Annotated in this window: 37 protein-coding genes (1 of these 37 running past the window's edge); 23 read left to right on the top strand and 14 right to left on the bottom strand. The window is 35.0% G+C overall.

Features of this window, described 5'->3' with window-relative positions; all coding sequences use genetic code 11:
* From ACIDC4_RS22345 to ACIDC4_RS22280, 14 genes are all read left to right on the top strand, one after another.
* On the top strand, nt 1-572 hold the 3' end of the coding sequence (locus ACIDC4_RS22345) for a xylulokinase (RefSeq protein WP_412045043.1). 913 nt of this gene lie to the left of the window's left edge; only the last 572 of its 1485 coding nucleotides appear in the window; its start codon lies off the left edge, out of view; the stop codon is at nt 570-572.
* A gap of 4 nt (nt 573-576) precedes the next feature.
* Nucleotides 577-1902: a xylose isomerase gene (xylA, locus tag ACIDC4_RS22340; RefSeq protein ID WP_412045044.1), complete on the top strand. Its 1326-nt coding sequence runs from the start codon at nt 577-579 to the stop codon at nt 1900-1902.
* Between the two features lie 544 nt (nt 1903-2446).
* Nucleotides 2447-3103 (top strand): fructose-6-phosphate aldolase, encoded by a 657-nt coding sequence (fsa, locus tag ACIDC4_RS22335; RefSeq protein ID WP_412045045.1) that lies wholly within the window; start codon nt 2447-2449, stop codon nt 3101-3103.
* 530 nt (nt 3104-3633) lie between these two features.
* Nucleotides 3634-6723 (top strand): SusC/RagA family TonB-linked outer membrane protein, encoded by a 3090-nt coding sequence (locus ACIDC4_RS22330; RefSeq protein WP_412045046.1) that lies wholly within the window; start codon nt 3634-3636, stop codon nt 6721-6723.
* A 12-nt stretch (nt 6724-6735) separates the two neighbouring features.
* Nucleotides 6736-8679 carry a RagB/SusD family nutrient uptake outer membrane protein gene (locus ACIDC4_RS22325; protein ID WP_412045047.1) on the top strand — a complete coding sequence of 648 codons (1944 nt, stop codon included), beginning with the start codon at nt 6736-6738 and terminating at the stop codon, nt 8677-8679.
* Between the two features lie 207 nt (nt 8680-8886).
* Nucleotides 8887-10620: a glycoside hydrolase family 43 protein gene (locus ACIDC4_RS22320; protein WP_412045048.1), complete on the top strand. Its 1734-nt coding sequence runs from the start codon at nt 8887-8889 to the stop codon at nt 10618-10620.
* Between the two features lie 10 nt (nt 10621-10630).
* Nucleotides 10631-11863 (top strand): SGNH/GDSL hydrolase family protein, encoded by a 1233-nt coding sequence (locus tag ACIDC4_RS22315; protein WP_412045049.1) that lies wholly within the window; start codon nt 10631-10633, stop codon nt 11861-11863.
* Nucleotides 11864-11940: 77 nt separating this feature from the next.
* Nucleotides 11941-13632, top strand: a complete 1692-nt coding sequence (locus tag ACIDC4_RS22310) for a sialate O-acetylesterase (RefSeq protein ID WP_412045050.1) — start codon at nt 11941-11943, stop codon at nt 13630-13632.
* A 363-nt stretch (nt 13633-13995) separates the two neighbouring features.
* Nucleotides 13996-16521 (top strand): glycosyl hydrolase 115 family protein, encoded by a 2526-nt coding sequence (locus ACIDC4_RS22305; protein WP_412045051.1) that lies wholly within the window; start codon nt 13996-13998, stop codon nt 16519-16521.
* 56 nt (nt 16522-16577) lie between these two features.
* Nucleotides 16578-19040 carry a glycoside hydrolase family 95 protein gene (locus tag ACIDC4_RS22300; RefSeq protein ID WP_412045052.1) on the top strand — a complete coding sequence of 821 codons (2463 nt, stop codon included), beginning with the start codon at nt 16578-16580 and terminating at the stop codon, nt 19038-19040.
* A 4-nt stretch (nt 19041-19044) separates the two neighbouring features.
* Complete coding sequence (locus ACIDC4_RS22295; protein WP_412045053.1) at nt 19045-21342, top strand: glycoside hydrolase family 127 protein; 2298 nt, start codon at nt 19045-19047, stop codon at nt 21340-21342.
* Between the two features lie 3 nt (nt 21343-21345).
* Nucleotides 21346-22929 (top strand): glycoside hydrolase family 43 protein, encoded by a 1584-nt coding sequence (locus tag ACIDC4_RS22290; protein ID WP_412045054.1) that lies wholly within the window; start codon nt 21346-21348, stop codon nt 22927-22929.
* Between the two features lie 345 nt (nt 22930-23274).
* Nucleotides 23275-25869 carry a xylan 1,4-beta-xylosidase gene (gene xyl3A, locus ACIDC4_RS22285; RefSeq protein ID WP_412045055.1) on the top strand — a complete coding sequence of 865 codons (2595 nt, stop codon included), beginning with the start codon at nt 23275-23277 and terminating at the stop codon, nt 25867-25869.
* A 208-nt stretch (nt 25870-26077) separates the two neighbouring features.
* Nucleotides 26078-28021 (top strand): glycoside hydrolase family 97 protein, encoded by a 1944-nt coding sequence (locus tag ACIDC4_RS22280; protein ID WP_412045056.1) that lies wholly within the window; start codon nt 26078-26080, stop codon nt 28019-28021.
* Between the two features lie 108 nt (nt 28022-28129).
* Here the strand turns inward: ACIDC4_RS22280 and ACIDC4_RS22275 are convergent, their stop codons facing one another.
* The 4 genes from ACIDC4_RS22275 to ACIDC4_RS22260 all read right to left on the bottom strand — a co-directional run bounded on the left by ACIDC4_RS22275 (nt 28130) and on the right by ACIDC4_RS22260 (nt 39048).
* The gene (locus ACIDC4_RS22275) at nt 28130-29623 is read right to left on the bottom strand and encodes a RagB/SusD family nutrient uptake outer membrane protein (RefSeq protein ID WP_412045057.1); all 1494 of its coding nucleotides are present in this window, start codon (nt 29621-29623) and stop codon (nt 28130-28132) included.
* A 13-nt stretch (nt 29624-29636) separates the two neighbouring features.
* Nucleotides 29637-32645 (bottom strand): SusC/RagA family TonB-linked outer membrane protein, encoded by a 3009-nt coding sequence (locus ACIDC4_RS22270; RefSeq protein WP_488381165.1) that lies wholly within the window; start codon nt 32643-32645, stop codon nt 29637-29639.
* 617 nt (nt 32646-33262) lie between these two features.
* Nucleotides 33263-37396: a two-component regulator propeller domain-containing protein gene (locus ACIDC4_RS22265; RefSeq protein WP_412045058.1), complete on the bottom strand. Its 4134-nt coding sequence runs from the start codon at nt 37394-37396 to the stop codon at nt 33263-33265.
* A 167-nt stretch (nt 37397-37563) separates the two neighbouring features.
* Nucleotides 37564-39048, bottom strand: a complete 1485-nt coding sequence (locus ACIDC4_RS22260; protein ID WP_412045059.1) for an MFS transporter — start codon at nt 39046-39048, stop codon at nt 37564-37566.
* Between the two features lie 788 nt (nt 39049-39836).
* Between ACIDC4_RS22260 and ACIDC4_RS22255 the strand changes: the two genes are divergently transcribed.
* Nucleotides 39837-41069: a family 8 glycosyl hydrolase gene (locus ACIDC4_RS22255; protein WP_412045060.1), complete on the top strand. Its 1233-nt coding sequence runs from the start codon at nt 39837-39839 to the stop codon at nt 41067-41069.
* Between the two features lie 138 nt (nt 41070-41207).
* On the opposite strand, the gene ACIDC4_RS22250 is transcribed toward ACIDC4_RS22255, so the two are convergent.
* Entirely contained in the window at nt 41208-41714 is a 507-nt protein-coding gene (locus ACIDC4_RS22250; protein ID WP_412045061.1) for a GNAT family N-acetyltransferase, read from the bottom strand.
* Between the two features lie 471 nt (nt 41715-42185).
* On the opposite strand from ACIDC4_RS22250, the gene ACIDC4_RS22245 reads away from it, so the two are divergent.
* Nucleotides 42186-43208 (top strand): acyltransferase family protein, encoded by a 1023-nt coding sequence (locus tag ACIDC4_RS22245; RefSeq protein WP_412045062.1) that lies wholly within the window; start codon nt 42186-42188, stop codon nt 43206-43208.
* Between the two features lie 503 nt (nt 43209-43711).
* Here ACIDC4_RS22245 and ACIDC4_RS22240 read toward each other — a convergent pair.
* The 6 genes from ACIDC4_RS22240 to ACIDC4_RS22215 form a co-directional block, all read right to left on the bottom strand.
* Nucleotides 43712-44896 carry a DUF3570 domain-containing protein gene (locus ACIDC4_RS22240; protein ID WP_412045063.1) on the bottom strand — a complete coding sequence of 395 codons (1185 nt, stop codon included), beginning with the start codon at nt 44894-44896 and terminating at the stop codon, nt 43712-43714.
* 18 nt (nt 44897-44914) lie between these two features.
* Entirely contained in the window at nt 44915-45148 is a 234-nt protein-coding gene (locus ACIDC4_RS22235; RefSeq protein ID WP_412045064.1) for a DUF4266 domain-containing protein, read from the bottom strand.
* Nucleotides 45145-46038 carry an FAD:protein FMN transferase gene (locus tag ACIDC4_RS22230; RefSeq protein ID WP_412045065.1) on the bottom strand — a complete coding sequence of 298 codons (894 nt, stop codon included), beginning with the start codon at nt 46036-46038 and terminating at the stop codon, nt 45145-45147. Before ACIDC4_RS22230 ends, ACIDC4_RS22235 begins: the two co-directional genes overlap by 4 nt.
* A gap of 40 nt (nt 46039-46078) precedes the next feature.
* Entirely contained in the window at nt 46079-46513 is a 435-nt protein-coding gene (locus ACIDC4_RS22225; RefSeq protein WP_412045066.1) for a thioredoxin family protein, read from the bottom strand.
* A gap of 254 nt (nt 46514-46767) precedes the next feature.
* Nucleotides 46768-47457, bottom strand: coding sequence for a VIT1/CCC1 transporter family protein (locus ACIDC4_RS22220; protein WP_412045067.1), 690 nt, complete (start codon nt 47455-47457; stop codon nt 46768-46770).
* Nucleotides 47458-47466: 9 nt separating this feature from the next.
* Nucleotides 47467-47862 (bottom strand): hypothetical protein, encoded by a 396-nt coding sequence (locus ACIDC4_RS22215; RefSeq protein WP_412045068.1) that lies wholly within the window; start codon nt 47860-47862, stop codon nt 47467-47469.
* A 233-nt stretch (nt 47863-48095) separates the two neighbouring features.
* Between ACIDC4_RS22215 and ACIDC4_RS22210 the strand changes: the two genes are divergently transcribed.
* The 7 genes from ACIDC4_RS22210 to ACIDC4_RS22180 all read left to right on the top strand — a co-directional run bounded on the left by ACIDC4_RS22210 (nt 48096) and on the right by ACIDC4_RS22180 (nt 55605).
* Complete coding sequence (locus tag ACIDC4_RS22210; RefSeq protein WP_412045069.1) at nt 48096-48533, top strand: hypothetical protein; 438 nt, start codon at nt 48096-48098, stop codon at nt 48531-48533.
* Nucleotides 48534-49110: 577 nt separating this feature from the next.
* Nucleotides 49111-49713 (top strand): 2,3-bisphosphoglycerate-dependent phosphoglycerate mutase, encoded by a 603-nt coding sequence (locus tag ACIDC4_RS22205; RefSeq protein ID WP_412045070.1) that lies wholly within the window; start codon nt 49111-49113, stop codon nt 49711-49713.
* 146 nt (nt 49714-49859) lie between these two features.
* The gene (gene egtB / locus ACIDC4_RS22200) at nt 49860-50999 is read left to right on the top strand and encodes an ergothioneine biosynthesis protein EgtB (RefSeq protein ID WP_412045071.1); all 1140 of its coding nucleotides are present in this window, start codon (nt 49860-49862) and stop codon (nt 50997-50999) included.
* Nucleotides 51000-51039: 40 nt separating this feature from the next.
* Nucleotides 51040-52401: a mercuric reductase gene (locus ACIDC4_RS22195; RefSeq protein ID WP_412045072.1), complete on the top strand. Its 1362-nt coding sequence runs from the start codon at nt 51040-51042 to the stop codon at nt 52399-52401.
* An 8-nt stretch (nt 52402-52409) separates the two neighbouring features.
* The gene (locus tag ACIDC4_RS22190) at nt 52410-53876 is read left to right on the top strand and encodes a BCCT family transporter (protein ID WP_412045073.1); all 1467 of its coding nucleotides are present in this window, start codon (nt 52410-52412) and stop codon (nt 53874-53876) included.
* A gap of 71 nt (nt 53877-53947) precedes the next feature.
* Complete coding sequence (locus ACIDC4_RS22185; RefSeq protein WP_412045074.1) at nt 53948-54940, top strand: L-histidine N(alpha)-methyltransferase; 993 nt, start codon at nt 53948-53950, stop codon at nt 54938-54940.
* Complete coding sequence (locus tag ACIDC4_RS22180) at nt 54937-55605, top strand: aspartate/glutamate racemase family protein (protein ID WP_412045075.1); 669 nt, start codon at nt 54937-54939, stop codon at nt 55603-55605. Before ACIDC4_RS22185 ends, ACIDC4_RS22180 begins: the two co-directional genes overlap by 4 nt.
* 15 nt (nt 55606-55620) lie before the next feature.
* Here the strand turns inward: ACIDC4_RS22180 and ACIDC4_RS22175 are convergent, their stop codons facing one another.
* The 3 genes from ACIDC4_RS22175 to ACIDC4_RS22165 form a co-directional block, all read right to left on the bottom strand.
* On the bottom strand, nt 55621-55764 hold the full coding sequence (locus tag ACIDC4_RS22175; protein ID WP_412045076.1) for a hypothetical protein: 144 nt from the start codon (nt 55762-55764) through the stop codon (nt 55621-55623).
* A gap of 114 nt (nt 55765-55878) precedes the next feature.
* On the bottom strand, nt 55879-56862 hold the full coding sequence (locus ACIDC4_RS22170) for an SDR family NAD(P)-dependent oxidoreductase (protein WP_412045077.1): 984 nt from the start codon (nt 56860-56862) through the stop codon (nt 55879-55881).
* An 86-nt stretch (nt 56863-56948) separates the two neighbouring features.
* Nucleotides 56949-57194 (bottom strand): hypothetical protein, encoded by a 246-nt coding sequence (locus tag ACIDC4_RS22165; protein ID WP_412045078.1) that lies wholly within the window; start codon nt 57192-57194, stop codon nt 56949-56951.
* Nucleotides 57195-57671: the final 477 nt, after the last annotated feature.

Genomic DNA, 57671 nt, shown 5'->3' with positions numbered 1-57671 from the left:
GAGCCGGAATTCAGTACCGCTGGCTGCGAAACAATATGGGCGATGAAACCTATGAATCGATGAACCGAAAAGCATCTAAAATTGACGTTGGTTCAGAGGGAGTAGTGGTGATTCCGTTTGGGAATGGTGCCGAGCGTATGTTCAACAACAAAAACATCGGAACACACTTTTTGAACCTGAATTTGAATATTCACAATAATGCACATTTGTTCAGAGCTGCCTTAGAAGGAATTGCTTTTTCGTTTGTGTACGGAATGGAATGTCTAAAAGAAGATAACGCGACAATAAATGTGATTAGGGCTGGAAATGATAATTTATTTCGTTCAGAGATTTTTTCGAATACCGTAGCAACGTTAATTGGACACGAGATCGGAATTTATAATACAACAGGAGCAGTAGGAGCAGCAAGAGCGGTAGGTTTAAAAGATGGTGATTACAATAAATTTGGTTCAAGCATTACGACCAACGATCACGTTATGACCTTTTTACCATTAAAAAATGCAGAACCTTACAATAAGGCTTATCAAAAATGGAAACAAGAATTAGAATTTATATTAACACATAAAAAATAAAAAAATGATAGTTTTAGGTAATAAAGAATACTACAAAGGTATTGGTCAGATTAAATTTGAAGGCAAAGATTCAGATAATCCATTAGCATTTAAATACTACAATCCGGATCAGGTTGTAGCGGGAAAAACAATGCGCGAACATTTTAGATTTGCCATTGCGTACTGGCATACGTTCTGCGGACAAGGAAGTGATCCGTTTGGACCGGGAACACAAAATTTTGCCTGGGATCAGTCATCAGACCCAATTCAGGCAGCGAAAGATAAAGCCGATGCTGCGTTTGAATTCATCAGCAAAATGGGCTTTGATTACTTCTGTTTTCATGATTATGATTTAGTTGCTGAAGGGCCAACTTTTGCCGAATCTGAAAGACGTTTGGCAACGATTACAGAATATCTAAAACAGAAAAAAGCAGAATCTGGAATTAAATTACTTTGGGGAACTTCAAACTGTTTCTCGAATCCAAGATTTATGAACGGTGCAGCAACAAACCCGGATTTTAATGTGGTAGCAAGAGCCGGAGGTCAGGTAAAACTGGCTTTGGATGCTACAATTGCATTAGATGGAGAAAATTATGTTTTCTGGGGCGGACGTGAAGGCTATATGTCTTTGTTGAATACCGATATGGGAAGAGAACTGGATCACATGGCGCAATTCCTGGCAATGTCAAGAGATTATGCGAGATCACAAGGTTTTAAAGGGACTTTCTTTATCGAGCCTAAACCAATGGAGCCATCAAAACATCAATATGATTTTGACTCGGCAACTGCTATTGGATTCTTGAAAGAATATGGGTTAGACAAAGATTTCAAAATCAATATCGAAGTAAATCATGCAACATTGGCACAACACACATTTCAGCATGAACTGGAAGTAGCTGCAAAAGCCGGAATGTTAGGAAGTATCGATGCCAATAGAGGTGATTACCAAAATGGCTGGGATACAGACCAGTTTCCAAACAACATTCAGGAAACTACAGAAGCAATGCTGGTATTCTTGAAAGCAGGCGGATTACAAGGCGGCGGAGTAAATTTTGATGCTAAAATCAGAAGAAATTCAACAGATTTGGAGGATGTTTTCCTGGCACATATTGGTGGTGCTGATACTTTTGCAAGAGCTTTATTGACAGCTGACAAAATTATTACTTCTTCTCCATACGAAAAACTGAGAAAAGAAAGATACAGCTCATTTGATTCCGGAAAAGGAAAAGATTTCGCTGATGGAAAATTAAACCTGAAAGATTTGTACGCGATCGCAAATGAAAATGGAGAATTAAATCTTCAAAGTGGAAAACAGGAATTGTTTGAAAATATTATCAATCAGTATATATAATGATTTCTTTAAACACATAGAAACATAGATTTGGATTCCATAAAAGAGAAGGATTAAAAAAATCAAGATTTTTACGCATAGCTATGTTTGTTTAAACAAGTGAAACGTCTTTTTTTTATCTCCAAAAAAACTATGTTTCTATGTGTTTAATAATTTCCACGTTATCTGAATTATAATTTAATAATTACCATGTGATAGCCATAGAAGGTTGAAATATGATAATTACTTTTTAAAGTGAAATATTAAGAATGTGTATCAAGATTATGATTGAATTTTAAACGTATGAATTCTGGAATAGATTATGGTTAGTTACTATTTTTTTAATTCAGACATTTAAAACAAAGTCATTTTAATAAAATAAGGAATAGGTTATTTTTATTAATGTTTTTTGAAGAATAAAATCGAGATACACATTTTCACTCACTAAAATTTTGCTTGAATTATTAGAATATTTCAGACAAAGTAACCATAATGAGGGTAAGCTTTGCGGTTAAGAAAATCAGGAAATACGCTTATTAACCAATCACATTAAAAACCAAAAAACATGAAATTTTTTATTGATACCGCTAATTTAGAAGATATTAAAGAAGCACAAGCCTTAGGTGTTCTGGATGGCGTTACGACCAATCCGTCCTTAATGGCTAAAGAAGGCATTACCGGAAAAGACAATATTTTGAAACATTACTTAGACATTTGTTCTATTGTTGATGGTGATGTTTCGGCAGAAGTAATTTCGACAGATTTTGAAGGGATGATCAGGGAAGGCGAGGAACTTGCTGCTTTGCATCCGCAGATCGTGGTCAAATTGCCTATGATTGCCGATGGTATAAAAGCCTGTAAGTATTTCTCTTCCAAAGGCATCAAAACCAATGTTACCTTAGTATTTTCGGCAGGGCAAGCTTTGCTGGCTGCAAAAGCCGGAGCGACTTATGTATCACCTTTTTTAGGAAGACTGGACGATATCTCTACTGACGGGATGCATTTAATTGCCGAAATCAGAGAGATTTACGATAACTACGATTACCAAACACAAATACTTTCAGCTTCCATCAGGCATACGATGCATATTATAAACTGTGCAAAAATAGGTTCGGATGTAATGACAGGACCACTTTCTGCAATTAAAGGATTGTTGAAACATCCTTTGACAGACATTGGTTTGAATCAATTTATCGAAGACGCTAAAAAGATGAAAATATAAACTTTTAGTAATGAGTGTTCTATGATTTTTTAGAGAGAAATACCATAAATTATAATACCTAAAAACCTCCTTTCAATATCATTTTGAGAGGAGGTTTTTGCCATTATAGGAACAACCGATTGCTTCATTTGCTTAATTTTCGATTTCTTTTTAAGAAACTCGCATATTTGTTATGTAATTACTTAAGCAACCAGTTGTATTTTTAGTCTTTTTAACAGTATTTATATTTCAATAATGGTAGTTATTCTAAAATTAGTAAGCTTTGTATTCTTTTATGATTTTTTTAATAAATGACCAATAACGTCGTTAACTTTTTAAATTTTGGTTCAAAACAATTCGTTTGGATATATATAATTTATTTTTTTAATATTAAAATTGAATAGAATGTTTTTTAGTATGGCTTTTTTTTGGTAATTCGTAAATAAAATTATAAACAACCGATTGTGTATTAATTGTTTTTTTTATATTTGTTACTAATACACTTATTAACTCAACCAAAATTTAATTTTAACTATCTAACATCAATTTTTATGACTAACTTTTTTGTTACAAGTAAATTGAAGCATCAAAAATGCTTTTATTTTTTGATCTTAATGTTTGCGCTGTCGCTCCATTCTGGTGCACAGACCAAAGTTACCGGAACCGTATCAGATGCCAATGGTCCAATTCCTGGTGCTAATGTAAATTTGAAAGGAACAAAAACGGGCGTAAGTACAGGTTTTGACGGTACTTATTCTATCGATGCGCCTTCTAATGGTATTCTTGTTTTTAGTTTTATAGGTTTAAAAAACAAAGAAATAGCCTTAAACGGACAAACTCAGGTGAGTGTAAAACTAGAAGAAGATGCGGGTATTCTAAAAGAAGTAGTTGTTATTGGATACGGAACGCAAAGAAAAGAAGCCGTAACAGGATCTGTAGCATCTATTGGAGGAAGCGAATTGAATGAAGTACCGGCTGCCAACGTAACTCAGGCACTGCAAGGAAGACTTGCGGGTGTAGATCTAACACAGACTTCGACAAAACCGGGAGCTGCCATGCAAATTCGTATACGCGGTACCAGATCTTTAACCGGAAGTAATGACCCATTAATCGTTTTAGACGGAGTTCCGTTTGCAGGTTCTATAGGAGATATAAATCCTGTAGATATCAAATCTGTAGACGTTTTAAAAGATGCATCGGCAACAGCAATTTATGGTTCGCGTGGTGCAAACGGAGTAATATTAATTACAAGTAATAAAGGGCGTAAAAATCAAAAAGCGACATTTACTTATAACGGATTCAGTGGTATCAAGCAGGTTTTTGGTAAATACGATATGATGGATGGTGCCAAATTTGCAGCACTTCGCGATTATTCTACTTTATATACAGATGGTATTGATGAAACCAGAGATACCAATACAGACTGGCAGAAGTCGCTTTACGGCGCTGGTGAAATGGTGAGTCATGATGTAAGTGTTTCCGGAGGTACGGAGCGCGGAGCGTATAATGCAGGTTTGGGATATTATAAAGAAGAATCTGTTTTGCCTGGCCAGAAATACGAACGTTACAGTATTAGAGCAGGTTTAGATCAGCAGTTAGGTGGAGCTTTTCGTATGGGATTTAATACCAATAGTAACTATGCTGTTACTAACGGAGATAACATAGGTACAGGAACAGTTTTAGGTACTTCTCCTTTAGCCAATCCTTACAATCCTGATGGATCCCTAAAAAGAACCGTTAGAATGGGAGCAGATGAAAACTGGGTGTACACCAGAGAATCCATTAATAATTTAGGAGAATCGTATGTAAACCAAACCAGAGCTTTTAGTTCTTATAATAATATTTTTGCCGAGGTGAAAATACCGGGAGTCGAAGGTTTGAAATATCGTATGAATACCGGTTTAAATTTACGTTTGTCTAATAGCGGTTATTATGAAGGGCAAGGAGTATTTGATGTTAATCCTACTACTATTTCTAATGCCTCTATCAGCAATACATTATCGACACAATGGCTTATCGAAAATTTGATCACATACGATAAAACTTTTGCCGAAAAACATACTGTAAATTTTGTTGGATTATATTCGAATGAGCAGTTTACAGGAAATACTTCTCAAGTGTCAAGAAACGGAATCACGTCGGATGCATTTCAGTTTTACAACTTAGGACAGAGTGAAGAAGAAGCAGTAATAAACCCTGCCAATCAGGATTACACGCAATGGGGATTAAGTTCTTATATGGCCAGAGCGATGTATTCATACGATAATAAATATTTTATTTCAGGAACAATACGTTCAGATGGTTCATCACGATTAGCCAAAGGAAATAAATGGGTAACATATCCCGCTGTTTCTGCAGGATGGACACTTTCAAATGAATCTTTTATGAAAAAAGTTTCATGGGTTAATTTAGTGAAATTACGCGCAGGATACGGAGAAACATCCAATCAGGCCGTAGATCCCTACCAAACTTTGGGAGCTTTAAGTACAAGACCTTATAATTTTGGAACTACAAATTCTACAGGAGTATATGTTACAACATTGCCTAATCCGGATTTAGGATGGGAATATTCAACAACATGGAATTACGGATTGGATTTTGCATTTCTGAACAATCGTTTATCAGGAACAATCGAATATTATAAAACAAATACAAAAGATTTGCTGCAAAGAGTAAATCTTCCGGCAACAGCAGGAGTTAGCAGTTATGTGGGCAATGTTGGTGAAACTGAAAACAAAGGTTACGAAATAGCTTTAAACGGAGTTATCCTTGATAATCCAAAAGGGTTGAGCTGGAGCGTTGGGTTTAATTTATATGCCAATCAAAACAAGTTAGTAAAACTTGCTTCGGGAGCACAAAGAGACGAGTCAAATTCCTGGTTTGTAGGTTATAATATCAATTCTATTTATGACTACGAAAAAGTAGGTATCTGGCAGGAAGGCGATCCGTATATGTCTACATTAGAACCGGGACCAACGGGTATCAACCAACAAGGTACCGTAGTAGGATCTATCAAAGTTAAATATACAGGAGATTTTGATCCTGATGGTACACCAACACGCGCCATTAACGCAAGTGACAGACAAATAATCGAAACAGACCCGGATTTTCAGGGAGGTTTCAATACTAATCTAACGTATAAAGGTTTCGATTTTTCTGCTGTTGGAGCGTTCAAAAGCGGCGGTGTATTAATCAGTACACTTTATGGCGGTAATAGTTACTTAAACCTTTTAAATGGAAGAAGAAGTAATGTGGATGTAGATTACTGGACACCGGAAAACAGAGATGCTGAATTCCCTAATCCAAGAGGAATTAGAAGCGGTGACAACCCAAAATACATGTCAACAATGGGTTATTTCGATGCCTCTTACGTAAAAATCAGAGCCTTAACACTTGGTTATACTTTAGATCAGGAATTTATGAGAAATTTAGGTATCGAAAAACTAAGACTTTATTTTACGGCTCAAAATCCTTTTGTACTCTTTTCTCCTTATAACAGAAAGTCCGGAATGGATCCTGAAACAAATTCTTTTGGAGATGAAAATCAGGCAGTAAATTCATACCAACGCAGGTTTTTGGTTATTGGAACCAATACACCTTCGACCAGAAACTTTTTATTCGGACTTAATTTAACATTTTAATCAAGAAGAACCATGAAACGACATATTTTTAAAAATTTAATTATAGGATCAGTAGCTTTGTTCTCCTTTGCGGGCTGCTCTGATATTTTAGAAGAAAAACCACATGATTTTTACGAGCCTGGTTATTTTAAAACAGAACAGGGAGTTTTACAAGGATTAACCTCGCATTATGCACATTTGCGCTGGATATACGGACAGGCATATTATTACAATTCTGTTCAGACCGGTACAGATGAAAATACATATGGTCAGCAAGCCGACGGAAATTTCAAAGATCATGATTTATCAGGAGTTGGAATTATAAATGCCACCTCAAGCAGAGCCGATGTGGTATGGAATAATTCCTATAACGATATCAATACCGCCAGCGGAATTATCGAAAATGCGGCTGCAGTAGGTATTGCAAATAGTCTAATTGCCGAATCTAAATTTTTCAGGGCTTTTGATTATTTTTTACTGGTACAGAATTTTGGAGGCGTTCCTTTAGACTTAGGAGCGGGCGAACTTAAATTTAATAGTAAACCGTCCAGATCTTCAAAACGAAATACAGTAACAGAGGTATATACCAAAGCTATTTTTCCGGATTTAGTAGCAGCAGTAAACGAATTGCCTGATGCGCCAAGATTAACAGGTACGGCAACCAAAACTTTGGCCCGTTTAATGTTATCAAAAGCTTATTTAACATATGCCTGGTGGTTAGAAAATCCAAACAATATTCCTACCTATCCTGATACGCCAAGAACAGATCCTGACGGACACAATGCGCAATGGTATTTTCAACAAGCCTATAATATAGCTTTAGAAGGAATTAATAATCCGGGATCTTATGCATTATTGCCTTACTATTATGATGTAAATTTAGGATCTAATGATCGTAATAAAGAATTAATGCTTTATGCAGACCATACAGAGGCAAGCGAATATTATAACGGTGCAAGCCTTACTTACGGAAGTGGTGGTTCGCCTGATAATTTTGCAGGCTGGATGGGAACTTTTAATTATACCTCTATAAGAAGTAAAAATGCTTCAGGAGCAGCGGTTTCGACTGTACAAAGAGCAGCAGACCAATTTTTAGGACGTCCGTGGGTGAGAATGGTGCCGCCTATCGAAGTTTTTACCAAAACTTTTGCAGATAAAACAAATGATTCAAGATATGACGGAACATTTGCAGCCGTTTACCGCGGAAACTGGAATTTACTTGGAACTGGGTTAACTGATGTGGCAACATTATATAATGCCAACGGATTACCGGTAAAACCAGGCGATGCGATTGTAACTTTTCTTAATGATGAACCAGCTACGCCAATTACATATCCTACAGGAGCAGGAGATAATGGTGTGGGTGCCGGAGTTTTACCAGGCAGATCTGATTATGTAATTTCTCCATTGGGAATAAACAGAATAGTATATCCGGGTTTATGGAAATTAGGACCATATCGTACCGATAATGCCGGAGGATTAGGACAGCCAAATGCAGGAAGTACAAGACCTTATCCAGTTGCCAAATTTTCAGAACTTTATTTTGTTGCGGCAGAAGCTGCAGTAAAAGGAGCGACCGGTGCTATATCAGCAAGAGATCTTATCAATGTAATTAGAGCAAGAGCAGGAAAATGGCGTTGGGATAATAATGGTAAAGTAGCAAAAACAGCAGACAATAGCGCTTTACTAACAAGCACAACTCCTGCGATAATTGACATTAATTATATTCTGGCAGAACGTTCCCGTGAATATTACGGAGAAGGATATCGCTGGTATGATTTGGTAAGAACTCAAAAATGGAATGAAATCGCCGGAAAATATACAATTGGCGGATCAAATTACGGACAGCATACACCAGAAGTCGTTACCAGAACTATAGAACCGCATCATTACTTGCGTCCGATACCTCAGGGTCAGATAGATGGTATGGAAATGTCAGCAGCAGAAAAGGCTGCTTATCAAAATCCAGGATATTAATATCTTGGTAAAAGAAGCAAATTTTACCGTAGTTATAGGTGTTAATTTTACAGAATAGCTTATAAGTTGGTTTGTAAATTTGCTTTAGTTTGAAGCCGGGGGATAATTCCCTCGGCTTTTAAATTATGAATTCAGTGACAATTTTCAGTTCTCTTAAATGTGCTTTTAGTTTTTTAAGAGCTTTTAATAATTAATGAACAATTACAAATGAAGCCGCAAAAAATATTTTTCTTATTACCATTATTGTTTCTTTTCTCTTTCAAAATAATAGGTGCAAATGACACTCTTGTAAAAAAACAAAGTAAAAAACCAGCTATTTTTTCTAATGTTATTTATCAGGGAGACGACGATATTTATAAAAAGAATCCATTAAAATCAGATGAATTTTATTCGCCAATTCTTCAGGGATGTTATCCGGATCCCGCTATAACCAGAAAGGGAGATGATTATTATATGGTATGTTCCTCATTTGCGATGTTTCCGGGCGTGCCCATTTTCCATTCTAAAGATTTAGTCAATTGGACAGACCTTGGAGGGGTATTAAATAAAGTCTCCGAATTCAATCCGCATGACACGAGTATCAGCCAGGGTGTATACGCTCCAGGAATTACTTATAATCCGCATAATGATACGTTCTATATGATTGTAACAGCATTTTCAGGAGGTTTGGGCAATATTATAGTAAAAACAAAAGACCCGATGAAAGGCTGGGGAAGCCCAATAAAATTAGGTTTTGACGGAATCGATCCGTCTATATTTTTTGATGATAACGGCAAAGGTTACATCGTTCATAATGACGCTCCCAATAAAGGAAAAGAATTGTATCAGGGACATCGTGTTATTAAAGTCTGGGAATACGATCTGGAAAAAGATCAGGTTATTCCGGGAACAGATAAAATTATTGTAGATGGTGGAGTAGATCTTTCGAAAAAACCAATCTGGATTGAGGCGCCTCATTTGTATAAAAAAGACGGTCATTATTATTTAATGTGTGCCGAAGGCGGTACAGGAGGAAATCACAGTGAAGTTATTTTTATCAGTGATAGCCCAAAAGGACCTTTTAAACCGGCATCAAACAACCCGATTCTTACCCAAAGATATTTTCCTCAGGACAGAAAAGACAAAGTAGATTGGGCAGGACATGCTGATTTAGTTCTTGGACCAGATACTAAATATTACGGTGTATTTTTAGGCATTCGCCCGAATGATAAAGACAGAGTCAATACAGGACGCGAAACTTTTATGCTTCCGGTAGACTGGTCAGGAACTTTTCCGGTTTTCGAAAACGGATTAGTGCCTTTAGAACCAAAAATAAAAATGCCCAAAGGCGTTACTGAAAACAAAACCGGTAAAGATGGATTTTTCCCTAACGGAAATTTTACGTTTACCGAAAATTTTACTTCTAAAAAACTGGATTACCGATGGATTGGATTGAGAGGTCCGCGTGAAAATTTTATTTCGATAACTAAAAAAGGACTTCAAATTAATCCTTTCGAAGTAAATATAAAAGAACTGAAACCTACTTCGACACTTTTTTACAGACAAATGCACAGCACCTTCTCGTTTGCCACGACAATAGAGTACAAACCAGAATCTGAAAAAGATCTGGCAGGAATTACATGTTTGCAAAACGAACATTTTAATTATGTTTTTGGTATCACCAAAAAAGGAAAAGACACTTATATTTTATTAGAAAGAACAGAAAAAGGACAATCTAAAATAATGGCAAGTGCTAAAATAGAAATCAAAAAAAATATTCGATTACAAGTAAAAGCAACGGGAGATAATTACGAATTTAGTTATGCCCTAAACGGTACTGATTTTAAAAAATTAGGAGAAAGCGTTTCCGGAGATATTCTATCCACAAATGTGGCAGGAGGATTTACAGGAGCATTGGTAGGATTATATGCCACGGCTGCAAATGATGCTCAACCGCAATAAAAAACAAAATATGAAAAAGGAACATTTTAAATGGTTGTTGTTTTTACAACTCTTCTTTTTGGTTTGTCAGTCCAATCAGTCATCTGTGATGGCTCAGGGCAAATCAAAAACCGAGAATTGGGTAGGAACCTGGGCTTGCGCGCAAATGCTGGTTGAACCCAACAATATGCCACCCGCTCCGGGGCTTTCAGAAAATACGCTTCGACAAATTATCAGGGTTTCTATTGGAGGAAAACGTATGAGATTACGTTTTTCTAATATATTCAGCGATCAGCCAACGGTTTTAAAATCGGTTAGTGTGGCCAATGTTGTCAATGCGCCAATGATTGATCCCAAAACTCAAAAAGAACTTCGTTTTAATGGAAATTCGGGTATAACAATAAATCCTGAACAGGAAGTTTTTTCAGATGCTTTTGATTTTGAATTACAACCCGGACAGCTTTTGGCGATTACCATTCATTACGGAAATACTTCGCAAAAAACATCCGGACATCCCGGTTCAAGAACTACTTCTTATATTCTTCAGGGCGATCAAATTCAAAATGCAGCTTTTGATGGTGGCATAAAAACAGATCATTGGTATTCGATTATGGGATTGGATGTTGTGGCTGATAAATGGGCTGCGAATATCGTTTGTTTGGGAAATTCCATTACAGACGGTCGCGGATCAGGAACCAACAAACAAAATCGATGGACAGATATTTTATCTGCACGATTATCAGCCAATAAAAAAACAGAAAAAATTGGCGTTTTGAATTTAGGAATTGGAGGGAATTGTGTCGTCAAAGGCGGATTAGGGCCAACAGCCCTGGATCGTTTTGAAAGAGATGTGCTTTCGCAAAAAGGTACAAAATGGCTCGTAATTCTGGAAGGAATTAACGACATTGGAGGAATTAAAAATCCGGAAGATGCGCCAATAAAAGCGCAGGAACTTATTGAAGCTTATAAGGTCATGATCGACAAAGCACATACAAAAGGAATTAAAGTCTACGGCTGTACCATTTTGCCCTTTGCCAAATCATTTTATGATGCTCCTCACAAACAAGAAGCAAGAGATATTGTAAACGCATGGATCAGAACTAGTAAAGCTTTTGATGCCGTAATTGATTTTGATAAAGTAATGGTTGCAGAAGAAGGTTCTAAAACGATTTTATCCAACCTGCACGACGGTGATTTTTTGCATCCAAACGAAGCAGGTTATGCTAAAATGGGAGAAACAGTAGATCTCAATTTATTTAAATAATTGCCTTTTTTTTCAATTGCTTACCAATTTCAATCCCGAATTTAAATGTTTTTTTGACAATAAAATACAGCTAAAAAATGAAATCAATACTTAGGTTTTTCGCATTTACGGTTCTTTTTTCAATAGCACAAAAAGGGTATTCTCAAGATCCTAATTTTCATGTTTATCTGAGTTTTGGTCAGTCAAATATGGAAGGATACGCCAAAATAGAACCGCAGGATAAATTGGGTGTCGATGATCGGTTTCAGGTTTTACAGGCAGTCACTTGTCCTGAACTGAAGCGTGAAAAAGGAAATTGGTATACTGCCATACCTCCTTTATGCCGTTGCAGTACCGGACTAACGCCAGTGGATTATTTTGGACGAAATCTGGTAGCCAATCTCCCAAAAAATATAAAAGTGGGCGTAATCAATGTAGCGGTTGGCGGGTGTAAAATTGAACTTTTTGACAAAGATAAAACAGCAGAATATGTAGCAACAGCGCCAGACTGGATGAAAGGCATTCTAAAAGAATACGACGAAAATCCATATGCAAGATTGGTTGAATTGGCAAAAATAGCGCAGAAAAAAGGAGTTATTAAAGGCATTTTATTACATCAGGGAGAATCGAATACCGGTGATACGCTTTGGCCGAAAAAAGTAAAAATCGTTTATGATAATTTGATAAAAGATTTAAATCTGGATCCGAAAAAAGTACCATTACTTTCGGGTGAAACCGTAAATGAAGACCAGAACGGTAAATGTGGCAGCATGAATAAAATTATTGCGACACTTCCAAAAACGATTCCCAACTCGTATATCATTTCATCAAAAGGATGTACAGCAGAACCTGATTTTTTACATTTTAATGCAGCAGGTTACAGAGATTTAGCAAGACGTTATGCTGATAAAATGCTTTCGTTATTGGGATATAAATTCTATGACGGAAAATCACCTTTTATAGTGCATGCGCCACTTGGTTTTGATCAGTTCAATGTTTCTATTCCGGCAGGAAAAATAGAAACGATCTCTTATGAATCCAAAACAGTTGGATCTACAAGAAAAGCAACTATTTACACACCTCCTGGATTTAATAAAAAGAAAAAATATCCTGTATTATATCTTTTACACGGAATAGGAGGTGATGAAAAAGAATGGCTAAACGGAGGGAATCCGCAAATTATATTGGATAATCTTTACGCAGAAGGAAAAATTGAACCCATGATTGTGGTGATGCCAAACGGCAGGGCAATAAAAGAGGATAGCGCAACAGGCAATATAATGGCACCTGACAAAGTACAGGCTTTTGCTGATTTCGAAAAAGATTTATTAAACGACCTTATTCCGTTTATCGAAAAAAAATACCCAGTTCTGAAAGACAGAGAACACCGTGCCATCGCAGGATTGTCAATGGGCGGAGGACAATCTTTAAATTTCGGATTAGGGAATTTAGACAAATTTGCCTGGGTTGGCGCTTTCTCGGCAGCTCCAAATACTAAAATGCCCGAGGAATTACTTCCCAATCCCGAAGAGGCAAAAAAGAAATTAAAACTGCTTTGGATTTCCTGTGGAGATAACGACTGGCTTATCGAAAACAGTAAGCGAACACATGATTATTTATACAAAAATGATGTGCCGCACATCTACTATATTGAGCCCGGAGTACATGATTTTAAAGTATGGAAAAACGGTTTGTATCTATTTTCGCAATTTTTATTTAAGCCTGTCGATCAATCCAATTTTGCAGCTTATACTATTTTGGGCAATACAGAGAAAACAAATCCGCAATAAATCTCTCGCAATTTGATAGCTATCAGGAACGAAGTTGTGAAGTTTTTTTGTTTCACGCAGATTTGGCAGATTACAAAACTGAATAAATAATTTATGCAGATTTGTAATAAAATTCTAATCAATTTAAATCTGCTTAATCTGCCAAATCTGCGTGAAAAATTAATTTTAAAACTTGGGTTAAAAAAAATAATCTCTCCAAGATATTTTTTGTTACTCCATTAGGAGTTAAATATTGGTAGCAGAAGAATAAAATCTACCAGAAAAAATATCCCGTAGGGATTAAACTTTTTAGAGTTAGCTTATTTATTCAATTGTTAAACGGGCAACTTAAATTAATTGATTTTGATTAATAAATAAAATACAATGAATACATTTTCAAAATATAGCCTCACACTTCTTATTGTTTTTAGTTGTACTTTTTTAAAAGCGCAGTCGTTTATTACAACTCAAAAAGGAGACAATGTTGTGATACTAAAAGAGAAATCTTCACCCTTATCCTTTCTTGTCAGTAACGGAACTGATGCCGGTATTTTGCGTGCAATCACTAATTTACAAGTTGATTTTGAAAAAGTTACGGGAGAAAGACCAGTAATCTTAAATCAGAAACCAAACTCATCATCGCCACTAATTATTATTGGAACAATTGGAACCAATTCGGTTATTGATGATTTAGTTAAATCAAAAAAAATAGACGGAAAAGAACTCAAAGGCAAAAATGAAAAATTTAGTATTGCAAACATAAAAAATCCATTTAGCGGAGTAGAAGAAGCTATTGTGATTGCCGGAAGTGACAAACGCGGAACGATTTACGGCATTTACGAATTATCCAAACAAATTGGCGTTTCGCCTTGGTATTACTGGGCTGATGTTCCTGTAGAGAAAAAAGAGAATCTTTATTTTGTAAAAGGAAATTATACCGATGGCGAACCTGCTGTAAAATACAGAGGCATTTTTATCAATGATGAAGCTCCTGCATTAAGCGGTTGGTCGAAAGCCACATTTGGCGGATTTAACAGCAAGTTTTACGAAAAAGTTTTTGAATTACTGCTTCGGCTAAAGGCTAACTATATCTGGCCGGCAATGTGGGGTAGTGCTTTTTATGATGATGATCCGGCCAGTGGCCCTCTTGCCAACGAAATGGGAATTGTAATGGGAACTTCCCACCACGAACCAATGGCTTTGGCACAGACAGACTGGCATCGATATATTAAAAAAAATAATCTGCCTAATGTTTGGGATTATAATAAAAATAAAACCATTCTGGATGAATTCTGGAAAAGCGGTATTGAGCGCAGTAAAAACTGGGAAAAGCTCGTCACCGTAGGAATGCGCGGAGATGGCGATGAAGCCATGAGCGAAGGAACCAACATCGCTTTGCTGGAAAATATCGTAAAAGAACAACGCAAAATTATTGCTGAGGTAGCGCAAAAAAAAGCCGAAAAAATACCTCAGGTTTGGGCTTTATACAAAGAAGTACAGGATTACTACGATCAGGGAATGCGTGTTCCTGATGATGTTACGCTGCTGTTTTGTGATGACAACTGGGGAAATGTACGTAAACTCCCTGACCTCACCAAGCCGCTCCATAAAGGAGGCTACGGCATGTATTATCACTTTGATTATGTTGGAGGTCCAAGAAACTCAAAATGGATCAATATAAGTCCCATACAAAGAGTTTGGGAGCAGATGAACCTCACTTATTCGCACGGGGTTGATAAAATCTGGATTGTAAATGTAGGGGATCTTAAACCAATGGAATTTCCTATCAGTTTCTTTTTAGACATGGCATGGAATCCTAAGAAATTCAATTCTCAAAATCTTTTTGAATTTACAGAGAAATGGGCAACGGACCAATTCGGAACAAAACACGCCAAAGAGATTGCAAGATTATTAAATACGTATCCAAAATTCAACCGAAGAGTAACGCCCGAAATGCTCGACAGCAAAACCTACAGTCTGGAAAATTACAATGAATTTGAAACGGTGGTAAATGACTATAGAAATTTGGCATTGGATGCTTATCGAATTTATAATGAGATTCCAAAAGAATATCAGGATGCTTATTTTCAGTTGGTTTTGTACCCAATAGATGCCTGCAGCAACCTTTATGAAATGTATTTTGCACAAGCCAATAATAAAAAACTGGCAGCTGAAAAAAATATTTTGGCGAACGCTTTTGCAGATCAGGTTAAAATTAATTTTGAAAGGGATTCTATTCTTCAAAATAAATACAACAATGAAATTTCGGGTGGAAAATGGACGCATATTATGGATCAGATGCGAATTGGATATAAGGCGTGGCATGATACTCCAAAAAACATTTTGCCGGAACTCAGTTATGTTTCTGAAAAAGATCAGGTTAAAAGAAAAGTATTCGCAGAAAAAGATGGTTATGTTTCTATGGAGGCCGAAGATTTTTCTAAAGTAAATAATTCAAGCAACATTCATTGGGAAGTGATTCCTGATTTTGGAAAAACAAAAAGTGGGATTACGACATTTCCACAAAATAAGTATCCTGCTCAAAATGAGAATATTTTTGTCGAGTACGAAATTGATTTTCTCTCAACAGGAGAATTTAATGTAGAACTGCTTCTGGCTCCAACGCTTAATTTTAATAGTAATAAAGGCCTCCGTTATGAAGTTTCTTTTGATGGGGAAAAACCACAGCTTGTAAATTTTAATGGAAAATATCGCGGAGAATTAGGAAAATGGCAGGCAGAGCATTTAATTCACTCCAATACTAAACATACTATTTCGAAACCCGGAAAACATACAATGCGTTTTCGTGTTTTAGATCCCGGAATTGTACTGGAGAAAATTATAATCAATACCGGGGGATTAAAACCTTCGTATTTGGGACCGCCCGAAAGTGACAGGATTACAGATTAAAATTCAATAACAACAGCCCTTTTTTATAGCACTTGAAATCATACGACCCATTATTTATGAAAACATATTTAATTCCCATATTGCTGTTTTTAGGAATTTCATTATCTGCTCAGCAGACAAATGATTTAAAGCTTTGGTATAAAAGTAGTGCAGGAGCAGTTTGGGAAAATGCCCTGCCCATTGGCAATGGGTTTCAGGGCGCTATGGTTTTTGGAAATGTTGAGAAAGAAGTTTTTCAATTGAATGAAGCAACCGTCTGGAGCGGAAGCCCGAATCGAAATGACAATCCGAATGCAAAACAAGCTTTGAGTGAAATAAGAAAACTTCTGTTTGAAAAGGAATATAAAAAAGCCGAAAAGTTAATAAACGAAAATATCATTACTAAAAAATCTCACGGGCAAATCTTTCAGCCTGTGGGGAATTTAGAATTGAGTTTTTCAAATCAGCAAGATTTTACAGATTATTACCGTGAACTGGATATTGAAAATGCCGTTGCAAAAACCACTTATAAAGTAGACGGAATTACGTATATCAGAGAAGCATTTACCTCATTTCCGGACCGCGTTTTGGTGATTAAACTTTCGGCCGATAAACCCGGGAACGTTTCATTTTCAGCAGCTTTTTCTTCGGAACATAAAAAACAGGAAATAATCGTTAGCGGCAATAATGAACTTTTGCTTTTGTGTACCACAAGCGATCACGAAGGAGTAGAAGGAAAAGTAAAATTTAATGCCACAGCAAAATTTAAAATTCAGGGTGGAAATATAAAATCAGCTGGTAATTCGCTACAAATAGAAGGTGCCGATTCTGTTTTGATTTATGTTTCGATTGCCACCAATTTTAAAAATTATAACGATATCAGTGGTAATGAAAACGAACTCGCAACCTCTTTTATGAATAAGGCATTTGGTAAGTCTTATGATAAAATGAAGGAAGCTCACATCGCTTTTTATCAAAAATATTTTAGAAGAGTTCAGCTTGACTTAGGCGATACCGATGCATCAAAATTGCCTACAGACGAAAGACTGGCCAATTTCAGAAAGGTTTCAGATCCTTCTTTTGTGACCTTGTATTATCAATACGGACGTTATTTGTTGATTTCTTCCTCACAGCCAGGAGGGCAGGCGGCCAATCTTCAGGGTATTTGGAACAAAAGTATGGCACCGGCCTGGGATAGTAAATATACGATCAACATTAATACCGAGATGAATTACTGGCCGGCTGAAAAAACGAATTTATCTGAAATGCATGAGCCGCTTTTAAAAATGATTCAGGAATTAGCCCAAACCGGAAAAGAAACGGCTAAAGTAATGTACGGTGCCCGCGGTTGGATGGCGCATCATAATACAGATATTTGGAGAATTAACGGAGCCGTTGATGGCGCCAAATGGGGAGTGTGGAACGCAGGCGGCGGCTGGCTGAGTCAGCATTTATGGGAACATTATTTGTTTACGGGTGATAAAAAATATCTGGAATCGGTATATGAAACACTAAAAGGAGCTGCTGATTTTTATGCTGACTTTTTAGTAAAAGATCCTGCAAACGGCTGGCTGGTCGTGGCACCCGGAAATTCGCCTGAAAATGCTCCGGCGGCACATCAGGGTTCTGCAGTAACCGCGGGCTCAACGATGGACAATCAAATTGTATTTGATGTTTTTAGCTCGGTTATAAAAGCATCAGAAGTATTGGGTAAAAACAAGCAATATTCAGACAGTTTAAAAACATTAAGAAATATGCTGCCGCCTATGCAAATTGGCCAATACAATCAGCTTCAGGAATGGCTGGATGATGTGGATGATCCCAAAGACAATCACCGTCATATTTCACATTTATATGGGTTGTATCCTTCTAATCAGATTTCGGCTTACAGAACTCCCGAGCTTTTTGCGGCAGCAAAGAATACTTTGCTTCAAAGAGGCGATATTTCTACAGGCTGGAGCATGGGCTGGAAGGTGAACTGGTGGGCAAAAATGCAGGACGGAAACCACGCTTACAGTTTGATTCAGAATCAGCTCACACCGCTTGGTGTAAACAAAGAAGGAGGAGGAACTTACAACAATCTTTTTGATGCACATCCGCCTTTTCAAATTGATGGCAATTTTGGATGCACTTCCGGAATAACCGAAATGTTGATGCAAAGTTCTGATGATGCAATTCATTTGCTTCCCGCTTTGCCGGATGCCTTAAAAGAATATGGCGAAATTTCAGGAATAAAAGCACATGGAGGTTTTGAAATCAAGAACTTGAAATGGAAAAACGGAAAATTAATTGCCGTTACAATTCAGTCCAATCTTGGCGGAAATTTGAGATTAAGAACGCCAAATGAAATCAGAACAAAAGAGAATAAAAATTTAAAAATAGCGTCAGGAATTAATTCAAATGTTTTTTACCAAACTGTAGAGGTCAAAAAGCCGCTTATTGCAGCAAAATCGACTATAAAACCATTGGATATTACCCCAACTTATTTGTATGATATAAAGACTGAAAAAGGTAAAAGCTACAGTTTCTTAATTAAATAATACTATGAAAAATCTTATTGGAAAATATAAAATCTTCTGTTGCTTGTTCGGATTGTGGATCACATCTTCTGCAACAGCACAAATGCAATTATTTGATTTAAAAGAAGTAAGGCTAAAAGAAGGTCCGTTTAAGAATGCTCAGGATGTCGATCTTAAATATATTTTAGCACTCAATCCAGACCGTCTTTTAGCGCCGTATCTCATCGCCTCTGGAATTCCTGTAAAAGCAGATCGATACGGCAATTGGGAAAGCATAGGACTTGACGGACATATTGCCGGACATTATCTTTCGGCATTGGCGATGATGTATGCTTCTACCGGAAATATGGAAGTTAAAAACCGACTGGATTATATGATCTCAGAACTGGAAAAATGCCAGCAAAAAAACGGCAATGGTTATGTGGGCGGAATTCCGCAGGGAAAAGTTTTTTGGGACCGCATTCATAACGGAGATATCGACGGAAGCAATTTTGGGTTGAACAATACCTGGGTGCCGCTATACAATATTCATAAACTTTTTGCCGGTTTAATCGATACGTATCATTATACAGGAAATGAAAAAGCAAAAGAGGTTGTAATAAAACTGGGCGATTGGTTTATCGAATTAATTCGTCCACTTTCTGAGGAACAGATTCAAAATATTTTAAAGACAGAACACGGTGGCATAAACGAATCTTTTGCTGATTTGTATAGTATTACGAAAGACAAAAAATATCTGGAAACAGCCAAAAAAGTTTCGCACTTAGCAATCTTAAATCCGTTGGAGAAAAAAGAAGATAAGTTAACAGGATTGCATGCCAATACGCAAATACCAAAAGTAATTGGTTTTGAGAAAATCGGTGTACTTTCCGGCAATAAAGAATGGACAGATGCTGCGCAGTTCTTTTGGGAAAACGTTACCCAAAAACGCAGCGTAGCTTTTGGTGGAAATAGTTTTGCAGAACATTTTAATCCAACCGAAGATTTTAGCGGCATGCTAAAATCAAATCAGGGGCCGGAAACCTGCAATTCCTATAATATGGAACGTTTGAGCAAAGCTTTATTTTTAGACCAAAACAAGGTAAGTTATCTTGATTTTTACGAACGCACACTTTACAATCATATTCTTTCGAGCCAACATCCTGAAAAAGGCGGTTTTGTTTATTTTACTCCCATCAGACCCAATCATTATCGTGTGTATTCGCAGCCGGAAACCAGTATGTGGTGTTGTGTGGGTTCAGGGCTCGAAAATCATTCTAAATATGGAGAATTAATTTACAGCCATTCTGATAATGATGTTTTTGTAAATCTCTTTATTCCGTCTGTTTTAGATTGGAAAGAAAAGGATATTTACATCGAACAAAACACTAAATTTCCTTACCAAAATAGCACCAATTTTATTTTGAAACTAAAGAAAAGTAAAACATTTTCTATGAATATCCGTTGTCCGGAATGGGCTGAAAATTTTAAAATTTCAATTAATGGAAAAATTCAGAAATTAGAAGCAAAACCCTCTAGTTATGTAAAGCTTAACAGAAAATGGAAATCCGGAGATCAGATTTCTGTTAGCTTCAAAACTTCGACACATTTAGAGAATTTACCCGACGGTTCCAATTGGAGCGCTTTTGTAAACGGACCTATTGTATTGGCTGCCAAAACATCAAACAAAGATTTAGACGGGTTATTTGCTGATGACAGCCGAATGGGGCATGTTGCATCCGGTAAATATTATCCGTTGGATCAGACCTATGAAATCATAGGCGATAAAGCAGCTTATATCGCAAAACTAAAGGATTTAGGAAACTTGCACTTCCGTTTAGATTCGTTAGAATTACAGCCGTTTTTCGAAATTCATGACGCGCGTTATCAAATGTATTTTCAAAATTATACCAAAGAACAATATCAGGAAAAACATGCTTTGTTGAAACAGCAGGAAATTGAGGCATTGGCTTTGGAAGCTAAAACCATCGACAAAATTAATTGCGGCGAACAGCAGTCAGAAGTAGATCATCGTTATAAAGGTGAAAAAAGTGATTCTGGCTACGACGACACAAAAGCCTGGAGAATTACCAAATCGTATATTTCTTATCAGTTATTGAATAAAAACAAGTCTGGAAAATATTTGGATATCATTTGCGCAGCCGATTTTAAAACGGATAAAATCACGATTCTCATCAACGAAAAGCCAGCGCCGATTATTTCGTCAGCAAATAAAACCATCCGATTAAATGTCGAAAAGATCGAAGAGGTAAACATTACCATAAAATCTAATGACGGAAGCAATAGTCCAAAATTTCATCAATTCAGAATTTTAAAAGATTAAAAAATGATGCCAAATAAAATGAAAATTAGAAGAGTTGTTTTTAGTCTTTTTTTGCTTTTTACTTTGTGTAATTATGCACAAAACAAGGCACAAAATCCAGTTATTTTTGCTGATGTTCCTGATATGTCTATCATTCGTGTAAACGATATGTATTACATGAGCAGCACAACCATGCACATGAATCCGGGCGTTCCTATTATGAAGTCTAACGATTTAGTGAATTGGAAAATCGTTAATTATGCCTATCAAACATTAGAAGATGATAATGATAAACTAAATCTGAATAATGAAAAAAATGATTACGGAAGAGGTTCCTGGGCGAGCAGTCTGAATTATCATAATGGTATCTATTACGTGAGCACTTTTTCAGGAACAACTGGTAAAACCTATATTTTTTCTACGAAAAATATTGAAAAAGGACCTTGGAAAAGAACCGTTTTAAATGATTCGTATCACGATCATTCTATTTTTTTTGATGATAACGGAAAAGTGTACATGGTTTGGGGAGCGGGAAAATTGCAGATTGTCGAATTACAATCAGATTTATCTGCTGTAAAAGAAGAAACAAAAAAAGTATTGATTGAAAATGCCAGTGCGCCTGCAGGAAACAATATTATGCTGCAATCTGAAGGTTCACAGCTTTTTAAAATCAAAGGAAAATATTATCTTTTTAATATCGTCTGGCCAAAAGACGGAATGCGAACGGTAATTATACATAGGGCAGATAGTATTTCAGGACCTTGGGAAGGAAAAGTTGGTCTGCAGGATTTAGGAGTTGCACAAGGCGGACTTATTGATACGCCAGACGGAAAATGGTTTTCGTATTTGTTTAAAGATGCCGGCGGCGTAGGCCGTATTCCTTATTTGGTTCCGGTTGAATGGAAAGAGGGCTGGCCCATTTTAGGTAAAAATAATAAAGTACCAGAATATCTGGATTTACCGGAAAGCAAAGGTTTAATTCCGGGAATTGTAAACTCAGATGATTTTACAAGAAAAAAAAATGATCCTGATTTGCCTTTGATCTGGCAATGGAACCACAATCCTGATAACGCGCTGTGGTCTGTGAGGGAAAGAAATGGATATTTAAGATTGAAAACAGGCCGGAAAGACAGCAGTTTTGTCCAGGCTAAAAATACCCTTACACAAAGAACTTTTGGACCTGAATGTTCTGCATCTACGTTAGTAGAGGTTTCTAAAATGAAAGAAGGCGACTTTGCAGGACTTTCTTTATTGCAAAAAGAATATGGATTTATAGCGGTAAAGGTTGAAAATGGTGCGAAAAAAATAGTCATGCTTGATGCCGTTAAAGGGAATCCGCGTGAAGTTGAAAGCATTCCTTTAATCCATGATAAAATATATTTGAAAGCAGCATGTGATTTTAAAGATAAAGCAGATACCGGAAGATTTTTTTACAGTTTAGATGGTGAAAAATGGATCAGCATCGGAAACGCAATAAAACTGCCTTATACAATTCCTCATTTTATGGGATATCGATTTGGGTTGTTCAACTATGCAACTAAAAATATTGGCGGTTATGTAGATTTTGATTATTTCCATATTGAAGATCAAATTTCAAAAAATAATTAATTCCAGTTGCCAGATTAACAATTCAATAAATAAGTTGGCTCTAAAAAAGGTTCGTCCCTACGGGATATTTTTTCTGGTAGCAAAGCTCAAAAGTGCTGTTTGTCATTTCGACGGAGGAGAAATCTCCGCGAGAAGCTCGACAAAGATCGGATCCTCGTTGCGGAGTTACTTGTGGAGATTTCTCCTTCGTCGAAATGACATAAAATGAGAAAAAAATGCAAAAAGCTTAACTTAATGACAGTGCCCGTAGGTACTACACTTTATTAACTGGCACCTTGAATTAATTAGTTTACGATTTAACCAAAATAAAATACGCATTAATATATTAACTCAAATAGAATAATCATGAAAATTAGTTATTTGTTTATTATAAGTTTACTATCTTTTTTTAGTGTAAACGCGCAGCAATATGCTTACAAGAACCCCTCGCTTAGTTCAGCAGAGCGGGCAAAAGATTTAATTTCACGATTAACTCTTGAAGAAAAAGCAGTCTTAATGTGTGATCAAAGTGATGCCATACCCAGACTTGGAATCAAAAAATTTAACTGGTGGAGCGAAGCGCTGCATGGTTATGCCAATAATGACAATGTTACTGTTTTTCCGGAACCTATAGGTATGGCAGCCTCGTTTGATGATCAATTATTGTATCGTGTTTTTGATGCGGTATCAGATGAAGCGCGGGCAAAATATAATCAATGGATTAAAAATGGTAATGAAAACAAACGTTTTTTAAGCCTCTCGGTCTGGACACCTAATGTCAATATTTTCAGAGATCCGCGCTGGGGCCGTGGTCAGGAAACCTACGGAGAAGATCCTTATCTTACTTCGAGAATGGGAGTTTCAGTTGTAAAAGGACTACAAGGCCCGGCAGATGCCAAGTACCGTAAACTTTTAGCCTGCGCAAAACATTTTGCTGTTCACTCAGGACCAGAATGGAGCAGGCACGAATTGAATTTGAATAATGTAGATCATCGTGAATTGTACGAAACTTACCTTCCGGCATTTAAAGCACTCGTTCAGGATGCAGATGTGCGTCAGGTAATGTGCGCTTATCAACGCCTGGATGGCGAACCATGCTGCAGCAATACGAGATTATTGCAGCGTATTTTAAGAGATGACTGGGGATTTAAATACTTGGTCGTTTCAGATTGCGGCGCTGTAACTGACTTTTATACGACTCACAAAGTTTCGTCAGATGCGGTGCATGCGGCATCAAAAGCTGTCCTTGCAGGAACAGATGTCGAATGTGTCTGGGAGAAATATCCTTTTAAGGAATTACCGGCAGCTGTTGCTAAAGATCTCATAAAAGAAGAGGATATTGATAAGAGTCTGCTTCGTGTATTAGTGGGTCGTTTTGATTTGGGTGAAATGGATGATGATGCCATAGTGCCGTGGGCTCAAATTCCGACATCGGTTCTTAATAGCAAAGAGCATCAGCAGTTAGCACTTGAAATGGCTCAAAAGTCGATGACGCTTTTACAAAACAAAAACAATATTCTTCCTTTAAATAAATCAATAAATAAAATAGCAGTATTAGGGCCAAATGCTGACAATGAACCCATGTTGTGGGGGAATTATAATGGAACACCCGTTAGAACAATTACCATTAAAGATGGAATACAGTCAAAAATTCCGGAAAATAAAATCTTTTACGATAAAGCATGCGACTTAGTCGAGGATAAGGTAAATCAAAGTTATTTTGACCAAATTTCATTTGAAGGAAAAAAAGGAATGAAAGCAACGTATTGGAACAATCCAAATAGGGAAGGCAACAGTGTAATAACCCAGCAGATTTTAAATCCTATTAAAATGACTACTGCCGGTCAGCATGAATTTGCCTCAGGGGTTAAGCTGGAAGGCTTTTCAGCAAAATATGAAGCAGAGTTTTTAGCAAAAGCAAACGATACGCTTGTTTTTAAAACAGGAGCTACAGGTGTTTTTGAGTTATTGGTTGATGGAAAATCAATTGCAAAATATACCAATTGGCGTACTGTTCCGGGAAATATTTCATTTGTCGTTGAAGCGGGTAAAAAATATAAAATCGAAATCCTTTTTGCCCAGTCAAACAATTGGCAGGCTAATCTTGAATTTGATTTTGGAAAAGAATATGACATTGATTTCAGTTCTTTAATTCAAAAATTAAAAGGCATCGATACCGTAATTTTTGCAGGCGGGCTTTCTACCTTGCTTGAAGGAGAAGAAATGCCTGTTTCTTCCCCTGGATTTAAAGGTGGTGACCGTACTGATATTGAGCTTCCGGCGGTTCAGAGAAAGTTTTTAAAAGAACTTAAAGCAGCAGGAAAAAAAGTAATTTTTGTAAACTGCTCCGGCTCTGCAATTGCCCTGACACCTGAAACCGAAAGCTGTGACGCCATTTTGCAGGCATGGTATCCTGGTGAATCCGGAGGTCAGGCTGTTGCTGACGTTCTTTTTGGAGATTATAATCCTGCCGGAAAATTACCTGTTTCATTTTATAAAAATTCAGATAAATTAGGAGACTTTGAAGATTACTCGATGAAAGGACGTACTTATAGGTACACAACAGATGTTTTGTTTCCGTTTGGTTTTGGCTTAAGCTATTCTAAATTTACTATTGGTGAGGCAAAATTGAGTAAGACTACTATAAAACCAAACGAAAATATTCAGTTAAGTTTTCCTGTAAAAAATGTTAGTAAACGTGAAGGAACCGAGATTGTACAGGTGTATGTTAGAAAAGCAAAAGACACCGATGGGCCTTTGAAAACATTGAAAGCATTTAAAAGAATCAATTTAAAAGCAGGTGAAAAACAGCTTGTAGCGATAGATTTACCCGCTTCTTCATTTGAGTTTTATGATGCCAATACTATAGGGATGAAGGTAACATCTGGTTCGTATGAGGTGTATTATGGTAATAGCTCAGATGCTAAAGATTTAAAAATGATTACAGTAAGTATTCAATAAATCATTAGGTGGCAAAAGATAAATAATTAGCCATATTAGACTCTCATTGTACAAACTAATTATCGAAAAGCATTGATTCTGAATTTTATTTTAGAACTGAATCTTTTTCTCTAATTTAGTTCGCAGTCTGTTAAGTGAAAATTCTAATATGAAGTAAGTCTTTTTGCAGATAAAAATAAATTAATAAACCAATAACCAATAAGTAGTTATGAATTTTAAATATGCTCTATGTTTATTTCTTTTTAGTTTTTTGAAATTAAATGCACAATCAGTAGTAAAAAGCCCCGACGGAAAACTAATAGTAGTTTTGGCTGTCGAAAATAATGTGCCAGTATACAGTGTTTCGTATAACGGGAAAATTTTCCTAAAAAATTCTCCTCTTGGTTTAAAAACAAATGTTGGGGATTTTACCACAGGATTAATTTTACAGTCCAGTGCAGATCAAAAAAAGATTGATGAAACATATGAGCTTCCTAATATAAAACAAAGAAGCGTGCACTATACAGCTAATGAAGCTGTATTTTCTTTTACCAAAGAAGGAAAAGAAGCTATTGATATAATTTTTAGGGTGAGTAATAATAATGCAGCTTTTAAATATAAAGTTTATCCTCAAAAAGAAGCCCGTTCCTGTGTGGTGCAGGAAGAAGCATCCGGTTTTGTTTTACCGGAAGGTACTACTACATTTCTTTGTCCGCAAAGTAAACCTATGACAGGATTTGCCAGAACTGCGCCAAGTTATGAAACATCGTATACACTAGATGATTCGATGGGGAAAAACGGAATAGGAGAGGGGTATACATTTCCTTGTCTTTTTAAAGTAAATAATCAAGGATGGGTTTTACTATCAGAAACCGGTGTAGACAGCAATTATTGTGGCAGCAGATTAGTGGGTCACGATAAAGGATTGTATACGATAGGATTTCCAATGGAAGGAGAAAATAACGGAAACGGTACAACTGCTCCGGGCATACCATTAACTGGTGAAACGCCGTGGCGTACGATTACTGTTGGTGAAACTCTGGCTCCTGTTGTAGAAACTACTATCCCTTTTGATTTGGTTAAACCAAAATATAAAGCCTCAAAAGAATACCAATATACTAAAGGTTCATGGAGCTGGGTTATGAAAATGGATAACAACACTACTTTTCCGGTGCAAAAACAATATATAGATTTCAGTGCGGCGATGGGATATCAGACGATTTTAATTGATGCACTTTGGGATACCCAGATAGGAAAAGATAAAATAGCTGAACTGGCCCAATATGGAGCAGCAAAAGGTGTTGGTTTGTATTTATGGTACAACTCGAACGGATATTGGAATGACGCACCTCAGGGACCGCGAGGTATGATGGATAATGTCATAATGCGTCGTCAGGAAATGGCGTGGATGAAAAGTATTGGTGTAAAAGGAATTAAAGTAGATTTTTTTGGCGGAGATAAACAGGTGACCATGAAATTGTACGAAGAGATCCTGACAGATGCTAATGATTTTGGAATAATGGTCATTTTCCATGGTTGTACATTACCAAGGGGCTGGGAGCGTATGTATCCAAATTTTGCGTCTAGTGAGGCTGTTCTGGCAAGTGAAAATCTGCATTTTGGACAAAAAAGCTGTGATAACGAAGCTATGAATGCTTCGATACATCCTTTTATTCGAAATACAGTAGGAAGTATGGACTTTGGAGGAAGTGCCTTAAATGAGTTTTATAACAGTGACAATGTACCCAATAAAGGTTCAAAAAGAATGACTTCTGATGTATTTGCCCTGGCATCGGCAGTGCTTTTTCAAAGCGGCGTGCAGCATTTTGCTTTGGCACCAAACAATTTAACCGATGCTCCTGCCTGGGCTATAGACTTTATGAAAGAAGTACCGACTACTTGGGATGAAGTTCGTTTTTTAGAAGGATATCCTGGTAAATATGTAGTTCTTGCCCGCAGAAAAGGTGATAAATGGTATATAGCAGGAGTGAATGCGCAAAAAGAAATGGTAAAGGTAAAAATGAAGCTTTCAATGATTGGTTCTGGCGCGACATTAAAGTGTTATCTTGATGATAAACATTTAAGTGGAAAAGTAAAAACAATAAAGCTTAATGGGAGTAATGAAATTGAAGTAGAAATTCCTTGTAACGGAGGAATGCTGCTCTTGAATTAATTCTAAATATACCGTAGCAGAAGTTTAATATAATGAAAAACAGCGCATTCTCATGCGCTGTTTGACCAAAATTACTAACTTAACTTAAACTACCAAATTTTTAATTTCTTAATAACCAGGATTATTATTGCTTGGTTTTATATTAGGATTTGAAGATGTTTCCCTGTTTGGTATTGGCCATAACTCACTTTTACCAGCCTGAAAACCTGTGCCAGCCAATTCTGTAGCGGCAGTACCCCATCTTATAATATCATCAAAACGGCTTTGCTCACCTGCAAACTCTACTTTACGTTCGTGAACAATTGCTGCGAAAACAGCATCTTTTGTTGGCGCAATAGTAGTGGTTAAACCTGCGCGGTCCCTTACTTCTTTAATGTATGCTATAGCAGCCGTTTGAGAACCACCTGCTCTTTGGTTTTCGCATTCTGCTTTCATAAGCAATACATCTGAGTAGCGCATCACTTTGAAGTTAATACTTGAGCGTGTCGCTTCATCTTCTCTTTCGTAATAGTTTTGATATTTTTTCCAGCCCGCTCTTCTAATACCTGCAGAGGTAGTAAAATTACTTGCCAGCATTACCTTGGTTCCTTTCAAATAGGTTGAGCCTGGTACATAAAAAGTATCTCCAAAACGGTTATCTCCTGCTTCATACGAATCTAACAAATCGTCTGACGGATACACATTGTACCAGCTTAGGTTTCCATATTCCTGTCCTCTAAGTGTAGACTCTTCAAAACCAGTTCCCTCGCTATCACCAACAGCTCCCCATTGATCACCTGTTCCATTTTTCTCGTCAAACTCAATCTCAAAAATCGATTCTTTACCGTGTTCTGTCTCTACCATAAAGTTGTTGTAAAAACTGCCTTTATCCTCCAGACTGAATCCTGTAACATTATTCAATGCAACCAACGCTTCATCGTATTTTTTTTCGTATAACAATACTTTTCCCAGATAGGCATAAGCTGCTTCTTTATTTACTCTTCCTGGTACTTCTGTTGCTCTTGGTAAAAGATTTTTAGACGCAAATACAAGATCTTCTTCGATCAGGGCATAAACTTCTGCCTTAGGACTTCTGGCATTGCCAATAATAGTCCCTGTTTTGTAAATTGGTAAATCTCCAAATCGTTTTACTAACAGAAAATAATAATAGGCTCTTAAAAAATGAGCTTCTCCTAAATATTTGTTCTTTTTCTCTTGTGAAAAATCCGAACTTGGAAGAGCATTTATTTTCGCCTCATTATCCAGTACAAAATTAGCTCTGGATATCCCTTTATAACAGGATTCCCAATAATATTGAATAATATCATTTCCTGCATTAAAAGAAAAATCCTGAAAAGGTTTTTTGTTTCCTTCTAACTGGGGGTTTCCTAAAGCATCCTGAGCCATAAGATCCATCGCAAAAGAAAAATTTCTGCCATAAAGCCCTCTTGTCTGCAGATTTGCATAAGATGCATTTACAGATGACTGCACCTGTGCTTCATTTATAAAGAAGGTTTCTGGTGATAAAGTGTTGGGATTAGTTAATTCTAATTCACCAGAGTCACATGAAGTTATAGTTAAAACTCCTGTCAGAACTATAAGTATATATTTTATTTTTCTCATTTTCTTTTATATATTAAAATGTAACATCAAGTCCAAAAATCACAGATTTTGGCTGTGGATATCTTCCTAAATCAATACCTGCAGAATTTGCATTGGCGTCTGCACGTGCGATCTCAGGATCTAAACCGTTATATTTTGTAATTGTAATTAAGTTTTGCCCGCTTACATAGAATCTTATTTTTGAAAAATAAGCCTTAAATGCATCTCCGGAAAATGTGTATCCAACGGCTATATTTTTTAGTCTTGTATACGATCCATCTTCAATATAACGCTGATTTGCAGAAGACCAGTTGATATCTGCACCTTGAGCTCTTGGTAAAGTAGCAGATGGATTTGTGACAACGCCATTTACGACAGTTGCTCTGTCTAATACATCGGTACTTGCATTAAATAAACGATTCATTCCTTTTAGGTCAAAAGTATTTGCATTGAAAATATCATTCCCTTGAACTCCTGATATAAAGCAGTTAAAATCGAAATTTTTGTAAGCTGCAGTAAGGTTTAAACCGTAAGTAAAATCCGGATATGGATTCCCGATATTTGTTTTGTCATCTGAATTAATTATTTTATTGCCATCGCGGTCAACAATTTTAATATCACCTGGTTTTATATTAGTCTGACCTTGTCCGAAAACAGCATCTACTTCTGCCTGATTTTGATAGATTCCATTGGTTTGATATCCATAAAAATAGAATAACGGCTGACCTACTTCCAGTCTTGAGAAATTTTCTAAACCAGCTCTGGCTGCCGGACCACCTAACACACTAGTTACTCCTGGCGCTAAACCGGTTACTTCGTTTTTACTTGTTCCTAAATTAGCTACAGCAGACCATGTAAAATCTCCTTTTCGGTCATTATAACCTAATGATATTTCAAATCCGCTTACTTTCACATCGGCAACATTTTGAATCTGAGTTCCTCCACCGGCAGATCCTACAGATGCAGGTAACGGCACAGCAAAAAGAATATCACTGCTTTTATTATTAAAATATTCAAAAGATCCGGTAAATTTATCTTCAAACAAACCAAAATCCAAACCTATATTTCTATCTGTTTTAGACTCCCATTTCAAGTTAGGATTAGAAGCAACTCCCATAGAAACACCTTGTGCATTCCCACCATTAATTGGATAATTATAAGTCGTAAGTAATGTAGCGGCGTACTGATAATTGTCTATTCTGTCATTTCCTGTCGTACCGGTACTGGCTCTAAGTTTTAATGTGCTGAAAATAGAATTTTCCATAAAACTTTCTTTAGCAATATTCCACCCTAAGGCAACTGAGTAGAAGTTACCCCAGCGGTTATTAGCTCCAAAACGAGATGAAGCATCTCTACGTCCTGAAACGGCAAGTATGTATTTATCATTATAATCATAATTGATACGGGCGATATAACCAATATTTTTTTCTACATAATTGGCTGAACCTAAACTACCTTCATTATATCTTAACTGATCAATTTCATCCGAAATACTGTAACGGCTTCCTGCTGCTAAAGTTTGCGATTTTCCATCAATTTTAGTAATAACTCCTAATACTTCAAGATTATGTTTTCCTGCAATAGTAGTTTTATAGGTTAAGCTGTTATCAAAAACAATAGTCTGACCTTGTCCATTTGTTTCATTTGTTGTAGAAAATGCTTGTTTATGATAAGAACCATCCTGAAAACTAGGAACAAAAGTATGATCCTTGTTTGTATAATAATCTAAGGAAACTTGTGATCTGAATTTTAACCCTTTGTAAATTTCTAATTCAGCGTAGATATTTCCTATTAAGGATAAATTATTAATTTTTTGATATCCTAAATTTGCTACACGTACCGGATTCTCGGCATCATTACCGTCAATAGCACTAGGCCCTTGATACCCGCCTAAATTTGCATCATTGTAAATAGGGAAATAAGGTGCCATTTTTATAGCGTGTTCCAATAATGTTCTTCCTCCTGAACTACGCTCTGGATTGATTGTACTAAAAGACACACCAATATTGCTTCCTACTTTAAGTTTCCCAATATCCTGTGTATTATTAGCTCTAAAAGAATAGCGTTCAAAACCTGTATTGATAACAGCTCCTTCCTGTTTTAAATATTCGGCTGAATAACGGCTTGTAGATGTCTCTGTACCATTTGAGAAACTCAAATTGTAATCCTGCATCAAACCACTTTGAAAAATTTGGTCTTGCCAATTGGTGTTTATATTTCCAAATTCAGCCGCTCTTGCTGTTAAATCACTTCCTAAATCTTTAGCGTATTGTAGATATTGCTGTGTATTTAATACATCATATCTTTTAGTAATGGTCTGAGATCCTATATAAGTACTAAAATTTAGCTGGCCAGGGCCTTTTTTTCCTTTTTTAGTTGTTACCATAATTACTCCGTTGAAAGCTTTTGAACCATATAAAGCCGTTGTAGAAGCATCTTTTAAAACAGACATTGACTCTATGTCATTAGGGCTTAATCCGGATAAATTACTTGTCAAAACACCATCAATTACATACAAAGGAGCACTGTTTCCCATCGTAGCCAAACCACGAATGGTAACTGTAGGATTAGAACCCGGTGCGCCATTTACAACAGTAACACCCGCAGCACGGCCCTGTAAAGCTGATTCTGCATTAGTGATAGGCACTGCGGCAATATCTTTTGCACCTACTGTTGAAATTGCTCCGGTTACTTTTGTTCTCTTTTGAGTTCCGTAACCTACAATAACCTCATTTAAGTTTTGGGTGGATAGTGCCAATACAACATCAATTGTAGTTCTGGTACCAGGAGTTATGGTTTGCGAAATCAATCCTACATAAGAATATGTTATTTTGTCTGTAGGGTTAACTCCCTTTAAGGAGTATTTACCATCAAAATCTGTTGAGGCACTATTTTTTGTGCCTTCCACATTAACGCTGGCACCTGGCAAAGGAAACCCTGAAGGATCAGTAATCACCCCCTGTATCGTCTTTGATTGTGCCATTACATTCTGACTGCTAATTATTAGCAATGCAATTATTGCAAATTTCAATTTTAACATCATTTTAATTGGTTTTTTGATTAGTCTAAATAGTTGTTTGGTTGTAAAGTTTAATTATTGTAACAATCATGATTTAAGTTTATTGGCTGTTTTTTATTTTTAAATTTTAGAAACACTACTAAGAAGAGTTGTCTAATTTTAATTGAAAAAAAGAGCGCTTTTAAATGCATAATTTTTGTTTTCATTCCATATTAAAGATTGTGTTTAAGTTGTTAGTAAAAGTTTTTTTGTTAGATCCAAAAGTATGATGTTAACATAAAATTCACATACTAAATATGATGCAAAAATTATAAATTTTGTAGCATAAAGTTTATGAAAATAGGTTATTCGGTGTTTTTGTGCTTGTTTTAAATTAAAAAACCAAAAAATATATTAATATTTTTTAGATATAGTTTATTTATTATCTATAATATAAAATTGCTATTTCTACGTATTTTATGATTTATTAAATAAAAAGTGAACTTAATTTCAATGCAGCATCAAACTGATTATTGTTTCTAAATTAAATGATGGGTATTAATTAATAAAATTCAACTTTCTTAAAATGAATGAACTATTGGGTTGTGAACAGAGCAAAAAAAAGACGGTATAAACCGCCTTTTGATCTTCTTATTTAAATTTTATTGTTTGTTGTTCTGAGTAGGGAGATAACCGTATTTTTCTTTGTAACATTTTGTGAAATAAGAAGGAGAGCTAAAACCAACTTTAAAACTAATCTCGGTTATGGTATCATTGCCTAGTTCTATTAATTCTTTTGCTTTTTCTAAACGCACATTACGAATAAACTCATTTACAGTTACTCCCGTTAGTGTTTTAATTTTTCGATACAATTGGCTTCTGCTTAAAAATGCTTTCGAGGCCAGAACTTCGACACTTAACTCTGGTTTACTAATATTTTCATTAATGTAATTCAGGATATTTTTTATAAATTCATTATCTAACGTAGTTGTTTTTTCTTTTGCTTTTGGAGTAATTCCGTTGTAAAATTTATTAAACATAATTTGTCTGCTGTTAATCAACTGCACTAAACTGGATCTTAGAATATCCATATCAAAAGGTTTACTCAAGTACAAATCTGCACCAGAGTCAATCCCTTCCAGTTTATCTTTAATTAATGCTTTTGCAGATAGCATCATCAACGGAATATGGCTTGTTTTTAAATCGGCTTTGATGTTTTTGCACAATTCTAAGCCGTTCATGACCGGCATAATAACATCTGTTAAAATTAAGTCGGGCAATTTTTGCAAAGCTAGTTCCAGACCCACCTGACCGTTTTCTGCTGTTATAACTTTGTATTCTTTTTTGAGTTCTGTTTTTAAATAATTTCGCAATTCGACATTGTCTTCAACGATCAAAATGGTATGAACCCTATCTTGTTTCTCCCCGGTATCTTGTGATGGTAGTGGGGCTTTTTCCTCAGTAGGTGTAAAGCTTATTTTTTTCTCCTTTTTAAATTCTTCAAGAAGTATTTCGGTTTCATTAAAAAATTCCTTTCCAATAGGGAATACTAGTTTAAAAATAGTGCCTACACCCAGTTCACTTTCTACTTCGATTATTCCTTTATGTAATTCTACAAATCCGCGAACAACTTCCAGTCCTATTCCGGTGCTTCCGTAATAGGCTTTATTTAAGTTGTTTACCTGATAGAAGCGATCAAATATTTTTTTAATGTCTTTTTTATCTAATCCCGCGCCTGTATCTTCAATAATAATCTTAAAGTAATCATTGGTACCAGTGGAATTTATCAGCGGAAAATGAATTGATTCTTCGTTAGATACTATTTTGATTTTTATTTCTCCATGATCAGGTGTCACTTTAAAAGCATTAGAAATTACATTAAAAATTATTTTCTCGAACATTTTAGGATCTACCCAATCTTTTAATACTGTTTTGTCTGATTCAAAAACAAGCTTAATTCCGCGGCTCAATGCTTCTTCATCAAAATAACTCACGATTTCTTTTGTAAAATCAATTACGTCAATCAGCTGTAATTGAAGAGTCATTTTATTAAACTGCAGTTGATTAAAATCCATTAACTCATTGATTAATCTCGAAAGTCTTTCAGAGCTTTTTTGAATAGTCTGAAGTTTATTTAATACTGTGTCGGGTACATCCTGGCTATTATTTTTAATTATATCTGCTAATGGATTTAAAATTAAAGTTAGAGGCGTTCTGAATTCATGTGAGATATTGGTGAAAAATTGTAATTTTTTATTGTTTAACTTTTCAATCTGAATAGCCTTTTGCTTTTCGAATTGTATGATCTGCTTTTGTTTAAAGCGATTTTGATAGTATTGATTGCCAAAATGAACTGCGGCAAGTAGTAATAAAGCATAAAAGAGATAAGCAAAAGAGCTTTTCCACCAGGGCGGTAAAACTTCTATTTTTAATTCTAGTGGCTGACTCCAGACTCCATTTTTTTCGGCTGATTTCACCTTAAAAACATAGTGGCCGGATGTTAAGTTGGTGTACGTTGCCGAGCGTTTATTACCAACATAATTCCACGAATCCTCGAAACCTTCGAGATAATAAGCAAATTCATTTTTGGCAGGAAAAGAATAATTAACGGCAATAAAATCAATCGTAAATACAGACTGATCATGTTTGAGTATTATTTTTTTTGTTTCTGATATTACTTTTATTAAAGGTGAATTTTCTTCAAGCGGGCCAACTGATTTATTAAAAATTTTGAGATCAGTTAAGTAAATCGGAAGCTTCTTTTTGCTTTTGACTAAACTTTCAGGATCAAGGTAGTTTAAGCCTTCATAACTTCCAAAATAGAGTAATCCTTTTTCATCTTTAAGAACAGCATTATTATTAAAGTCATTTCCCGGTAAACCATCATAAGTGGAGTAGTTTACGGCAGTTTTGTTTTTTAAATTTAATTTAGTGATGCCTTTTTTTCCGCTTAACCAAATGTCGCCAACATTAGATTCTACAATCGAAGAAATTGATTTTTCGCGAAGCCCCTCAAAATTGATGTACCACTTGAGCGAATCTGTTTTTTTATTGTAGCTGAATAATCCGGCGCCATCAGTACCAATCCAGATTTCTTTATTTCCGGACTCATACAAAGTGTTAATGGTATGTGTACTTTTATGATTTTTAAACTTTTCAGACATTTTATCCCGAAAAGAAGTTACTGAAAAAGAAACATAATCATTTGTTTTGACCTGATATAAACCCGTTGTAGAACCTACCCAAACGGCATCATCTGAATCTACCATTACCTTTCTAATATCTAAATTTGTGAGTCCGTTTGTATAGAAAGGCTTAGAATGGCAATAGTGAAATTGAGCGTCTGCTGGTGTATAATAATGCAAACCTTTTGAAAAAGTGCCTATCCAAATAACACCCCGGGAATCTTCAGCAATACTCATAATATTGTCTGAGGTTAAATTAGGAGTGTTTTTTGTGTTGTAATTAATAAATTTTGTACTTCCTTTTTTTAACAGAAAAATGCCCTCATTCCAGCTCGATAGCCAGATATTTTGCTTTTTATCAATAAAAACATTTGTGATATTATCGTTGGTTAATCCTGAATAAAAGCTGCTATTTGATTTGTTAATGTGCTTAAAGATTTTGTTTTCAGGTTCATAAATGTCAACACCGCCGCCCTCCATAGAAATCCATAAGTTGCCTTTATGGTCTTTTGCAACACTGGTTACACAATTAGTTTGTAAGGATTGTGGATTTCCCGGTAAACTTTCGATTATGCTTACCTTACTGTCTACTTTATCAAAAATGCCTAAACCCTTGTTATAATATCCCAGCCAAATTCTATTTTCTTTATCTAAAAATAAGGACCAAACAGAATTAGAACTTAAACTACGGATATTGAATTTATTGTTTACATATTTTTTTTGAACAACCCCCTGATCGTTCACAACAATTAAACCGTCATTTTCTGTAGCACAAAGAATCGTTTTAGGATCTGTTGCCAGGATCGACATAATTCTTTTTTTTGTAATGGGATAAGAAACAACCTGTTTTGTTCTAGAGTATAAATCTACTTTTAGGAGTCCTTTAAATCCATTACCAATCCATAAGTTTTGGCGACTGTCAAGAAACATAGAAATGATTGTTCCTGAGAGCAATTCATTGCCTTTGTCAATGTACACTTTTTTAATCTCATTTTTTATGGGGTCAAGTACTTTTAGGCCAAAGTTTGTGCCCAGATAAATGGTTCCTCTTTTGTCTTTTACCAGGCAGTTAATAAGATAATTTGCTTTGCCGGGATTATCGGGATTAATTTTAATGATTTCCCGCGACTTTATGTTGAACTTGAGTAAACCGCTATTGAAGGTTCCTAAATAAAGATTACCATTATTGTCCTCAATAATACTTTTGACAGAAATAACAGTTTCTTTTTTTATTTTTTTTTGAATATCAATACTCTCAAAAGTATTTAAATTTCTATTGTAAAGACATAATCCTTCATCTGTTCCTACCCACAACCGGTTGTGTTTATCGACGTAAGTAGCATAAATTAGATTGCTATTAATAGAATTGCTAAGTCTGGAATTTTGCTCATAAGCTTCATAATTTACACCATCATATTTATACAAACCTGCACCATTTGTACCATACCACATAACGCCAAAATGATCCTGCGCAATGGTATAGATGCCGCTTTTTGAAGTCTCATTATTCAGTAACCTAAATTGATAGTTTTCAAATGTATTTTGAGAAAACAAATTATTTATGATAAAAAATAAAATGACGCTGACTCTAAAATATTTTTTTTGGGACATTATAAAATGATTAGTAAATTAAAATTAAATATATAATATTAAATCCAAAACCAATTATTTGTTTTTCAAAAGAATACATAAAAGTGGTTATTTAGAGCTTTAAAAAAGGTATTACATTTTTTTTAAAGGCAGAGAGAGTAATCATAACGCTGATTTTCTTGTAATTTTTAATCCTCTATTTTTTTGTCATGATCTCTTCTTTCATTTAAATCTTTTTCAATCTCAATTTCTAATTTTTTATCTATTACATAAAAAAACAAAAGAACTGCACTTATAATAAATATAAAGCCGGGGTAGATACTTATAGAAAGTTTGATTCCTTCTACTGCCGCCGGTACTTGATTGACTTCCTCGGCTACGTAACCATATTTAGACAGAAAAGCAGCGCCTAATGCACCGCCGATACTTATTCCTATTTTTAATCCAAAAAGCATTGCTGAAAAAACCATTGCAGTTGCTCTTCGATTGTTTTTCCATTCACTGTAATCAGCTACATCAGCCATCATTGCCCACAATAGCGGAATCGTGATTCCGTAAATAAATCCATGTAACAACTGGGTTATAAAAACTAGTGCAATCGCTGTTCTGCTATAGAAATTAAAAACGAGTAAACTAATGGCAGATAAGAAAATAAAAATGATGTAGATATTTCTTTTGCCAAAGGAATCAGCAAGCGATTTTGAAAATACAATTCCAAAAATCATGAAAATAATTCCTCCGGCATTAAAAAGACTAAATGCCGAAGTGGGAACATCTTTTGGCCACTGAAAATCTACAAGTCCCATTGCTGTTAGGGAATTATTGAGTCCATTAACAAGTGACGTAAAGCCAATATTATTCAAAAAATCAGTTTGAGCGGCAGGATCCAAATAATATTTGAAATAGAAAACATACATTCCTCCTTTTAGCGATAAGGTTATAAATACCAGAATGGTAACCAGCAACATAACCAGCCACGGTCCATTTTTAGATAAATCAATAAAATCCTGTTTAATTGAAGATTCCTGATTCTTTGCAGGTATAATTCTTTCTCTGGTAGTAAAAAAAGTAATGAGTAAGCAAATCACCCCAACAACAGCAAACAGGATCATTGTATTTTTAAAACCAACTGCTTTATTGCCATGCCCTAAAATTAGAACCAATGGTAATAAAAACGACTGAATTATAAATTGCGCTATCATAACAGCCACAAAACGATAGGAGGAAAGACTATTTCGTTCTTTCCTGTCGCCTGTTAATACACCGCTCAAGGCTACATAAGGCAAATTATTTGCGGAGTAAATAAGTACCAAAAAAAAGTAAGTAAGCAGGGTATAGATGATCTTACCGTTTGCTCCAAAAGCAGGAGTTAAAAAAGAGAGCACAGAAGCAATCCCGAAAGGAACTGCAGTCCATAATATCCAGGGTCTGAATTTTCCCCAGCGTGTTCGCGTACGATCAGCAATAACTCCCATAATGATATTAAAAAAAGCACCAATAAAGCCACCCACAAAAATAATTATACTAGCTGTTCCAGCGGGGATTTTATAAACATCTGTATAAAAGAAAGCTAAAAAAGTCAGCAAAGTCTGAAAAATCAAATTTGCTGCAAAATCACCTAAACCGTAGCCTATTTTTTCCAGAACAGAAAGTTTTTGCGATGTTTTACTCATAATATATACGGGTTGTTTTGTTCTTTTTTACCTGCTATTTTTAATTTAAAAATATTTAAACTGATTGTTTATCAAAAAAAAGAAACCTTCTATTTGTGTTTCATTACTAATAAAATCAGGAGAGTAAAAATAGTTTGAAATCTCAAAAAGCATTATCATTTTTGAAGCCTTTAATAGTTCATTTGAAGCATTGTTTAGTTTAAGTAAATCTATTATATAAATTACTGTTTTTTTTAAATACATGATAAGTTATATTACTAAAGTAAGTGAGTTTTTTTTTGGTCTTGATATATTATGAAGAAATAAAACCTTGATTATTTAATAAAGTTTTTAGAACAGTAAAATGCCCTTTAAATATTTATTAATTCTTCGGTATGGTTTTTTTGTCAATCTGTAGATTGTACTTACAGCAACCAATTGTATTTTTTTTAATCACCTATTTTTAAAAAGAATCTAGCTGTTTAGCCAGAGAAATAAATTCTGGATCTATTTTATTAATTTGTTTTAATTTGTTTTTTAGGCTTTAAAAAAGAATATAATGTTTTTTATTATGATATTTTTTAATAAAGTTTTAATGAATACTAAAAACAACCGATTGTTTTATAGTTGTTTTTTATATATTTGTATGAATAACTTATTTACGCTGATCAGGAAAATGTCTACATATTTAGAAAGAAGTAAAACAATTTAATAAGTTTTAAATTAAATCAATTAAAAAATTAAACATGGTTATAAATACTTTCATAAGCGAATCGCTCGTTAAAATTCGACTTTTACTAATTTTTTGTATGTTGATTGTTCCCGCTTTTGTTATTTGTCAAAATAAAAAGAAAGTCGAAAAATCAGAATCTAAAAGACCTTTATACCGTAATCTTTTTGCAGCAGCAGGTTACAGCCAAATAGAAATAGACAAAAAGGTATCTCAGGCCTATTATGATATTTTTGAAGGACCTAATCGGGTATATTTTGAAGAAAGCGATTCGTTAGGCTATGTTTCTGATGTAAAAAATAAAGATGCCCGTACTGAAGGAATGTCTTACGGAATGATGGTCGCGGTTCAGCTCAATAAAAAAGAAGTTTTCGATCGCATCTGGAGGTGGTCCGTCAAATACATGCAACATCAGGACGGACCAAGAGAAGGCTATTTTGCATGGAGTGTAAATCCGCAAACCAAGAAACAAAATTCTCCTGGTTCTGCCTCAGATGGAGAATTGTATTATATAACCAGTCTGCTTTTTGCATCTAATAAATGGGGCAATGATACCGGAATAAACTACTACAAAGAGGCTAGAAGAATATTGGATGCCATGTGGAAAAAAGACGGCACCGGTAACATTCATAATATTATAAATACAGAACATAAGCAAATATCTTTTGTGCCTGAAGGAGGAGGATATCACTGGACAGATCCGTCGTATCATGTTCCTGCATTTTATGAAATATGGGCATTGTATGCCAAAGATGGACATGAGCAATTTTATAAAGAATGTGCAGATGTTTCTCGTGATTTTCTTCATAAAGCCTGTCATCCCTTAACAGGACTGACTTCAGATTACACGGAGTTTAATGGTGAACCGCATCCTACACCCTGGATGCCGGGAGGATTTCGTTACGATTCCTGGCGTGTTCCTATGAATATTGCAATGGATTATACCTGGTACGGAAAAGATAAAAAATGGCAGGAAGATTATGCTAAGCGATTTCAAAATTTTCTGAGATCGAAAGGAATGGCAACTTACGTAGATCAATACAATCTCGACGGTTCTACGCCAGATTTTATTCTGCAGGCCGGTCCGGTAAAAAAACTCAGACACTCGATAGGATTAGTGGCAACTTCTGCTACTGCGTCACTCATTAATCCGGATAAAGAAAGTATAGATTTTGTTCATGCGGTCTGGAATGCCAAGTTCGAACCCTATGAGGATGGTTATTTTGACCCTTACTATGATGGGCTGATGTACCTTTTTAGCCTAATGCATCTTAGCGGAAAATATCAAATAATAGTTCCGGAAGTAAAATAACTTTTAGAGAAAAAACAGTAAACAATTGTTTTTTTTAGGAAGAGTGATTTTATCAGGTGGCGTAAGTTTTGCAAAGACAATCACGGTTCTTATTAATGAAGACTTTAAACCTTAAGCAGTTAACCAGAGCAGGTTTACTTATATTTGGTTAAGATTAAAATATATTGTTTCAAGACCGAATTCATCTTCTCTTCTGAATTTTTCTAAAAAACCAATTTTCAAAAGTATTTTTTCGGAAACTTTATTAGCAGGATCTATTGATGCGAAAATCGTTTTAATTTTTAATTTTTCAAAACCATATTTTACTACGGCATTTGCAATTTCGGTTGCTAAACCTTTTCCCCAGTATTGCTTATCCAAAGCATAAATTAATTCATAATCATTGATATCTGACGAAAAAATCAAACCGCAGTATCCAATAAGTGTATTATTATCCTTAGAGAATACTCCATACATGCCAAAACCCTTTAATTTATAATTTAAAATTGAAACGTCGATCCATTTCTGTGTTTGTTCTTTTGACAAAGGTTTGCCATCGCCTACATACTTCATTAATTCGGTATTCCCACAAATGGAGTATAGCGCTTCTAAATCAATTGGTTTGATCTGATTTATATACGTTCTTTCAGTTTCAATAATCGTCATTTTGTATGTTTATAAAAGCTTTAATAAGGGAGTATTTATTCAGTATGTTTTTTTGAGGGTTGACCAAATGAAATTGATAAAAACGAAAGTATAAATTAATGTTTAAATTTCAAACGAATAAAAATCTCACTATTGTTGGTTTATTATTAAAGTTTTAAGCGGTACAAACAAACAATTAATTTTTTATAAGCCTGAAATCAGTTAAGTTAGTGGGAGAGGTTATAGCAATTAATATTTTTTCAGGTATGATACAACGTTTTAATTAGAATATGCGTCTATGATTATAAAACATCAATTATTTACTATGACATCAAAATCGCAAAATTCCAGGACACTCTGGCTGGATTATCTAAAATCATTTATTACCGTACTGGTAGTAGCTCATCATACCTCCTTAGCTTATACAACTTTTGCATGGTTTGACAGTAGCGCTTATATTAATTCTACCGCCCCAATTGTAGATCATAATAGATGGATTGGTATGGATATATTCGAAATTATAATGATATTTTCTTTATGTTTCTCATGTTTTTTATAGGTGGGCTTTTTCTGGTGAAAAGTATAGAGAAGAAAGGAGCTATATATTTTGTAAGAGACAGAATTAAAAGGCTCTTTATTCCGTTTCTTTTTTTAGGTACAATCTTAATGCTTTTTTCTTATTTCCCAGCTTATTATCTGGCACATCAAAGTACTAATATTTCAGATTATGTAATAGACTTTTTTACCATTGAAAACTGGCCTCCCGGTCCGCCTTGGTTTATAGGAGTATTGTTTTTCTTTAATTTAATTCTGGGAATTATATATCCTCTTATAAAAGAAAAATGGAATAGACATTCTGATAAAATTTCATTTTTTACCAATCGGCCAGTAGCTGTTTTTGCGGTCTTATTTTGTATTACTTTTATTTTATATGTACCTGTAGCGTATTGCATTGGAGCTGGAAAATGGGTATCTTTTGGACCGCTTGATTTTCAACTGAGTAGATTACTTGCCTATTTTGGTTATTTTGTACTGGGTGCTATTGTAGGTAACAGCGATTTTGATAATCATATTTTTTCATCGAATTCGCGTTTTGTTATTCAATGGAAATATTGGCTTATTGTATCCTTGGTTTTTTATAGTGCGGTAACTTACCATAATAGAACGGACATTCTGGGCCAGTTTGTTGATAATGGCCTTATGCCTGAATTCGTAGCGTGGATGATTTATTACACCTTATACGTTGGTACATGTACAGCTTCTTGTATGGCGTTTATAGGTTTGTTTAAAACTATTGTAAAGCGTAGTCACAGATTATGGAATTCATTAGCCGAAAATGCTTACCTGATATATCTTCTTCACTACTTTTTTGTATTGTGGGGACAGTTTTTTTTAATGAAATATGAAATACATGCATTATGGAAATTTGGTATAGTATTTTTATTTTCTTTAGCAGCCAGTTGGATTACAGCCTTTTGTCTTCGAAAAATAAACATTGTAAAAACATACTTATAACAATCGGCGGGTAATTGCCAATTTTTGTTTTGCCAAAAGTAAATTATAGAAAATTTTTTTATTATTACTGTTGTCTATTCTATTAAATCAATTACCTGTTTACCGAAATCTGAAAAGTTATCCTTTTCTTCCTTATGACTCGCGTGGCTTATCATTCTAAGGGCAACAATATTATTTAATGGATCAACAATGATGTAATTACCTAAATATCCGTCGGCACGATAGGTGACCTTACCGCTAAATTCTCTTTTTCGAAGACGTAATCCCGATGTTAGATTCTTAGCAATATCCTGATATCAACCATTTTTAGCTTTTAGTTCAATAAATTTAATTTAGGTTTGTTTATTATTATAAAATCATAAAAGTTCATTAGATATTGCTTAAGACAAGTAATTATTTAGGGACACGACTTAAATTTTCTTAGTGAGAAAAATCAGATATTCTGATTGAATAAAGCCCAATTATTTATAATCGGGCTTTCTGTTTTTTTATCTAATTAAATTCTATTTATACTTAATATTGATACTTATAATATCCGAAGTCATATTAGTTGTTCTGGTATAATGACCGTAACGAATCTCTAAAGTATTCCAGTGTTTGAGACCAAAGATTCCGTTAAGAGGTGTAAATTTCATTCCCATCCCAAAGAAACTGCTGTCGAACTTAGACAAATCATAATTACTGGTGTAGTATTCATCTGCTGCTGTGTGTTCTCCGTAAGGTTTGAAATACTTCGTTCCGGTTTGGGTATAATACCTGTAAAACGGACTTATTGAAAATGCCTGAGTTAATTTTACAGGAATTTCAAGATCAGCGGTATGGGCTTTTAAACTCCAGTCGTCAGAATAATATCGGTAGTAAGCTCGAATGATTACATTGTCTCCCAAAAAATAACTGGCTCTGATTCCCAACGGAATTTTTAACCTTGTATCCGGCATTTTTTCCTGATGCACTGAACCATCTGTAAAATAAACCCTGTGAAAAGGAAGACTTAAATATCCGTTTTGACTGATCACATCACCCACCAGCATGACCTGCAGATTTTTGTTTACCACCTGAGAGTAACTTAAAGTTCCGGCAAAAGTATTTCGGTTGGCACTATCATAACCTTCGCTTCCAGGAGCACGTAGCTCCACAGGTTCAATTAATTTTAACTGATCTATAAAGGTTTGGAATTTAGCAGTAAATTCTCCATTGCGGTCTCTGGTTTTTTGAGAAAAACTAATATTACCACCAAAAGACTGATAATCAAACTCAGTCGATGACGAAACTCCAATTCCAATAGTTCTTCCCGCTGCTTCATTTTCTCTAATATAGGTCAAAGAAGGGTAGAAGCGATTGTCTGAAGAGGAAGCAGATGAATTGGCGCTCAAATCAATCATATCTGAAGATGCAGAGGTATAATGATCAATACCGGCTTCAATATCAAAAGTATGCTTGATTCCGGTTTCTCCGTATTTTACTAACTTTACGTCAATGGTATTGGCAATATCGGTAAGATGTTCAGAACCAATTCCGCCTGTAACGGCTGAGTTGTCTCCGTTTTGCTTGTAATAACTCGAAACTAAATTTACCTCTTCCAGTTTTAATTTTTTGCTTTTATAACTGGTAGAATCAGTAGGAACATTTTGCGCTCTTAGTTGAAACAATCCCAGTAAAGCAAGTCCTGTAATAAATATTCTTTTCATTTTAGAATAGGATGAAAATTAGTTACAACCGCAGCCACCGCCACTTTTTCCTGAATTTGCTCCGGAAGCTCCTTCTCGGTAGGATTGAAAACTGAGTTCTGTTTTTTCGATTTTCCTGTTCGAAAGTACCATTTCAGAATCGTTGATTTTTCCTTTCTGGTATTCTTTTACCGATGTGCAAGAGGAGAATAGAATGCCCGTAAAAGCAATGCTGCATAACAGTACGAGCGCTTTTTGTTTTGGCTTTTTCATTTCAGGTTGATGTTTTTTGAAGTGTAAATTTTGTTGTTGTCATCTATTATTATGCAAAATAGATCTGGTATTTGATCTATTAAAAACAAGCCTGCTTTTATACCCATAACGGCAATTGGAGTAGCCATTGCATCTGCAAATTCAGCATTGGCAGCGATAATGGTCACGCTTTTTATTCCGGTTATTGGCAGCCCTGTTTTTGGGTCAATGGTGTGCGAATATTTTTTCCCGTTAATGACTACGAACTTTTCATAGTTTCCGGATGTTGCCACTGCTTTATTGGATATTTTCATATAAGAGAAAGCTGCATTTGGAGCATCGGGATCTGCTACGCCAATAGTCCATTTTTTGCCATTGGGCTGCAATCCCCAGGCAGAGAGATCTCCACTGGCATTGATGATCCCGCTTTGCACATTATGTTTTATTAGCACTTGTTTGGCCATTTCGGCCGCATAACCTTTTCCGATTCCGCCAAAACCTATTCGCATTCCTTTTTCTTTCAGGAATACGGTTGAGTTTTCTTTATCTAAAATGATATTTCTATAATCAATAAGGTGTACCATTTTGAGTGCTGTTTCGGGGTCAGGCAGTTGGGTCATAGCCTTGTCAAAATTCCAAAGACTTTTATCGATGCTTCCGTACGAAATATCAAAAGCGCCTTGTGTAATTCTGGAAATTCCGGAACTTCTTTCAATAAGATTAAAAACTTCGGGATCTACTTTTACAGGTGCAATTCCGGCATTGTTATTAATCAGATTGGTCTGGCTATCATCTTTATAAGTGGTCAGCAGTTTTTCAATGCGTCTGATTTCCTCAATGGCAAGATTGATATTCTCATTTCCCTTTTTCTCATTTTCGGCAACAACTGTAATGGTAAAGTTGTTTCCCATGAGTTTTAGGGATTGCGAATATTTCTGATTTTTTAATATGTTATTTTTTGCTATCACAGATCGCTTTTATTTCGGCAGTCCATTGCTCAGGCGTTGTTTCAGGTTTTCCATGCCAGGTTTTAAGTACTTTACCATCTGCATCAAGAAGCAGGGTTAGAGGAAAACTTCCTTCTTTATTGTAAATCTCGGCTAAATCTTCGTTTCGTTTTACTTGTTCAGGAGTTCCAATGTTTTTCTTTTTTCTTGGAAAATCAGCATTTACTAATACTAAATTTTCATTTGCCATGTCTGTAAATGTTTGACTTTCGAGATAGTCTCTGCGGGTCACAATACATGGTCCGCACCAATCTGAACCGGAGAAATTCAACAGAATTAATTCGTGCTTTTCTTTTGCGATTTTTTTCGCATTATTAAAGTCAGGTTCCCAATTTATAGGAAGCACTGTTAATAATAGAAACAATGTTATTAGTTTCATTTTACGGTCTGTTTTTAGTATATACGAAATAACGAATTGTTACGAGTCTTATTTTTTTTAATTGCTTAAGATTCGATTAATATTTTTATGTAAGACGTTTGTTCGTAATTAGACCTAAAGCTTTATATTAAGAAAGATCTGTATCAAGCAGAAACATTGTGTTGGCTTTAATAAAAAAATCTGTGACAATCAGTTTAATCCCTATAATTTTGGGGGTATTTTTTTTTGCCTTTGGAAAATAGTGATAAACATAATTAAGTAGTATGAACACCAAAAATATAACCAACCAATGCCGACATTGCCATAGCAAAAGTCCCCCAAATGCAGATACGCAATACTGCTTTTAGTATTTTTGATCCGCCTGCCTTTGCGGCTAATACTCCTGAGAATGCCAGGAAAAGTATCGAAAAACCATATTGATAGAACACCATTTCTTTTAGAGGTGCAAAAATAGCCACCAACAGTGGTAATATGCCTCCAACAATAAATGCAACAGCTGATGCAAAAGCAGCAGTTAACGGATTAGCCTGCGTGATTTCATTAATACCGAGTTCATCGCGTGCATGAGTTTCGAGAGCATCATGAGCCGTTAATTCGATAGCAACCTGTCGGGCCAGTTCTTTATTTAATCCTCTTTGAATATAAATATCTGTCAGTTCTTCCAGTTCTTCTTCCGGAAGAGTTTCAAGAGCGATTTTTTCTCTTTTTAAATCGGCAGTTTCTACATCAGACTGGGAACTTACCGACACATATTCGCCTGCTGCCATAGAAAGTGCACCAGCTACCAAACCTGCTACCGCCGCCAGTAAAATAGGCTCTCTGGTAACACTTGCTGCCGCTACACCAATGGCTAAACTGGTAGTAGATAAAATGCCGTCGTTTGCCCCCAGAACAGCTGCCCTGAGCCATCCGCTTCTGTTGATGTAATGGTTTTCACTGTGCATAATTCTATTTTATATTAGTTTAATCCAATCCGGATCTTCAGCGGTTTTTGGTGCGCCTCCAAAATTAGTTTTTAGAAATTCCCTAATTTGAAATTGTGTTTTATTCCTGGTACTGGTTTTCCAATCGTTAAAATCATAAATATGAATCTGGTTTGCATTAGGATTCGTAATAAATGAAATTCGGGATATTGAATCCTTATATTTTTTTACTTCATCTAAAATACTGCGGCTGGGAACTACAATAAGTATATTTTCCCAATTCAGATAATCTTTGACAATATCATTTCTTTGAAGTAATCCCAGAGACTCAAAAAAAGCTGTGATTTTTTGATTATTTAACTGATCAATTTTTTCATCTATATTTTTAAGAGTATCCTGCAAGGCCTCTCTGTTAATAACATTCATTTTTATAATTTATATTTCTAAATAAAATTACTTCAAAATACCTTTTGTTATCACTGTACAGCCATTAGAATGATTCTAAATGTGACAGATCATTATTTTTTAGTCTTAAATTACAGTAAGTTAGTAGTGAAAATATAAGATTTTAAGTGATTTTCAAATAAGACATAAAATACAGGTGAAGCAATCAGAAATAGTGATAGAAAATAATAAATAATTTTTTTAGAAAAAGACTCATGTATACAATAAACACGCAGTTGGTATATTTTAAATACGGTTTTGATTTTAAAAAATTAATTGTCAACTTAAAATGGTGCAAACTTGATAAATTTACTACTTTAAACTTGCAAGGACTTTCTTTTAATAGAGCAGAGCTTGAACAATTTAAAGAGTTTATAGATCAAAATGTAATTAATTTTCCGGGTCCTTGTTTTGTGGAGGAAACTAACAGAGAAGGATTTGATTTGATTATCACTAATAATTTATCTCAAAGTGCTTTCCCGTATTATTTTATTCTATCCAAAAATCCAAAGTTAAATTTGAGTAATTCAATTTATCAGGCTGAGATGATTGTGCTGATGGATGAAAATTATGAGCATACTACTGACTACACTCTAGATTTTGATGTTATAGGTAAAATTGAAATTTATAAAGAGGTAAAAACTAAATTATAAATCATGTTTTTGACCGTGTAACATTTTCTGGGGATCACTAAAAATTCAAATTACAAATAGGATCTGTAACAAGGTATTTTGTTTTAAATGTTATAATAAAATTTTTAATATTCCCCAAAGCTCTTAATTTTAAAGAACCACTCTTTTTGCCGTTTTCAGTTTTCTATATTTTTTGGATTTTAGAATTTTCAAGCCTAAATTTTAGTCATAAAAAAAGTCCATTTTGCAATATTTACAATCTTAGCTGTAATTTTGTACGTTCTTTTTTTAGTTCAAAGATTTTCATATTTTCAAGATAAAATTTTTTCTTCCTCTGCCAGGAAAACTTCCGTTTTCATAACACTTGTAAGTAGTACAACATTTATAAAGTATTTTTGGTGGTATCAAACTCTTTAGCAGTTTTCAACGCTCTTTTTTTGTTAACATGTATAATGTCCAATATCTGCTGTAATCAAATAACTTTAAGTAGTAAATTTAGAATTATAATTAGATATATAATTTGATTTGTACAATTCTAAAATTAATGCACCATTTGTTTATCTTTATGTTAGCTTTAATATGGCTTCAAATACAGAAAATGGCACAATTAGTTTTTGTCAGACACGGACAATCTCTTTACAATTTAGAGAATCGATTTACAGGAATTCTTGATGTTCCGCTCACAGAGAGTGGAAAACAACAAGCAAAGTTGGCAGGAGACAAACTCATTGGTTATGTTTTCGATATTGCTTATACTTCTATGCTTATAAGGGCTCAGGAAAGTTTACAGATTATCCTGAAGGAAATGAAGGTAACAATTCCTGTAGTAAAAAATAAAGCCTTTAATGAGCGAATGTATGGTACTTTGCAAGGACTTAATAAAGAAGAAACGGCGAAAAAGTATGGTCTTGCTCAGGTAGATATCTGGAGAAGAAGTTATGATGTATGTCCTCCCGATGGCGAAAGCCTTTTAGATACTTACAACCGGGTAGTTCCTTATTATAAAACCGAAATAGAAACAAAACTAAAAATGGGACAGAATGTTTTAATAGTAGCCCATGGCAATAGTCTGAGATCCCTGATGATGTATCTTGAAAACATCAATCCGCTTGATATTGTAAAAGTAAATATCGCAACGGGAATACCCAGACTTTACACTTTTGATGCTGAACTGAAAATTTCTAACGTAAGCTATTTATAGTTAAGTCTTAATTCGAAAACAAGATGCGAATTCTGGACTTGAATTATTAAATTAATACTATTTTTTATTTAAAATTAATTATTCTGTTTTTTAAATTACTAACTTAGAGTATAATACAAACTCACGAACAGCAGTAATTTAATAATATGATAGCACGTTTCTTAAAAGTCAGACAAAAAACAGAACAAATTTGCACGCCCTTACTTGTAGAGGATTATTCCGTGCAACCCAGCGATTTTGCTTCGCCGCCAAAGTGGCATTTGGCCCATACTACCTGGTTTTGGGAAGAGTTTCTACTCACGAAACACGACCCTGACTACACAGTTTACCATCCTGATTTCTCTTATTTATTTAATAGTTATTACAATACAGTTGGAAAAAGGGTAAAGCGTCCTGCCAGAGGATTTATGACAAGACCATCTGTAGAAGCTGTTTATGCTTACAGAAATTATGTTACAGCTGCCGTTGAACTGTTTATGAAAAATGATTTGAATCAGGAAATACTTGATATCATTGAGATTGGAATCAATCATGAAGAACAGCATCAGGAACTTTTAGTATACGATATAAAATACCTGTTAGGAACACAGGCCACTTTTCCTGATTATGGTAATCATTTTTCACCTATTCCAGAAGAGAAAGAGACTGGTTTTATAAAAATTGAAGCGGGGGTGTATGAAATTGGACATACAGGATCTTCATTCTGTTTTGATAATGAACTAGGAAGACATAAAGTATATGTGGCTGATTTTGAGATTTCAAATACATTAGTAACCAATGGGGAATACCTGCAGTTTATACAAGATGGCGGTTACAGAAACTTTAATTACTGGCATGATGAAGGTTGGGCCTGGGTTAATGAAAATGAAATTGAAGCACCATTGTACTGGCATAAAATAGAAAATGAATGGTATGTATATGATTTAAATGGCTTGCAGAAAATGGCAGCAAATTTACCTGTAATGCACCTGAATTATTACGAAGCTTTTGCTTATGCCCAATGGAAAGAAATGCGATTGCCCACAGAATTTGAGTGGGAAATAGCCAGTAGCCAATTGTCCTGGGGAAAAGTTTGGGAATGGACGAACAGTGCTTATCTGGCTTATCCTAATTTTAATAAAGCACCCGGTGCATTAGGAGAATATAACGGAAAATTTATGGTGAATCAAATGGTTTTAAGAGGAGCTTCAGCAGCAACGCCGGAGAATCATAGCAGAAACACCTACCGTAATTTTTTTCATGCTTCAATGCGTTGGCAGTTTTCAGGATTACGATTGGTGAAGTAATTTTTTGAAATTAGCTCAGTGTTTAAAAAACAAAAATTCTATGAAAAAGTTTGATTATATTATTATCGGAAGCGGACAGGCAGGCATTCCTTTGGCTTTTAGCCTATCAAAAGAAGGAACTGTTGCCATTATTGAAAAGAGCTTTTTAGGAGGAACATGCGTCAATAATGGCTGTATCCCTACCAAAGCGTATGTCGCCAGTGCCCGAAGAGTCTGGGATGCTTTTCATGGTGATGACTTAGGTGTTGAAATTCCTAAAGGAACAAAAGCCAACCTCAAAAAAATTAAAGAACGTAAAGATGAGTTGGTCAATGAATCCCGCTCCAATATCGAAAGGGCGATTAAGAGAGATGAAAAAATTACTTTATATCATGGTGAGGCTCATTTTTTGAGCAACTATGAGATTAAAGTTGGAGATACAATCCTCACTGCAAAAAAAATATTTATCAATGTAGGAGCAAGGGCAGTAGTTCCTGAAGAATATCGGGAAGTTCCTTTTTATACCAACGAAAATATTTTGGAAATTACCAGCATTCCCAAACACTTGATCATCATAGGAGGAAGTTATATTGGTTTAGAATTTGCTCAGATCTTCAGAAGGTTTGGCAGTGAAGTCACGATTATAGAGCGTAATAAACAACTGATCAACAGAGAAGATCAGACCGTAACCGATGTGGTAGCTGAAATCATGAGAGCAGAAGGTATCAATCTTGTTTTTAATGCCAAAGATATTAGTGTAAAAGAAAATAAAAAAGAGAGTATTATCCTGAAAACAGGTACTAAAGAAATAAATGGGACGCATTTGTTATTAGCCATTGGTCGCGTTCCTAATAATGATACGTTGCAATTGCAGAATACCACTATTGAATTGGATGATAAAAAGTATATAAAAGTCAACAATTACTGTCAGACAAATGTTGACGGTATTTTTGCCATTGGTGATTGTAACGGTCAAGGGGCTTTTACACATACTGCCTACAATGATTTTCAAATTGTAAAAAGTTTTCTTTTTAAGAAAAAAGAGCGAAAAATTAGTGACAGAATCACGACTTACGGATTGTTTATAGATCCGCCTCTGGGCAGAATCGGAATGACAAAGAAAGAAGCCCTGGAAAAAGGATATGAAATTTTGGTAGGGTATCGCCCAATGACCAAAGTAAATCGCGCTAAAGAAAAAGCAGAAACCTTAGGTTTTATGGAGGCAGTAATCGATGCTAAAACCAATCTTTTTTTAGGAGCTTGTGTGTTAGGAGTTTGCGGAGATGAAATCATAAATGGTATTACCAATTTGATGTATGCCAAAAAGCCTTATACCGTTTTAAGGGATTCGATACATATTCATCCCACGGTAAGCGAACTTATCCCAACGATGCTGGAAGATTTAAAATCCATTGCTAAATAACACGTATTTTGAGTTTAAAACTTTCCAGTCACTTTCGAGCCAATAATCTACTCTTATACGGGATGATTTTTGGTGCCGTATTCTTTATAAGCGGAATATTGGCACCAACTACATTACTGTCTGTTTTGAGTCAGATCAATAAGCGATTATTATCCGTTTTTAGTACGTATTATTTGGCATTGGGATTCCTTATTGTGCTTGCTTCTTTAGTACTGTTGTTTTTACCCATTCGAAATAAAAGATTGGGATCAGAAAAACCATCGTATTCTTATTTCAGCTGGATTGCCTTATTGTACAGTACCGGAATGGGCTCCGGTTTATTGCTTCGTGCAGTGCAGGAGCCTGTTTATTATTATAATAATAGCCCGGTAATTACCAATAATGCCAAGGAAACGGCACTTCAATATACTTTTTTTCATTGGGGGTTTACGCCTTGGGCGATGTACAGCCTGTTTGGTTTATTGGTTGCTTATAATCTTTATATAAAAAAAGCACCCAATTTATTGCATGCCATAGTTCCTGATATAAAAAATGATAAGCTGAAGTTTAGCGCCATTCTTTTTATCGTCCTGATCACCATTACAGGCGTAATTGCTTCATTAGGTTTGGGGACAGCGCAATTAATAGGCGGACTGAATTATACTTTTGAGGCAGAGTTTGGAACCTCTTTTTTATTGATTAGTGTTTTTGTAATGGGATGCATCGCCACTTATTCTGCTTTGACAGGAATTACAAAAATGATTAAATTTTTGGCTGATTTTGATTTTGTTTTTTCCGTTTTTTTAATGCTTTTTGTGGCATTGTTTCTTAATTTTAATCTTTATCTCACTCAGACTTTTACGGCTTTTTATCAGTATGTTGTTCATTTTTTTGAAATGAGCCTGGCTACCGGAGCTTATACAACCAAAGGAACCTTTACCCAGGATTGGACGGTTTTCTATTGGGCATTCTGGTTGGCGTGGGTTCCTTTTACGGGCATTTTTATTGCCCGGATTTCGAAAGGAAGAACAATAAAAGAATTTTTGATTGCTACAATTTTAGTACCTACGTTGGCCACCATCGTCTGGTTTTCGATATTCGCCAATTCTGCTTTTGAGATTATAGACCAAGGTAATAGCGCACAGTTTGATAACGTGTTTAGTTCTTTATTTGTTTTTTTAGAACATTTTCCATTTCATGAAATTACCTTTTTGGTCGCAGGTCTTTTAGTCGCTATTTCCATTATTAATTCAGTCGATTCAGCCATTTTTGTGTTGGGTATGTTTAGTGATAACGGCAATGAAAATCCCTCCAAAAAACATAAACTCGGTTGGGGCATTATAATTACTGCGACTGCATTAGGACTTACTGCTCTTGGAACCAGTGAACTGTTGAATGGAGTTAGTAATCTCTTAATTATTATGGTTTTACCTTTTAGCTTTTTGTATCTTTATTGTATAATAACATTCTTTAAAAAGAACATTTTTAGAAAATAGTATAACATTTTGTATCATTCCCTGTCGTATTTTTAGGATAACTTAAAAATAAATAACCAATAACCTTCATTATGAAAGAGACAGTCGTTTTAAATAAAAAAGAATCCCCAAAAAGCATATTAGAGCAATTTAAAAAAGAAGTGAATGAGGGATTAACCGAATCTTTGAAGACCTTGCCTTCAAAGTTTTTTTATGATAAAAAAGGAGATGCTCTTTTTGTAGAAATTATGCATTTGCCTGAATATTATGTTACGCGTTCAGAGCATGAGATATTTAAAGATAAAAGCGCTTCGATAATTAAAGCACTACAATTAAATCAGGACACTTATTTTGAACTGATAGAGCTTGGAGCAGGTGACGGTATGAAAACCAAAGAATTGCTAAAGGAACTCTCCCGCGAAAATTACAAGTTTGATTACATCCCGGTAGATATTTCGCAAAATGCTTTAGAAAATCTGGAAAAAGATCTCAATCAGCAAATGCCTCATATTGCAGTAAAAACCAAACAAGGGGATTATTTTGAGGTTTTAGAATCATTAAAAGAAAATCAACATCCAAAAGTGATCTTGTTTTTAGGATCGAATATTGGGAATATGCCTGATGAGGTGGCGCAAGATTTTATTGCTAATCTGAGCGAAAATTTAAATTTTGGTGATAAGTTTTTTTTAGGGGTAGATTTAATAAAACCAGCAGCTATTGTTTTGCCTGCCTATAATGACAGTAAAGGTGTTACTGCTTCTTTTAATCTAAATTTGCTAGAACGAATCAACAGGGAACTGGATGCTGATTTTGAAATAGAAAATTTTAAACACCAACCTGAATATGATGAAAAAGAAGGTATTGCTACTAGTTTTTTGGTAAGTACGAAAGAGCAGGATGTATTTATAAAAAAGCTCAATAAGATATTTCATTTTGGTAAAGGAGAGAAAATTTTAACCGAAATTTCAAGAAAATACAATGATAAAATATTAGATAAAATTCTAAAAAAGACAGCCTTTGTTATAAAAGACAGAATTACGGATCGTAAAAAGTATTTTGCCAATTATGTTTTAGAGCATTTATGATGAAAATACAATCATTAGGTATACTGGGATTAGGAAGCCGTTCTACTCTTTTTTATATTAAAGAAATCAACCGTCTTTATCATAATAAGAAATCCGGATACAGTACTTGTCCTTTTAAATTATGGAATGCCAATTTTGATGTGATTAATAATTTGCTTCCTCAACTTTCAGATAAGCTTACAGTGCTTGTTGATAATCATTTGGCAGAATTACAGCATTTACAGGTAGATGCTATTCTAATTCCCAATATTACTTTGCATGAAACTATTGATAGACTTAGTATAATACCAAAGATTATTCATCCGGTGCACCTTACGATATCCAAACTTAAGGAAGATGGTTTTAATGAGATCGTTTTATTGGGTTCATTGCATACGATGGAATCTAATTATTTAAAAACTGCATTTAATAAGGAAAGTATTGTTGTTGTACTTCCGGATGCAGAAGAACGATTCGTCATAGAAGACGTTCGTAAACATGTTTATTGGGAAACAGAAAGTGAAGAACTCTTAAAGGAGTATGCCAATATCATCAAAAAATACAGTGCAAATTATGCTGTGGTATTGGCCTGCACAGAATTATCAGTAGCGTGGGATACTGTCAGTAGTAACGTTTTTGATATGTCCCGGATTCAAATAGAAACAGCTGTTGAAAATATAGATTAGCTCAGCAAATATGTATTAGATTTGAGATCCCCAGGAAGGGGGAGGTGTATGGTTTTTATTTTTTCTTTTGTATCTCTTACTTTTATCAGCATCTTCGATACTATAAAATAGAGCCGCTATAAGGTTTTTGAGTTTTAATAGAAAATGATAAATTTTCATGACTTTATTATTTTTAAACTTTAATTAAACTCTATTCAAAAATTGTCCTAACACGTATTGCAAACACCTTAGTTCTTATAATACAATTTCAGGCATGATTCCAGCTTATATTTGTTACGTTTTTTTACCCATTAGCAGTAAAGCAACACCAATACCCAATCCGGTAAAAAATGCCACATTGAGGTTTTTCGCTTTTTTTGACGGAGGATTCCCGTACACTCTTAATGGTTCTTTAGAATGGGTCAAAACATTTCCAGCATCATTCTCTTTTTGCTGATTAAGCTTCATTTTCATTCGAACAGCTGCAGATGCTGAATTAATTACCAGTTTTGGAAATAATCTGTAAGTGTTTGTAAGTGCTGCAGCTTTGAAATCCGGAAACAAATCTTTTTGGGGATGTTTTGCCAATTCCACCATTTTTGCAGCAGTATCACGTGGGTCAGAAGCGATAAAAGGAATCTTCATATCAAAGCCTGAGTATTTGGCTGAATGCAAATTGCCAGTAGAATTTTGTAATTGAGGATATAGATTACAGATATGTATATCTTTATGGTTGGATACTTCACCCTGCAGGCATTCCATCATACCTCTGATTCCAAATTTGCTAGCAGAGTACACAGCACTGTAGGGAGCTGGCATGAATCCTCCAATAGATACATTATTGATTAAAATTCCTTGATTTTGTTTTTTAAAATTTTTAATGGCATTGTAAGCCCCATGCATATATCCAAACAAATTAGTTTTAATTACCTGCTGATGAATTTCCAATGGAATTTCTTCAAATTTTCCACTTGCCATCACGCCGGCATTATTTACCCATATATCAATTTTTCCGCCCATAGATAATGCTTCCTGAACGACTCTTTCGACATCTTCATTAATTGACATATCGGCACTTACTCCAACAGCCAAAACGTTTAAAGAGCGGCAATATTCCACTACTTCATTAATACCTTTTAGTCCTCTGGCCACTACAACTATATTGCATCCCTCACTAGCGAAAGCCTCTGCTGCTGCCCGACCAATGCCACTGCTTGCACCTGTTATGACAACATTTTTTCCTTTAAGGCTGTTCTTAAATGTTTTAATCTCTTCCATTTTCTTATAATTATAATATTCATAAAAGCTGCTAAAAATAACTTTTGATACTTTGGTGCTTAAGAAAGTTTTGGGATGTCTGCTTTTTATCTTATTCCGTTTACAGAATTAACAGATTCCTCTTCTTCCCAATCATTTTCGTCGTATTCCGAGTCAAAATCATCCTCAAGATTCTCTTCAAGATCTCCAAGTTCTAAGTTGTGGTGGTTAATGGCAGTTAATTTAGCTTGAAAAGCATCCATATAGTCATCGTAGTTCAATAAGAGCTGTTCTTCATAATAGGTTATATCATCTGAGGATAGCTCTGTATTATAAAATTGTTCAGAATTCATATAAGTCAGTTTAAAATTAATAGCTTACCAATGATCTAATTTTTTCAATTAGCATTACTTAAAAGTAAAGTTTCTATCACAAAAGAATTTATACAATTTTCAGCAGGGTTTCTTAAATTTTCATCCTAAAATCATAAGAGTTGACAGTTGACAAAGGACGTGTTTGATTTTTGACGGTTTAAAGTCCACAAAGCTTTGTGAACTTAGTGTTTTTTTTAAGCTTTGTATATTTAAAAAACTTTGCGTTCTCCGTGGTAATTTTTCTATATCCAAAGGTTTTAGGATTTTATTGTAAAGCTTTGCGAACTTTGTGTTTTTTCAACATAACTTCAGATAAAAATCTTAGCGATCTCCTATGTTTGCAAAGTTAATTTAGAAGTTTTTACTTTTTTAAATTTGCATTATTAAAGTGAAAAGGGATGAGAGTGCATTCGCGGCTAAATAGTTCGTAGAAACATATTCTCGCAAAGAAATTAC

Source organism: Flavobacterium sp. C3NV, assembly GCF_046825355.2.
Lineage (GTDB): Bacteria > Bacteroidota > Bacteroidia > Flavobacteriales > Flavobacteriaceae > Flavobacterium.
The sequence above is the reverse complement of the archived record's forward strand: the minus strand, read 5'-3'. Positions and strand labels throughout refer to the sequence as shown.

Bases quoted from the DNA above. Each gene is read 5' to 3' on its own strand.
- xylA (WP_412045044.1), top strand. From the start codon at position 577: ATGATAGTTTTAGGTAATAAAGAATACTACAAAGGTATTGGTCAGATT.
- fsa (WP_412045045.1), top strand. From the start codon at position 2,447: ATGAAATTTTTTATTGATACCGCTAATTTAGAAGATATTAAAGAAGCA.
- ACIDC4_RS22330 (WP_412045046.1), top strand. From the start codon at position 3,634: ATGACTAACTTTTTTGTTACAAGTAAATTGAAGCATCAAAAATGCTTT.
- ACIDC4_RS22325 (WP_412045047.1), top strand. From the start codon at position 6,736: ATGAAACGACATATTTTTAAAAATTTAATTATAGGATCAGTAGCTTTG.
- ACIDC4_RS22320 (WP_412045048.1), top strand. From the start codon at position 8,887: ATGAAGCCGCAAAAAATATTTTTCTTATTACCATTATTGTTTCTTTTC.
- ACIDC4_RS22315 (WP_412045049.1), top strand. From the start codon at position 10,631: ATGAAAAAGGAACATTTTAAATGGTTGTTGTTTTTACAACTCTTCTTT.
- ACIDC4_RS22310 (WP_412045050.1), top strand. From the start codon at position 11,941: ATGAAATCAATACTTAGGTTTTTCGCATTTACGGTTCTTTTTTCAATA.
- ACIDC4_RS22305 (WP_412045051.1), top strand. From the start codon at position 13,996: ATGAATACATTTTCAAAATATAGCCTCACACTTCTTATTGTTTTTAGT.
- ACIDC4_RS22300 (WP_412045052.1), top strand. From the start codon at position 16,578: ATGAAAACATATTTAATTCCCATATTGCTGTTTTTAGGAATTTCATTA.
- ACIDC4_RS22295 (WP_412045053.1), top strand. From the start codon at position 19,045: ATGAAAAATCTTATTGGAAAATATAAAATCTTCTGTTGCTTGTTCGGA.
- ACIDC4_RS22290 (WP_412045054.1), top strand. From the start codon at position 21,346: ATGATGCCAAATAAAATGAAAATTAGAAGAGTTGTTTTTAGTCTTTTT.
- xyl3A (WP_412045055.1), top strand. From the start codon at position 23,275: ATGAAAATTAGTTATTTGTTTATTATAAGTTTACTATCTTTTTTTAGT.
- ACIDC4_RS22280 (WP_412045056.1), top strand. From the start codon at position 26,078: ATGAATTTTAAATATGCTCTATGTTTATTTCTTTTTAGTTTTTTGAAA.
- ACIDC4_RS22275 (WP_412045057.1), bottom strand. From the start codon at position 29,623: ATGAGAAAAATAAAATATATACTTATAGTTCTGACAGGAGTTTTAACT.
- ACIDC4_RS22270 (WP_488381165.1), bottom strand. From the start codon at position 32,645: ATGATGTTAAAATTGAAATTTGCAATAATTGCATTGCTAATAATTAGC.
- ACIDC4_RS22265 (WP_412045058.1), bottom strand. From the start codon at position 37,396: ATGTCCCAAAAAAAATATTTTAGAGTCAGCGTCATTTTATTTTTTATC.
- ACIDC4_RS22260 (WP_412045059.1), bottom strand. From the start codon at position 39,048: ATGAGTAAAACATCGCAAAAACTTTCTGTTCTGGAAAAAATAGGCTAC.
- ACIDC4_RS22255 (WP_412045060.1), top strand. From the start codon at position 39,837: ATGTTGATTGTTCCCGCTTTTGTTATTTGTCAAAATAAAAAGAAAGTC.
- ACIDC4_RS22250 (WP_412045061.1), bottom strand. From the start codon at position 41,714: ATGACGATTATTGAAACTGAAAGAACGTATATAAATCAGATCAAACCA.
- ACIDC4_RS22245 (WP_412045062.1), top strand. From the start codon at position 42,186: ATGGATTGGTATGGATATATTCGAAATTATAATGATATTTTCTTTATG.
- ACIDC4_RS22240 (WP_412045063.1), bottom strand. From the start codon at position 44,896: ATGAAAAGAATATTTATTACAGGACTTGCTTTACTGGGATTGTTTCAA.
- ACIDC4_RS22235 (WP_412045064.1), bottom strand. From the start codon at position 45,148: ATGAAAAAGCCAAAACAAAAAGCGCTCGTACTGTTATGCAGCATTGCT.
- ACIDC4_RS22230 (WP_412045065.1), bottom strand. From the start codon at position 46,038: ATGGGAAACAACTTTACCATTACAGTTGTTGCCGAAAATGAGAAAAAG.
- ACIDC4_RS22225 (WP_412045066.1), bottom strand. From the start codon at position 46,513: ATGAAACTAATAACATTGTTTCTATTATTAACAGTGCTTCCTATAAAT.
- ACIDC4_RS22220 (WP_412045067.1), bottom strand. From the start codon at position 47,457: ATGCACAGTGAAAACCATTACATCAACAGAAGCGGATGGCTCAGGGCA.
- ACIDC4_RS22215 (WP_412045068.1), bottom strand. From the start codon at position 47,862: ATGAATGTTATTAACAGAGAGGCCTTGCAGGATACTCTTAAAAATATA.
- ACIDC4_RS22210 (WP_412045069.1), top strand. From the start codon at position 48,096: ATGTATACAATAAACACGCAGTTGGTATATTTTAAATACGGTTTTGAT.
- ACIDC4_RS22205 (WP_412045070.1), top strand. From the start codon at position 49,111: ATGGCACAATTAGTTTTTGTCAGACACGGACAATCTCTTTACAATTTA.
- egtB (WP_412045071.1), top strand. From the start codon at position 49,860: ATGATAGCACGTTTCTTAAAAGTCAGACAAAAAACAGAACAAATTTGC.
- ACIDC4_RS22195 (WP_412045072.1), top strand. From the start codon at position 51,040: ATGAAAAAGTTTGATTATATTATTATCGGAAGCGGACAGGCAGGCATT.
- ACIDC4_RS22185 (WP_412045074.1), top strand. From the start codon at position 53,948: ATGAAAGAGACAGTCGTTTTAAATAAAAAAGAATCCCCAAAAAGCATA.
- ACIDC4_RS22180 (WP_412045075.1), top strand. From the start codon at position 54,937: ATGATGAAAATACAATCATTAGGTATACTGGGATTAGGAAGCCGTTCT.
- ACIDC4_RS22175 (WP_412045076.1), bottom strand. From the start codon at position 55,764: ATGAAAATTTATCATTTTCTATTAAAACTCAAAAACCTTATAGCGGCT.
- ACIDC4_RS22170 (WP_412045077.1), bottom strand. From the start codon at position 56,862: ATGGAAGAGATTAAAACATTTAAGAACAGCCTTAAAGGAAAAAATGTT.
- ACIDC4_RS22165 (WP_412045078.1), bottom strand. From the start codon at position 57,194: ATGAATTCTGAACAATTTTATAATACAGAGCTATCCTCAGATGATATA.